This window comes from Streptomyces sp. NPDC047453 (assembly GCF_040643155.1).
GTDB lineage: Bacteria > Actinomycetota > Actinomycetes > Streptomycetales > Streptomycetaceae > Streptomyces.
The window spans coordinates 1-56,648 of sequence record NZ_JBEYTS010000016.1; the positions used below are offsets into that span (position 1 = coordinate 1).

Below are 56,648 nucleotides of genomic sequence, written 5' to 3' on the forward strand. Positions count from 1 at the left end.
AAACGCCCGGTTACATTCCGAACCCGGAAGCTAAGCCTTACAGCGCCGATGGTACTGCAGGGGGGACCCTGTGGGAGAGTAGGACGCCGCCGAACAAATGTTGAAGAAAACCCCCGTGTCATTCGGCACGGGGGTTTTCTGCGTTTACGCACCGCACCAGGGGCTTACGCCCCCGTCCCCTGCTCCCTCTTTCAGAGTCTCCCCGCTGTCTTCAGCGCCAGATACGCGTCCGCCAGTGCCGGCGCCAGATCATCCGGTGTGGCGTCGACGACGGTGACACCGTGGCGGCGGAGTTGCTCCGCGGTGCGGTGGCGTTCGGTCTGCGCCTGGGCCGCGGCGGCGGCCTCGTAGACCGCGTCCACGCTTCCCCGGGACGCGGCCATCTGTGTCACCAGCGGATCCGCCACAGAGGCCACCAGGACCGTGTGGCGCTGGGTGAGTTGGGGAAGCATGGGCAGCAGGCCCTCCTCGACGGGCGCCGCGTCCAGGCTCGTCAGCAAGACGACCAGTGAGCGGCGCGGTGCCGTACGCAGGGCTGTGGCTGTGAGGCCCCGGGCGTCCGTCTCGACGAGTTCGGGTTCCAGTGTCGCCATGGCGTCGACCAGAGACGGCAGGACATCTCCTGCGGAGCGGCCCTGGACGAGGGCGCGAACCCGGCGGTCATAGGCCAGCAGGTCGACGCGGTCGCCGGCGCGGGAGGCGAGGGCCGCGAGGAGCAGGGCGGCGTCCATGGAGGCGTCCAGGCGCGGGGCGTCGCCCACGCGGCCCGCGGAGGTGCGGCCGGTGTCCAGGACGAGCAGGACGTGCCGGTCGCGTTCCGGGCGCCAGGTGCGGACGGCGACCGTGGACTGGCGGGCGGTGGCGCGCCAGTCGATGGAGCGGGTGTCGTCGCCGGGGACGTACTCACGCAGGCTGTCGAACTCCGTTCCCTCTCCGCGGATGAGCACACTGGTGCGGCCGTCCAGTTCCCGCAGCCGGGCGAGCTTCGAGGGCAGGTGCTTGCGGCTGGTGAACGGCGGCAGCACGCGGACCGTCCAGGGGACCTTGTGAGTGCCCTGGCGGGCGAAGAGCCCGAGGGGGCCGTAGGAGCGGATGGTCACGCGGTCGGACTGGCGGTCACCGCGACGGGTGGGGCGCAGGCGCGTGGTGGCACGGCGGCGTTCGCCGGGCGGCACGGTCAGGCGATGCCGGGAGGCCGACATTTCGGTGCCCGGCTGCCAGGTGCTGGGGGGCCAGGCGTCACGGAGCCGGGCGCGCAGCAGGCGGCGCGAGGGGTTGGTGACCGTAAGGGCGACGTCGGCGCTCTCGCCCAGACGCACGGACGTGTCCCCGGAGCGGGTCAGGCCGAGGCGCCGCACCGGCGCCGCCAAGGCGTAGTCGCAGGCGCAGGCCACGGCCAGGGGCGCGTTCACGGCGAGGATGCCCGACCAGCCCGGGTCCCAGATGCCGACGGGGAGGGAGCCGAGGGCCGCGAGGAGCGCGGCGCGTCCGGTGAGGGCCATCAGCGGGGGACCGGCACGTGAGCGAGGATCGCGTTGATCACCGAATCGGCGGTCACGCCTTCCATCTCGGCCTCCGGGCGCAGCTGTACACGGTGGCGCAGGGTGGACAGGGCCAGTGCCTTGACGTCGTCGGGGATGACGTAGTCGCGGCCGGTCAGCCAGGCCCACGCACGGGACGTCGACAGCAGCGCCGTCGCTCCGCGCGGGGAGACGCCGAGGGCCAGGGACGGGGATTCCCGCGTGGCCCGGCAGATGTCGACGACGTAGGCCGTGATCTCCGGGGAGACCGTCGTCTTGGCGATCGCGGCGCGGGCCGCGTCCAGGTCGGCGCGGCCGGCCACCGGGCGTACGCCGGCGGCGCGCAGGTCGCGCGGGTTGAAGCCGTCGGCGTGGCGGGTGAGGACGTCGATCTCGTTCTGGCGGGAGGGCAGCGGGATGGTCAGCTTGAGGAGGAAGCGGTCCAGCTGGGCCTCGGGGAGGGGGTAGGTGCCCTCGTACTCGACCGGGTTCTGGGTCGCGACGACCAGGAAGGGGTCGGGGAGTGGGCGCGGGGTGCCGTCGACGGTGACCTGGCGCTCCTCCATGGCCTCCAGCAGCGACGACTGGGTCTTCGGCGGGGTGCGGTTGATCTCGTCGGCGAGGAGGAGGTTGGTGAAGACCGGGCCGGGCTGGAAGGAGAACTCGGCGGTGCGGGCGTCGTAGACCAGCGAGCCGGTCACGTCGCTCGGCATCAGGTCGGGGGTGAACTGGACGCGCTTGGTGTCGATGTCGAGCGCGGCGGCGAGTGTGCGGACGAGCAGGGTCTTCGCGACTCCGGGGACTCCTTCGAGGAGGACGTGTCCACGGCAGAGGAGAGCGACGACGAGACCGGTCACGGCGGGATCCTGGCCGACCACGGCCTTGGCGATCTCGGCGCGCAGGGCTTCCAGGGAGGACCGGGCCTGGCCCGTGCCCCCGGTGCGCCCGGCGTTGTCAGTGGTCGGGTCCATCATGGACGGCGTACCTCTCTTTCGAGGGCGTCGAGTCGGTCGGCGAGGGTGACGAGGGCCGCGTCGTCGCCGGGCGGCGGGCCGAAGAGCAGGTCGTGCAGGGACTGTCCCTCGCTGTGGAGGCGGGCGGACAGGGCGGGGAGCAGGGCCTCGGGCGTGTGCGCCTGGGTGACGGGGATGCCGACGAGGGGGGCCAGGCGGGTGCGCGTGGTGGAGCGAAGAGCGGTGGCGGCGCGGTCGCGGGCGTTCGCCTTGCGGTAGAGGCGGGCGTGGCCTTCGACGGTTTCGGAGGCGCGGATCGCCACGGGGAGTTTTTCGGGCACGAGGGGACCGAGCCGGCGTGCGCGCCACAGAGCGGCCAGGGCCGCTGCGATGAAGAGTTGCAGGGTGCCCCAGAGCCAGCCCGCGGGGAGCAGATCGAAGAAGCCGCCGTCGCCGGTGTCGGGGGCCGACGCGTCGGAGAGCGAGGGGAGGTACCAGACCAGATGAGGGCGGGAGCCGAGGAGTTGCAGGGCGAGCGAGGCGTTGCCCTGCTTGGCGAGGCGGTTGTTGTAGAGGATGTCGGGGGTGCCGAGGACGACGGTGTCGCCGCCCTTGGCGGACTGCGGGATGCGCAGCAGAGTGGGCAGTCCGTCGCTGGGGTAGCAGGCGTCCGCGGTTTTGACGGTGGTGGAGTAGCGGATGCCGCCGCCCGTGTCCGCGGTGCCCGCGCGGCGGGCGGCGGGCAGGGAGCAGCCGGGGGAGAGGGTGGTGTCGAAACTGGGTGTGTGCGCCGCGGTGACGCCCGGGGCCAGGCTGCTGACGGAGGGAAAGTCGGGGGCGACGAGGACGGTGCGTCCGCCGGAGGCGTCGGTCGCGTGGCGCAGCCGGGACTGCTGTCCGTCCGTCAGCAGGTCGGGGACGGTGACCAGCAGGGTGGTGTCGGGGCCGGCGGCGGCGCGTGCCTGGTCGAGGGTGGTGACCACGCGTGTGGACACGCCTTGGTCGGCGAGGAGCGCGGCGACGGCGCGGCTTCCGTAGGGGTCGGCGGAGCGCGGGTCCAGGCGGCCGTGCTGGGCGCCCGACTGGACCGCGGCGATCGCGACGGCGGCGGCGAGGAGGAGGACGAGGGCGAGCAGGATCCCGCGCGTGCGGGTCCACACCTGGCGGCCGGTGCGCGAGACCGAGGTGGAGGGGAGCGTGGCCTCGGTGGTCATCCGGCGGCTCCCTGGTGGCCGGTGGGGGCCGTGCCGTGGCCGGTGCCGGCGAATTGGGGCCTGGTGCGTTCGAGGTCGCGGTCGAGTTCGGCGATGCGGTGGTACGCCGCTTCGGTCGCCCTGCGGCCGCCGTATGTGACGTCGTCGAAGTCCCGGGCGGCCGCGCGCAGCCGGTCGGTGTGCGAGGGGAGGGCGTGGCCCGCCTCGGCGGCGGCCTCGTCGGCGGTGCGGCCGGGGCGTATGTCGAGCAGGGCCCGTTCCTCCAGGGAGCGGACGATGGCGCGCATGCGTTCCTGGACGGCCTGGTTCCAGTGGCCCTGGGCGGCGTGCGCCTCGGCGGTGGCGCGGTGTTCGGCGGCGCTGCGGGGGCGGTCGTCGAACAGGGCGGCGGAGGAAGTGGGTTCGCGGCGCGGTGTGCCGAGGCGCCACCACAGGGCCCCGAGCACGGCCAGGACGGCCACGATGACGACGATCAGTCCGACGCTGCCGCCCGGGGTGGCGACCGAGGCGGAGTCGAACAGTTTGCCGATCCAGTTCCAGAAGGCGTTCAGGGCGCGTTGCACCAGGCCCGGGTCGTGCTCGTGGTACATCGGCTTGGACAGTTCGCGCTGGGCCGCCTCCTGCGCCGGGTCACGTGGGACGGTCACCGGTGGCTCGGCTGCGGAACGCGACTGCGCCAGGACCGCGCCGCGGGTGTGCAGCGCGATCCGCAGGGCTTTGTCCACGGCGCGTGGGAACGCCGGCAGTGCTGTGAGAACTCCCCCCGCCAGACTCACGGCATCAGCTCCCGGAGGCTGGCGCGTCGGAGCCGTAGCCCTGGACGCCCGCGGCGCGGGCCAGGTCGAGGTCGAGGGCCTCGCGGCGGATGCGCTGGTCGATGTAGAGCAGCACGGTGACGCCGGCCGTGATCGGGAAGGTGATCGTGGAGCCGAGCACGGCCCCGATCCCGGTGATGATCAGGTAGGCCCAGCCGACGTTCGGGGTGCCGCTGAGGAAGGCGGACATGCCACCCCCGCCGAAGACCATGGCGAGGGCGAAGAAGGGGATGGCGATGACCGCGGAGACGAGGCCCGCGATGATTCCCGCCAGCAGCTGGATGCCGAAGACGCGCCACCAGGAGCCACGGATCAGCTTGGCGGAGCGGCTCATCGACTTGGCGATGCCCTGCTTCTCCAGCATCAGGGCGGGGGAGGCGAGCGAGAAGCGGACCGCCAGCCACAGGGCGGGTACGCAGGCGACCAGGCCACCCAGGAAGGCCAGTGCTATGCCTCCCAGGGGCGAGGTCGTGGTGGCGACGAGGATGCCGGGCAGCGCGCCGACGGCGATGACGCCGAGGCAGATGAGCAGCAGCAGGATGACCAGCCCGAACAGCTTGAGCACCTGGGGGCGGGCGTCGCGCCAGGCCTCCGCGGTGGTGACCGGCTTGCCGAGGACCGCGCGGCTGGTGACCGTCGTGAGCAGTGCGGTGGCGATGACGGTGGCGACCAAGGAGAGGATGAAGACGGCGCCGGAGTCGAGCATGGCGTCGCCCATGGCGCGGCCGACTTCGCCGGAGGTGGCGTTCGGGTCGCTGAGGACCTGGTTGCTCGTGCTGTCGAGGACCAGGCGTTGCAGCAGGATGACGATGACTTGGGAGAAGACCGCGACGACCAGGGTGATGCCCAGGACGGTGCGCCAGTGGGCGCGCATGGTGGACACCGTGCCGTCGAGGATCTCGCCCACGCCCAGCGGGCGCAGCGGGATCACGCCGGGCTTGGCCGCAGGGGGCGGGCCGCCCCAGCCGGTGCCCCAGGCGCCGTAGCCGGCGGGACCGCCGTGACCGGGAGCGCCATAACCGCCGGGGCCGTAGCCGGGCGGGGGCTGTCCGCCCCAGCCGGGGCCGGCGGGTGGCGGTGGTGCCTGGCCGGCGGCCGGGGCTCCCGTGGGCGCGGACCACTGGCCCGGCGGCGGTTGCTCCTTGGACCACTTCACGCCGGGGCCCTGCGGCTGCTCGCCCGACTGGTCCGCGGGTGGTGCGGCGTCGGGGCGGCCGGCGGCGTCGGCAGGTCCGGACGCGCCGGTCTCCTGTCCGTCGGACGGGGCGGATCCGGGCGAGGCCCAGCCCGGAGTGTCAGTCATCGTCGCTCCTTCACGGTGCCCGTCCGCCGTCGCGGCGGCAGGTTGGCAGCCATCGTGCCATGGGGTGGTCTTCGGGCGACCGGCGGTGGTGGCGGCTGCATACCTTCATTTGTCCGCCGGATAGGGGGCAGACTGACGGCATGGCTGATCAGTACGCGCAGACCCGCGAGGACGACCGGGCGGCCGGGACCTCGGTGATCCGCTGGGAAGAGCCGCCCGAGGGGCCGGTACTGGTCCTCCTCGACCAGACCAGGCTTCCCGCCGAGGAGGTCGAGCTGGTGTGTACGGACGCGCCCGCGCTGGTGGAGGCGATCCGGTCGCTGGCCGTGCGCGGGGCGCCGCTGCTCGGCATCGCCGGGGCGTACGGCGTCGCGCTCGCCGCCGCGCGCGGCTTCGACGTGGACGAGGCCGCGACCGCGCTGGCGGCCGCCCGGCCCACGGCCGTGAACCTCTCCGTCGGTGTGCGCCGGGCACAGTCCGCCCATCAGACGGCGCTCGTCAGGACCGGGGACCCCGGGCAGGCCGCCTCGGCGGCGCTGGCCGCGGCGCGGCAGCTGCACCAGGAGGACGCCCGGGCCAGCGCGCGGATGGCCGAGCACGGGCTGGCGCTGCTGGACGAGCTGCTGCCCGGTGGCGGGCACCGCGTCCTCACCCACTGCAACAGCGGGTCGCTGGTGTCGGGAGGGGAGGGCACGGCGTTCGCGGTGGCGCTCGCCGCGCATCGCGCGGGACAGCTGCGGCGGCTGTGGGTGGACGAGACCCGGCCATTGCTCCAGGGCGCCCGTCTGACGGCGTACGAGGCGGCCCGCAACGACATGTCGTACACCCTGCTCACCGACAGCGCGGCGGGCTCGTTGTTCGCGGCCGGTGAGGTGGACGCCGTGCTGGTCGGCGCGGACCGTATCGCCGCCGACGGCTCGGTGGCGAACAAGGTGGGCAGCTATCCGCTCGCGGTCCTCGCGCGCTATCACCATGTGCCGTTCATCGTGGTGGCGCCGGTGACGACGGTGGACCCGGCGACCCCGGACGGCGCGGCGATCGAGGTCGAGCAGCGACCGGGCTACGAGGTGACCGAGTTCATCGCGCCCCAGGTCCCGGTCACGGGAGCCGGCGGTGGTCTCCCGGTCGCGCCGCTGGGCACGCAGGCCTACAACCCGGCCTTCGACGTGACCCCGCCGGAGCTGGTGACGGCGATCGTCACCGAGGAAGGCGCCGTCTCGCCGGTGACCGCCAAGGGACTGGCCGAATTGTGCGCCAGGTCGAGGGGGAACACGACAGACTGAGCATCGGCATCCCCGTTCTCGGGCCCGAGGCAGACAGTGACGGCTCCGTACGACTATCGTCACAGGCCAGTGAGCTGTCTCACCTGGATCTTCGCCACCGTTACGAGAATGGGATGATGTCGTTTATGAAGGGACGAGTCCTTGTCGTCGACGACGACACCGCACTGGCCGAGATGCTCGGGATCGTGCTGCGTGGTGAAGGTTTCGAGCCGTCTTTCGTGGCCGACGGCGACAAGGCGCTGGCCGCCTTCCGTGAGGCCAAACCCGATCTGGTCCTGCTCGACCTGATGCTGCCCGGCCGCGACGGCATCGAGGTGTGCCGCCTGATCAGGGCGGAGTCCGGGGTGCCGATCGTGATGCTGACGGCCAAGAGCGACACCGTGGACGTCGTCGTGGGCCTGGAGTCCGGCGCCGACGACTACATCGTGAAGCCGTTCAAGCCGAAGGAGCTCGTGGCCCGTATCCGGGCGCGGCTGCGCAGGTCGGAGGAGCCCGCGCCGGAGCAGCTCGCCATCGGCGACCTCGTCATCGATGTCGCGGGGCACTCCGTGAAGCGGGACGGGCAGTCGATCGCGCTGACGCCGCTGGAGTTCGACCTGCTGGTCGCGCTGGCCCGCAAGCCGTGGCAGGTGTTCACCCGCGAGGTGCTCCTGGAGCAGGTCTGGGGCTACCGGCACGCGGCCGACACCCGTCTGGTGAACGTGCACGTCCAGCGGCTGCGCTCCAAGGTCGAGAGGGACCCGGAGAAGCCGGAGATCGTGGTGACCGTCCGCGGTGTCGGTTACAAGGCCGGACCGAGCTGACGTGTCGGGGGACAGCGCCGCTTCGGCGCCCGGGGGTTCCGGGGCCGGCGCGGGGCGGCCTGTCGGCCGGACGAACGCCGGCTCCCGCTGGGGACGTCTTCTGGAGGGCGGGCTGCTGCACGGCGGCGTGCAGGGCAGCCCGGTCCTGCGTCTGTTCCTGCGCTGGGTGCGCCGGCCGCTGTTGCCGGTGATGCGGCTGTGGCGGCGCAACATCCAGCTGAGGGTCGTCGCCACCACCCTGCTGATGTCGCTGGGCGTCGTACTGCTGCTGGGTTTCGTCGTCATCGGCCAGGTGCGCAACGGACTGCTCGACGCCAAGGTGAAGGCCTCGCAGAGCCAGGCCACCGGTGGTTTCGCGGTGGCCAAGCAGCGGGCCGACGAGGAGGCGACCGGCCCCGGCGACGACGGCTCCGCCGCGGACGGCCACTCCTCGCAGAACGTCATCCAGTGGATGAGCGACCTGGTGTCGTCGCTGTCCAGTGGCGGTCAGGGCGCCTTCGACGTGGTCACGCTGCCCGCCGGCGACGACACCGGTGGCGGGCGCGGTCCGCGCGCCTCCGGCGGCGTGAATCCGACGGCGAGCGTTCCGGAGGAGCTGCGCGCCCGCGTCAACAACGGCATGGTGGCCGCCCAGAGTTACGCCCGCATCGTCTACCAGGACGGCGACAAGGGCTCCCAGCCCGCGCTGGTCATCGGCAAGCAGGTCAACGACCCCAACGGCGATCCGTACCAGCTGTACTACCTCTTCCCGCTCACGCAGGAGGAGAAGTCGCTGAGCCTGGTCAAGGGCACGCTGGCGACGGCCGGTCTCTTCGTCGTCGTACTCCTCGGAGCCATCGCCTGGCTGGTGGTGCGGCAGGTCGTCACGCCGGTGCGGATGGCGGCCGGGATCGCCGAGCGGCTGTCGGCCGGGCGGCTCCAGGAGCGGATGAAGGTCACCGGTGAGGACGACATCGCGCGGCTCGGCGAGGCATTCAACAAGATGGCGCAGAACCTCCAGTTGAAGATCCAGCAGCTGGAGGAGCTGTCGCGGATGCAGCGCCGGTTCGTCTCCGACGTCTCGCACGAGCTGCGCACGCCGTTGACGACCGTGCGGATGGCCGCCGACGTCATCCATGAGGCGCGTGTGGACTTCGACCCGATCACCGCCCGCTCGGCGGAACTGCTCGCCGACCAGCTCGACCGGTTCGAGTCGCTGCTCGCGGACCTGCTGGAGATCAGCCGTTTCGACGCGGGCGCGGCGGCGCTGGAGGCCGAGCCGATCGACCTCAGGGAGGTCGTGAACCGGGTCGTCGGCGGCGCCGAGCCGCTCGCCGAGCGCAAAGGGACGCGGATTCGGGTCGTCGGCGACCAGCAGCCGGTCGTCGCGGAGGCCGACGCCCGGCGTGTGGAGCGCATCCTGCGCAATCTGGTCGTCAACGCCGTCGAGCACGGCGACGGCAGGGACGTCGTCGTCAAGCTCGCCGCGGCGGGCGGCGCGGTCGCGGTCGCGGTGCGCGACTACGGCGTCGGGCTCAAGCCGGGTGAGGCGACCCGGGTGTTCAGCCGCTTCTGGCGGGCGGATCCGGCGCGCGCCCGCACCACGGGCGGTACCGGTCTGGGGCTGTCGATCGCCCTGGAGGACGCCCGGCTGCACGGCGGCTGGCTTCAGGCGTGGGGCGAGCCGGGCGGCGGCTCGCAGTTCCGCCTGACGCTGCCGAGGACCGCGGACGAGCCGCTGCGGGGCTCGCCCGTCCCACTGGAGCCGAAGGACTCGCGCCGCAACCGCGGGCTCGACGACGCCGGTCTGCCGAGCGGCAAGCGTGCCACCGTACCGGTGCAGGCGACGGGTGAGCGGATGGCATCGTCGCGGGACCCGATCGTGTCCCGGTCGGCGGCCCCGACGGCCGATCCGACGGCGCTGCCCGGCAACGGCGCGCGTGTGGTGCCCCGGCCGGCCGCGGGAGGGCGACGGCAGGAGTCGGTGTCCGCCGTGGACGCGGCAGGGGAGAGGCCTGCGGACTCCGCGGCCGCCGAGGAAGCCGGGCCGCAGGACGACGTGACACAGCAAGGGGAGGCATTTCGTGGGCGCTGACCGCGTGGGGGGCGTGCGGCGGCCGGTGCGCGCGGTGGTGTACGCCGCTTGCGGGGTCGTACTGCTGGCGGGGTGTGCCTCGATGCCGGACAGCGGGGATCTGCGGGACGTGGAGTCCACCCCGCGCCAGGACAGCCAGCTGCGGGTGTTCGCCATGCCGCCCCCGGAGGACGCCCAGCCCCGGGAGATCGTGCAGGGCTTTCTGGAGGCCCTGACCAGTGACGATCCGCAGTATGCGACGGCGCGTCAGTATCTGACGGGGACGGCGTCGGAGCGCTGGCGGCCGGAGCAGTCCACGACCGTGCTCGCGGGCGACATCCACGTCGATAGCACCACGGGACACGAAACCAGCCATGACAGCAGCGACGACTACGCGTTCACGCTGACCGGCGAAAAGGTGGCCCTGGTGGACGCGCAGCAGTCGTACACGCCGATGCGCGGCACGTACAGCCAGCCGGTTCATCTGACGCGGGACAAGAAGAGCGGGCAGTGGCGCATCGACGTGCTGCCGCCGGGCGTCGTCATGGGCCAGTCGGACTTCCAGCGCAACTACATGTCCGTCAACAAGTACTACTTCGCATCCAACACCTGGGCGGATTCGGCCACATCGGCGACCGCCGTCGCCGATCCCGTCTTCGTGCGCCGGCGCGTGGACGCGATGACGCAGGTGGTGCGCTCCCTGCTGAGCGGGCCCACGGGCTGGCTCGAGCCGGCGGTCAGTTCGAGCTTCCCGGCCGGGACGGAGCTGCGCCGCGGGGTCACCTCGCTGGCGCCCGACGACCAGAACCGGCTGACGGTGCCGCTGAACGAGAAGGCCTCCGGGGTCGGGCGCGAGAAGTGCCGGGAGATGGCGACCCAACTGCTGTTCACGTTGCAGAACCTGACACCCACCGTGGACACCGTCACGCTCCAGCGCGCCGACGGCGGCACACTGTGCTCGCTGGAGGAGGACCAGACCGAGGCCGTCGCCACGCGCGGGTCGGTGAAGGGGCCCGACTACCTGTACTTCGTCGACGACAAGCAGCGGCTGGTGCGGATCGGCGTCACCGCCACGAGCGCCGAACCCGTGCCGGGGGCGCTGGGCGAGGGCGTCCAGAAGCTCCAGGCGGCGGCGGTGTCGTGGGACGAGCGCACCGCGGCCGGGGTCGGCGACGACGGCAAGTCGCTGTTCGTGGGCTCGCTCGCGGCGGGCGGCGCCCTCGACGCGCCGGTGCTGCTGAGCCAGGGCAAGGCCGAGGGCGAGCGGTTGACGGTACCGAGCTGGGACGCGCGCGGTGACCTGTGGGTGGCCGACCGCGATCCCGCCCGGCCGCGGCTGGTGGTACTGGAGCAGGGTGGGGGCCAGCCGCTCGACGTGCGGGTCCCCGGGCTGAAGGGGCGCGTCGACGCGGTGCGGGTGGCCGCCGACGGGGTGCGGATCGCCCTGGTCGTGCGGGCGGAGAACGGCAGCAGATCCCTGCTCATCGGGCGGATCGAACGCGACGACAAGGCCGGGGACCGGCCGGTGGTATCGGTGCGCGAACTGCGTTCGGCGGCTCCGGAGCTGGAGAACGTCACCGCCATGTCGTGGGCCGGCGACAGCCGCCTCGTGGTGGCCGGGCGGGAGCAGCAGGGCGTGCAGACGATGCGGTACGTCCAGGTCGACGGCTCCACGCCGGAGGGCCCGCCGCCGGCGGCGCTCACGGGGGTGTTGTCGATCGCCGCGGCCGAGGACGACCGGTCGCCGCTGGTGGCGTACTCCTCGGAGGACGGGATCGTCCGGCTGTCGTCCGGGGCGCAATGGCAGAAGGTGATCAAGGAGGGGTTGGCGCCGGTCTACCCGGGCTGAGCGCCCTTCCGTCCCGACCGGGCCGAGTGCCCTTTCCTCCTGACCGGGCTGAGCGCTTTCCCTCCCTCCCGAGCGGGCCGGGGCATCCCTCGGTCGCCCGTGTGGGGGAAGCCCCGGTGGCGGTTGGGGGGAGTTGTCCACAGGGGGTTGTCCACAGGGCTGGCCGGGACGGTGCGCCGTCGGCACAGTGGAAGACATGCACGGGTGGTGGCAGGACCTCACCGACCTGGTGCTGCCGACCGAGTGCGGCGGCTGCGGCAGGCCTCGCACGGTGCTCTGTCCTCGGTGCCGTGCCGTCCTGAGCCACGGCGCACCACGCCGGGTGCGACCGGTTCCGGAGCCGTCCGGACTGCCGGAGGCGTACGCGGCGGCGCCGTACGCGGACGCGGTGCGGGCGGCCCTGCTCGCCCACAAGGAGCGGGGCGCACTGGCTCTGGCACGCCCGCTGGGCACGGCGCTGGCGGGTGCGGTACGGGCCGGGCTGCGGGCGGCGGCGACGGGAGCGGGGGGAACAGGAGCGGGAGCCGGGGCCGACGCTGGGGCGGTCGGTGAGGCCGTGCTGCTCGTCCCGGTGCCGTCCGCGCGGCGGGCGGTGCGGGCCCGGGGGCACGATCCCGCGCGGCGGATCGCGCTCGCGGCGGCCGGTGGGCTGCGGCGGTCAGGGACGCCGGCCCGGGCCCTGGCGGTGCTGCGCCAGCGGCGCGTCGTGGCGGACCAGTCGGGGCTGACCTCCCGGCAGCGGCTGGACAACCTCGCCGGCGCGCTGGAGGTGGCCGCGGGCGGCGCGCGGCTGCTGCTGAGCGGTCCGGTGGTGCTGGTCGACGACGTCATGACGACGGGGGCCTCGTTGGCGGAGGCGGCGCGGGCGGTCACGACGGCCGTGTACACGGCGCGGGGCCGGGAAGGGATGAGGAAACGGAAGTCGGGATCAAGGCAGAAGGAGCGCAAGGAGGGGAACTCGATGTATGACGCACCGGAAATGGCGGGGGTGTACGGCGCCGGTGGTGTGGTCTGTGCGGCGGTCGTCGCGGCCTCTCCGGATTCCTTTGGAATGGACCGGAACTGATTGAGAACTTGCATCGTTGCAGGTAATGAGCGGGTCAATTCACCTGAACGGAGGTACGCCGCAGTAGAGGGTGACGTCATCCGTCCGGGCGAGATATGTTCGGGTTGTGAGGGAAAGGCGCAGGCCACCCCCGTCATATCCGAATGCCGTGCTGCGGGTTTTCGCTATCACCCGTACCGGCCGGGTGGAGATCTCGCCCGCGGGGCAGGAGGAGGTGGACGTCACCGAGTCCGAGGTTCCGGAGCTCACCGGAACCGGGTGCACAAGGGAGATGCTCCGCCGTCGGAGCGGAGCGATCCGGGAACGGAGTTCTGCGTGGACATCGTCGTCAAGGGCCGCAAGACCGAGGTGCCCGAGCGGTTCCGCAAGCACGTGGCCGAGAAGCTGAACCTGGAGAAGATCCAGAAGCTCGATGGCAAGGTGATCAGCCTCGACGTCGAGGTGTCCAAGGAGCCCAACCCCCGACAAGCCGACCGCTGCGACCGGGTGGAGATCACGCTCCGCTCCCGCGGTCCGGTGATCCGGGCGGAGGCAGCGGCCAGCGATCCGTACGCCGCGCTCGACCTGGCGGCGGAGAAGCTCGGTGCCCGACTGCGCAAGCAGCACGACAAGCGTTTCTCGCGGCGTGGCGCACGACGGATCTCGGCCGCCGAGGTCCCCGACCACGTCCCCGGCGCGGCGACCCTGAACGGCAGCGGTCAGACCGTCACGGAAGCGGACGCGGGCCAGGTTCCCACCAAGAAGGTCGGCTCGCTGGAGGTGCAGGGGGACGGACCCCTCGTCGTCCGCGAGAAGACCCACGTCGCCTCCCCGATGACCCTCGACCAGGCCCTCTACGAGATGGAACTGGTCGGGCACGACTTCTATCTCTTCGTCGACTCCGAGACCAAGGAACCCAGCGTCGTCTACCGGCGGCATGCCTATGACTACGGAGTGATCCACCTCCGCACGGACACGATGGTCACGCAGGCGCCGGAGGCGGGCGGCACACTGGGCGGTTGAGCCGCCCTGGCGACAACAACAGCTGCGACGGTGCCCCTGGAGCGCGGTGTGCGCCCCCAGGGGCACCGGTGTGCGCCCCCTTCACACGCCGCTTGGTCACCGCAGTGTCGGCCGGGCATGGAATCATGGCGGCAACGGCTCAACCGATGGGCCGTTGCCTTGGGTTGGCCACCGCACCACAGACCGGGCCACAGCCTCAGGGGGAGGAACAACGATGGCGGACAGCTTCGGACCGATGAGGGACGAGGACGCTGACGGTGGCGTCGTCGGCGTGGCACCGGAGGCGGGCACTGCGCGCAAGGAGCCGATCAGAGTCCTTGTCGTGGACGACCACGCCCTCTTCCGCCGCGGCCTGGAGATCGTGCTCGCCGCCGAGGAGGACATCCAGGTGGTCGGCGAGGCGGGTGACGGGGCGGAGGCCGTCGACAAGGCCGCCGACCTGCTGCCCGACATCGTGCTGATGGACGTACGCATGCCCAAGCGCGGCGGGATCGAGGCGTGTACGTCCATCAAGGAGGTCGCGCCCAGCGCCAAGATCATCATGCTGACGATCAGCGACGAGGAGGCCGACCTCTACGAGGCGATCAAGGCCGGCGCCACCGGCTACCTCCTCAAGGAGATCTCCACGGACGAGGTGGCCACGGCCATCCGCGCCGTGGCCGACGGGCAGTCGCAGATCAGCCCCTCCATGGCGTCGAAGCTGCTCACCGAGTTCAAGTCGATGATCCAGCGGACCGACGAGCGCCGCCTCGTCCCTGCCCCCCGGCTGACAGACCGTGAGCTGGAGGTACTCAAGCTCGTGGCCACGGGGATGAACAACAGGGACATCGCCAAGGAGCTGTTCATCTCCGAGAACACCGTGAAGAACCACGTCCGCAACATCCTGGAGAAGCTCCAGCTGCACTCCAGGATGGAAGCGGTGGTCTACGCGATGCGGGAGAAGATCCTCGAGATCCGGTAGGCCCCGGTAGGGCCTGCCGTGGGCTGCCCGGAAGGTCAGCCCACGGCGCGGGAGAGTTCCAGCATGAGGGGCTCGCGCAGTTCGGGCGCCTCCACCCGTTCCACGCGTACGTCCGTGCAGTCCACCCAGCTCGCCGCCTCGACGAGCGCCTGGGCGACGGCGGGCACGGACCGGACGCCGTCCAGGGTGACCTGCTTGGCCACGAGGGTGCGGCCCTCCCGGGCGGGGTCCACGCGACCGACGAGGCGGCCGCCGGCGAGCACGGGCATCGCGAAGTAGCCGTGGACCCGCTTGGGCTTGGGGACGTAGGCCTCCAGGCGGTGGGTGAAGCCGAAGATCCGCTCGGTGCGCGCCCGCTCCCAGACCAGCGAGTCGAACGGGGACAGCAGCGTGGTGCGGTGGCGGCCGCGCGGGGGTGTCGCCAGCGCCTCCGGGTCCGCCCAGGCCGGCTTGCCCCAGCCCTCGACCGTGACCGGCACCAGCCCCGAGTCCCCGATCACCGCGTCGACCTGCTCGCTCTTGAGGCGGTGGTAGTCCGCGATGTCCGCGCGCGTGCCCACGCCCAGGGACTGGCCGGCCAGGCGGACCAGCCGGCGCAGGCACTCGGTGTCGTCCAGCTCGTCGTGCAGCAGTTCCTCGGGGACGGCGCGCTCGGCGAGGTCGTACACCCGCTTCCAGCCCCGGCGCTCCACGCAGACCACCTCGCCGTACATCAGGGCGCGCTCGACGGCGACCTTGGTGCCCGACCAGTCCCACCACTCGCTGGTCTTCTTGGCCCCGCCCAGCTCCGTCGCCGTCAGCGGGCCCTCGGCGTGCAGCTGCTTGACGACCTGGTCGTACGTGCCGTCGGGCAGCTCGTGGTTCCAGTGCGGGCGGTTGCGGTAGGCGCGGCGGCGGAAGGCGAAGTGGGGCCACTCCTCGATGGGCAGGATGCAGGCGGCGTGCGACCAGTACTCGAAGGCGTGCGGGCGCGCCGACGGCGTGCCGGTGGACGCGGCCGTCCAGTAGGACCGCTCGACGGTCCCGCGGCCGACCGCGCCCAGGCGGGCGTAGGGCACGAGCTCGTGGGAACGGGCGAGCACCGAGATGGTGTCGAGCTGGACCGCGCCGAGGTGCCGGAGGACACCGCGCACACCGGACCGCCGGTCGGGTGCGCCGAGGAAACCCTGGGCACGCAGGGCGATGCGGCGGGCTTCGTCCGCCGAGAGGTCGGTGGTGGGTCGCGGGAGCGAGGTCATGGCATCGCACGATAAGGGGCGGCACCGACAACGCGTGCTGAGCTGCGCTTTCGCCGACGGCCCCTATGCGGGAGCGGGCAGGTAGGGCGCCGCCGAGGGCAGGCTCAGGTCCGACGGCAGCAGGGAACCCACCCAGCAGTCCCGTCGAACCCCCTTGTTGTTGAGCCCCGAGCGCAGGGTGCCCTCCACGGTGAAGCCGACCCGCTCGGCGACCGCGCGGGAGGCGTGGTTCCCGACCTCGGCGCGCCACTCCAGGCGGTCGACGGCGAGGTGGGTGAAGGCCCAGCGGGCGACGGTGAGGGAGGCCTCGGTCACATAGCCGTTGCCGCGGTGCTCCTTCGTGGCCCAGTAGCCGATCTCGGCCTCGCCCAGCGAACGCATCGTTATGCCGAGCGTGCCCACGAGGTCTCCGCCGGAGCCGGGGAGGAAGAGGCCGAAGGTGAACATCGAGCCGTTGGCCCAGCCCAGGGGGACCATGTCCGCGGTGAAGCTTTGCGCGTGCTCGGGCAGGTAGGGCGAAGGAAGCTGGGAGAGCCAGCGCTGGATGTCGGGGTCCTGCACGGCCGCGTACACCGCGTCGGAGTCCTGGGGGCCGAGCGGGCGCAGGAGCAGACGGTCGGTGGTGAGCGTGACGGGTTCCATCGCCCGATTCTGCTCGGGGGCCGCGGGGGGCGCCATCCCTTTTCCCGGTGTGTGCGGGGTTGATCGCGTTTCTCGGTGTGTGGGGAAGTGATCACAATTCGTGCAAAACGTCACCGGGACACGGCACCATCGGAGACCCCTGGACGTTGTTCATGTTGAGGCCTCCGTGAAGCTGCGGACGGGTGGCCTTGCGGCAGGCCCTCCCGGCTTGGCCGTGTCCTCGCATACGATGGCCGTTGCTCAGTACGTCAATGGAAACCGACCGTCCCAGGCCCGACCGGCAAGGAGACCAACCCCCGTGTCCGTCCTCTCGAAGATCATGCGTGCAGGCGAAGGCAAGATCCTGCGCAAGCTGCACCGCATCGCGGGCCAGGTCAACTCCATCGAAGAGGACTTCGTCGCCCTCTCCGACGCCGATCTGCGTGCCCTCACCGATGAGTACAAGCAGCGGTACGCGGACGGCGAGAGCCTGGACGACCTGCTGCCCGAGGCGTTCGCCACGGTGCGCGAGGCGGCACGGCGCGTCCTCGGCCAGCGCCACTACGACGTCCAGCTGATGGGCGGCGCCGCCCTGCACCTGGGCTATGTCGCCGAGATGAAGACCGGCGAGGGCAAGACCCTGGTCGGTACCCTGCCCGCCTATCTGAACGCGATCTCGGGCGACGGCGTCCACATCATCACGGTCAACGACTACCTGGCCGAGCGCGACTCGGAGATGATGGGCCGCATCCACAAGTTCCTGGGCCTGTCCGTCGGCTGCATCCTCGCCAACATGACGCCGGCCCAGCGCCGCGAGCAGTACGGCTGCGACATCACCTACGGCACGAACAACGAGTTCGGCTTCGACTACCTGCGCGACAACATGGCGTGGGCCCAGGACGAACTCGTCCAGCGCGGCCACAACTTCGCCATCGTCGACGAGGTCGACTCCATCCTCGTCGACGAGGCCCGTACGCCGCTGATCATCTCCGGCCCGGCCGACCAGGCCACCAAGTGGTACGGCGACTTCTCCAAGCTGGTCACCCGCCTGAAGAAGGGCGAGGCGGGCAACCCGCTCAAGGGCATCGAGGAGACCGGCGACTACGACGTCGACGAGAAGAAGCGCACGGTCGCCATCCACGAGGCCGGTGTCTCCAAGGTCGAGGACTGGCTGGGCATCGACAACCTCTACGAGTCGGTGAACACCCCGCTCGTGGGCTACCTGAACAACGCCATCAAGGCCAAGGAGCTCTTCAAGCGCGACAAGGACTACGTCGTCATCGACGGCGAAGTCATGATCGTCGACGAGCACACCGGCCGTATCCTCGCCGGCCGCCGCTACAACGAGGGCATGCACCAGGCGATCGAGGCGAAGGAAGGGGTGGACATCAAGGACGAGAACCAGACGCTCGCCACGATCACCCTGCAGAACTTCTTCCGCCTCTACTCCAAGCTCTCCGGCATGACCGGTACGGCGATGACCGAGGCCGCGGAGTTCCACCAGATCTACAAGCTGGGCGTGGTCCCGATCCCGACCAACAGGCCGATGATCCGCAAGGACCAGGCGGACCTGATCTACCGCACCGAGGTCGCCAAGTTCGAGGCGGTCGTCGACGACATCTCCGAGAAGCACGAGAAGGGTCAGCCGATCCTGGTCGGCACCACCTCGGTGGAGAAGTCGGAGTACCTCTCGCAGCAGCTCAGCAAGCGCGGCGTCCAGCACGAGGTGCTCAACGCCAAGCACCACGAGCGCGAGGCGTCGATCGTCGCCCAGGCCGGCCGCAAGGGTGCGGTGACCGTGGCGACGAACATGGCCGGCCGTGGTACGGACATCAAGCTCGGCGGCAACCCCGAGGACCTCGCCGAGGCGGAGCTGCGCCAGCGCGGCCTCGACCCCGAGGAGCACATCGAGGAGTGGGCCGCGGCCCTGCCGGACGCGCTGCAGCGCGCCGAGGAGGCGGTCAAGGCCGAGAAGGACGAGGTCGAGAGGCTCGGCGGCCTGTACGTGCTCGGCACCGAGCGGCACGAGTCGCGTCGTATCGACAACCAGCTGCGCGGTCGTAGCGGCCGTCAGGGCGACCCGGGCGAGTCCCGCTTCTACCTCTCCCTGGGCGACGACCTGATGCGTCTGTTCAAGGCGCAGATGGTCGAGCGCGTGATGTCGATGGCGAACGTCCCGGACGACGTGCCGATCGAGAACAAGATGGTCACGCGCGCGATCGCGTCCGCCCAGTCGCAGGTCGAGCAGCAGAACTTCGAAACGCGCAAGAACGTTCTGAAGTACGACGAGGTGCTCAACCGGCAGCGCGAGGTCATCTACGGCGAGCGGCGCCGCGTCCTGGAGGGCGAGGACCTTCAGGAGCAGGTGCGGCACTTCATGGACGACACCATCGACGCGTACGTGGGGGCGGAGACCGCCGAGGGCTTCCCGGAGGACTGGGACCTCGACCGGCTGTGGGGCGCCTTCAAGCAGCTCTACCCGGTGAAGGTCACCATCGAGGAACTGGAGGAGGCGGCCGGGGACCGCGCGGGTCTGACGGCGGAGTTCATCAGGGAGTCCATCGAGGACGACATCCGCGAGCAGTACGAGGCCCGCGAGACGCAGCTCGGCTCCGAGATCATGCGTGAGCTGGAGCGCCGGGTGGTGCTGTCGGTGCTGGACCGCAAGTGGCGCGAGCACCTCTACGAGATGGACTACCTCCAGGAGGGCATCGGCCTGCGCGCGATGGCGCAGAAGGACCCGCTGGTCGAGTACCAGCGCGAGGGCTTCGACATGTTCACCGCGATGATGGAGGGCATCAAGGAGGAGTCCGTCGGCTACCTGTTCAACCTGGAGGTCCAGGTCGAGCAGCAGGTCGAGGAGGTGCCGGTCGAGGACACGAAGCCTGTGGCCGACCTGGAGAAGCACGACGCGGTTCCGGCGCAGGCCGGTGCGCGTCCGGAGATCCGGGCCAAGGGGCTGGACGCGCCGCAGCGGCGTGACCTGCACTTCTCGGCGCCGACCGTGGACGGCGAGGGCGGCATCGTCGAGGGTGAGTTCGCCACGGACGGCGAGCCCGTGCGTTCGGAGGCCGACGGCCTCACGCGCGCGGAGCGGCGCAAGCAGGCCAAGACCGGGCGCCGCCGCAAGAAGTGACCGGCGCTCTCTGAGAGAGCCGGCCGCGGACAGGGAAGGGCCGGGCACCCTCGGGTGCCCGGCCCTTCGGCTTGGGCTGCGGTCCGCCGTCAGGGCAGGTCGTCCTTCGTGCGGGGCATACGGGGGCCGCCCAGTTCCACCGCCGTGCAGCGCCAGCGCCGGTCCCGGCCCTGCTCCAGGCGGAACGCCATCGCGCGCAGTTGGTCGCCCGCGCCGATGCGGGCGAAGGCCTCCACGGCGCCCGGGCGGGGCTCGTAGTAGCCGATGTCGCGCACGACGGGGCGGGCGCCGCGGGTGCGCAGCGTGCCGCGCTCCGCGAGCCAGGCGAGTTCGTCGTAGGCCCGGCCCGCGGTGTGCCGGAGCATCCAGTGCACGGGGCGCTGCCCGCTGAGAACGGCGAGCAGGCGATCGGCGAACAGATCGGTGGCCACGGGCAGCGAAACCGCCCGTACGGCGTCCTGAGCACCGGCCCCGATCCCCGCCGCGCTCACCGCGCCTGCGGCGCGGGCTGTGCCCGCGTAGCTGCCCGGCGCGGACCTGTGGGTATCCGCCCGACGGGCTCCGGCTGCGGCCGCCGTGAGGGCTGCGACGTTGGCCGTGGGCGCCGGGTTGGCGCCTGGGTGGGCCGTGCCCGTGCGGGCTGCGCCCGCCGGGCGGCCTGAGGTTGTTCTGGTGGCCGTGCTCGTCGTGCCGGCCGCTGCGTTGGACGTGTGCGCCGGGTTGGCGCCCCGGTGTGCCGTGTCCGACCTGCGGGCTGCGTCCGTCGAGCGGGCTGGGGCTGTCCTGGCGCCTGCGCTCGCCGTCGGGCCTGGAGCTGTGGCGGTAGCGCTTGCCGTGCCGGCTGCCGTGTTGGCTGCCGTGTTGGCCGTGCGTGCCGGGTTGGCGCCTGGGTGGGCCGTGCCCGTCCTGCGGGCTGTGCCTGTCGTGCCCGCTGCGGCGTTGGCCGTGCGTGCCGGGTTGGCGTCCGGGTGGGCCGTGCCCGATCTGCGGGCTGCGCCCCTCGAGCGGGCCGGTGCTGGCCTGGCGGCTTTGCTCAACGGGCGGTCTGCGACCGTTCTGGCGGTTGCTGCCGTTGTTCGCAGTGCGCCTGTGGTTCGGGGCGCTGCGCTCGTGCCCGTCGTGCCCGTCGTGCGGGACCGGCCCGACGCGGGGCCCGGGCTCGCCGTGTCGGCGTTGCTGTTCGGTTCCGGAACGTGTCCTACCGGCTCTCGTGCCCCTCCCGGTTCCGGAGCCTGCACTCTCGTGTCCCGCGTGCCGGCCCGCGCCGGACGGGGGCGGAGGGGGGTAGCGGGAGGGCGGGTGTCGCGGGGGGCCGTTGGGGGTGTGGAGTTGTTACGGGGTGGGGGGTTGTCGTCGGCTGTGCGGGGGAGGGTGCCGCCTGGGGTGCGGGGTGGGTAGCCGCCGGGGCGGCGGAGGCCGCGGCGGCTCGGCGGGTGGGTGCCCGGGCGGCGCTGGGTCCTGGTCATGACCTTGTTCATGAGTCCCCGTTCGGTGTCGTTGTCCGGCGCCGGCGCCCAGGGCACCGGTTTATACCGGGCAGTAACTTCCTGCTGGGGCTCTTGTACGGGGCCGAAGGCGCCGCGGCAAGGAAGGCGCGGCGCGCGTCGGACCGTGGACGAGTTCACCGATACGAGTGATTGAGAGGGCCACAAACCATGTGGGGACTGGGGTGGACCGGGTGAGGCGAGGGGCGCGCGGTGGACGGGTCGGGTGGTGTGGCCGGGGACTCGAAAGGAGGCTCCCGCACGTATCCTGAAGGCCGTCCGGGCGGCGAGCCCTCCGACCACGAAAGCGGCCTGCCATGCGTGTCTACGTCCCCCTGACCCTCTCGGGCCTCGCCGAGGCGCACAAGACGGGAGAGCTGGGGACGGGGGCGCTCACCGCGTACGCCGTGACGCCCGCCCTGCGCGAGTGGTACCTCTCCGACGACATCGAGGAGCTGGAGTACGCCGCGCTGAACCGGGCCGCGCTCGCCTCGCTGCGGCTGCTGGCGCTGGACCCGGGCGCACCGCGGCGCCGTGTGGTGGTCGCCGTGGACGTACCCGACGGCGCGGCGACGGCCGACCCCGACCGCGGGCTCGACCCGGCCGCACTCGGCGAGGTGCGGGTGGCCGGTCCGGTGCGGCTGGCCAAGGCGGCCGCCGTGCACGTCGACTCCGGTGACGCGGAGGCGGACGTGATCGCCGCGGCCGAGGCCCTGGGAGCGGCGGACGCGGGGGACGACGACGCCCAGTTCGTGGTGGACGGAGCCGAGGACCACGAGCTGCTCTGGTACGCCACACAGGAGATCCCGAACCTCGTCGAGCTTGGCGGCTGAAGCCCCGGACCGCGACCGCACCACGGGTCGCGACCTGCCGTTCTCCTGATTGTCAGTGGCGGCGGGTACGTTTTCCGGTATGGGGAATCAGTCAGGGGCGCACATCGTCTGGGACTGGAACGGCACGCTGTTCCACGACAACGACGCGGTCATCGGTGCGACGAACGCGGCGTTCGCCGAGCTGGGCCTGGAGCCGATCACACTGGAGCAGTACCGCGCGCTGTACTGCGTGCCGGTCCCGAAGTTCTACGAGCGGCTGCTCGGTCGGCTGCCCACCGAGGCCGAGTGGGACACGATGGACGGCGTCTTCCACCGGTACTACTCCGAGCACCGCACCAGATGCACCCTGACCGAGGGGGCCGTGGAGCTGCTCACCGGGTGGACGTCGGCCGGGTACAGCCAGTCGATCCTCAGCATGTACGGGCACGAGGACCTCGTCCCGCTGGTCCGGGGCTTCGGGATCGAGACGCACTTCCTCCGGGTGGACGGGCGGACGGGCCGCTCCGGCGGCAGCAAGGCCGAGCACATGGTGCGGCACCTGGGCGCGCTGTCCGAGGTGGTGAACCCCGCGCGCACGGTGGTGATCGGCGACGCGGCGGACGACGCGGTGGCCGCACGGCACGTCGGCGCGCGGGCGGTGCTCTACACCGGCGGTTCGCACAGCCGGGCCAGCCTGGAGGAGGCGGGCGTGCCGGTGGTGGACACCCTGCGGGAGGCGGTCGTGGAGGCGCAGCGGCTGGCCGAGTGAGCCGCACGCGGCGAGAAGCGCGGGAGAAGCACGGGGAGACGCAGGAAGACACCGGGAAGACACGGGGAGAGGGAAACGGGGGTGACGAACGTGGAGTGGGAAGCGTGGAGCGGGAAACGCGGAACGTCGGGGTCCGGTGGAGCCATACGTCGCCTTCGCCGTCCCCACCCCTGTGCAGAACGTCAAACTTCCACCCCCGGTTTTGTACACATACGGCTCATGACGGGCCCCCCATGAGGAGCGATAGCCTTGTGGCGTGATCAGCGCGATAGTTCGCGGGGGCGCCGTCGCCTCCGCTGTGCGCCCGGTGAGCACGGACCACATCCGTGTCCGGGCGGCGGTCGCTGGTCCTCGCGGGCGGGAAGGGGCCTCGACGGCCCCCAGGACGCCGCGTCATCCACAGGCAGAGGCGCGGCCGAGAGCAGCGTCACACCCGTCGGACGCGTCGAACAAGACTGATATCTCCCCGCTCATCTCACTTTCCGGCATAGCGTCGAAGCACACCGGACATCCCGGGCCGCGGCGTCACGCCGGAGGGGAAGAGACCGTACTTCCTTCTACGTCACGCAACGGCGCGCGACAGGAGCCAGAGGACAATGCAGACCAAGCTGGACGAAGCCAAGGCCGAGCTGCTCGAGAGGGCCGCCCGGGTAGCTGAGAACAGTCCGCTCGGGGGACATATCCCGACCGGTTCGACGGGCGAGGGCACGCCGGACCAGGAGTCCGTGCTCGCGTTCCTCCAGCGTTTCTACCTGCACACCGCCCCCGAGGACCTCGCAGGCCGTGACCCGGTCGACGTCTTCGGCACCGCCTACTCCCACTACCGCCTGGCCGAGAACCGCCCCCAGGGCACGGCCAACGTCCGGGTCCACACCCCGACCGTCGAGGAGAACGGCTGGACGTGCAGCCACTCCGTCGTCGAGGTCGTCACCGACGACATGCCCTTCCTCGTGGACTCCGTGACGAACGAGCTGACCCGCCAGGGCCGCGGCATCCACGTGGTGATCCACCCGCAGTTCGTGGTGCGCCGTGACGTCGCCGGCAAGCTCATCGAGGTGCTGCCCGCCGCGGCGCCCGGCGAGGAGCTGCCGCACGACGCGCACACCGAGTCCTGGATCCACGTCGAGACCGACCGCGAGACCGACCGCGCCGACCTGAAGCAGATCACCGCCGACCTGCTGCGTGTGCTGTCCGACGTCCGCGAGGCCGTCGAGGACTGGGAGAAGATGCGCCAGGCGGCGACCAGCCTCGCCGAGGAACTGCCCGGTGAGCCGGCGCCCGGCGACCTGCGCGCGCAGGAGGTCGAGGAGGCCCGTGAGCTGCTGCGCTGGCTGTCCGACGACCACTTCACCTTCCTCGGTTACCGCGAGTATCAGCTGCGCAACGACGACTCCCTGGCGGCCGTGCCCGGCACCGGGCTGGGCATACTGCGCGCGGACCCGCCGCACGCCGGCGACGACAGCCACCCGGTCAGCCCGTCCTTCGAGCGGTTGCCCGCCGACGCCCGTGCCAAGGCGCGCGAGCACAAGCTGCTGGTGCTGACCAAGGCCAACAGCCGGGCCACCGTCCACCGGCCCTCCTACCTGGACTATGTGGGCGTCAAGAAGTTCAACGACAAGGGCGAGGTCGTCGGGGAGCGCCGCTTCCTCGGCCTGTTCTCGTCCGCCGCCTACACCGAGTCCGTGCGCCGGGTCCCGGTCATCCGCCGCAAGGTCGAGGAGGTCCTCGAGCGCGCCGGCTTCTCGCCCAACAGCCACGACGGGCGCGATCTGCTCCAGATCCTGGAGACCTACCCGCGCGACGAGCTCTTCCAGACCCCGGTCGGTGAGCTCCAGGCCATCGCCACCTCGGTGCTGTACCTCCAGGAGCGCCGCCGGCTGCGCCTGTACCTGCGCCAGGACGAGTACGGCCGCTACTACTCGGCCCTCGTGTACCTCCCGCGCGACCGCTACACCACCGGTGTACGCCTGCGGATCATCGACATCCTGAAGGAGGAGCTGGGCGGCACCAGCGTCGACTTCACCGCCTGGAACACCGAGTCGGTGCTCTCCCGGCTGCACTTCGTCGTCCGTGTGCCGCAGGGCACCGAGCTGCCGCAGCTGTCGGACAGCGACAAGGAGCGCATCGAGGCCCGCCTGGTCGAGGCCGCCCGCTCCTGGACGGACGCCTTCTCCGAGGCGCTGACCGCCGAACTCGGCGAGGAGCGCGCCGCGGAGCTGCTGCGCCGTTACTCGGGCGCCTTCCCCGAGGGCTACAAGGCCGACCACACCCCGCGCGCGGCGGTCGCCGACCTGTGCAACCTCGAGCAGCTGAACGAGGACAAGACCTTCGCGCTGAGCCTGTACGAGCCGGTGGGCGCCGCCCCCGAGGAGCGCCGGTTCAAGATCTACCAGAAGGGCGGCTCGGTCTCCCTGTCCGCCGTGCTGCCGGTGCTCAGCCGGCTCGGCGTCGAGGTCACCGACGAGCGGCCGTACGAACTGCGCTGCGCGGACCGTACGACGGCGTGGGTCTACGACTTCGGCCTGCGGATGCCGAAGGAGTCCGGCGGCACCGGCGACCACCTCGGCGACGACGCCCGTGACCGCTTCCAGGACGCCTTCGCCGCCACCTGGACGGGCAAGGCGGAGAACGACGGGTTCAACGCCCTGGTGCTGGGCGCCGGGCTGACCTGGCGCCAGGCGATGGTGCTGCGCGCCTACGCCAAGTACCTGCGCCAGGCCGGCTCGACCTTCAGCCAGGACTACATGGAGGACACCCTCCGCAACAACGTCCACACCACCCGGCTGCTGGTCTCCCTGTTCGAGGCGCGGATGTCGCCGGAGCGCCAGCGCGCCGGGCACGAGCTCGTGGACGCGCTGCTGGAGGAGCTCGACGCGGCCCTGGACCAGGTGGCCTCCCTCGACGAGGACCGGATCCTGCGGTCCTTCCTCACCGTGATCAAGGCGACCCTGCGCACCAACTTCTTCCAGGAGGCGCGGGAGGGCGGCCGGCCGCACGCGTACGTCTCCATGAAGTTCGACCCGCAGGCCATCCCGGACCTGCCGGCGCCGCGCCCGGCGTACGAGATCTGGGTGTACTCGCCGCGCGTGGAGGGCGTGCACCTGCGCTTCGGCAAGGTCGCCCGAGGCGGTCTGCGCTGGTCCGACCGGCGCGAGGACTTCCGCACCGAGATCCTGGGCCTGGTCAAGGCGCAGATGGTGAAGAACACCGTCATCGTGCCGGTCGGTGCCAAGGGCGGGTTCGTCGCCAAGCAGCTGCCCGACCCGAGCGTGGACCGGGACGCGTGGATGGCGGAGGGTGTCGCCAGCTACAAGACCTTCATCTCGGCGCTGCTCGACATCACCGACAACATGGTCGCCGGCGAGGTCGTGCCCCCGCAGGACGTCGTGCGGCACGACGGCGAGGACACCTACCTGGTGGTCGCCGCCGACAAGGGCACGGCGCGGTTCTCGGACATCGCCAACGAGGTCGCCCAGTCGTACGACTTCTGGCTCGGCGACGCCTTCGCCTCCGGCGGCTCGGCGGGCTACGACCACAAGGGCATGGGCATCACCGCCCGCGGCGCCTGGGAGTCCGTCAAGCGGCACTTCCGGGAGCTGGGCGTGGACACCCAGACCCAGGACTTCACGGTCGTCGGCATCGGCGACATGTCCGGTGACGTGTTCGGCAACGGCATGCTGCTGAGCGAGCACATCCGGCTGGTCGCCGCCTTCGACCACCGGCACATCTTCATCGACCCCGAGCCGGACGCGGCCGTCTCCTACGCCGAGCGCCGCCGCCTGTTCGAGCTGCCGCGCTCCTCGTGGGCGGACTACAACACCGAGCTGATCTCGGCCGGCGGCGGGATCTTCCCCCGTACGGCCAAGTCGATCCCGGTCAACGCGCGCATCCGCGAGGCCCTCGGCATCGAGGCCGGCATCACCAAGCTGACCCCGGCCGACCTGATGCGGGTGATCCTCAAGGCCCCGGTCGACCTGCTGTGGAACGGCGGCATCGGCACGTACGTCAAGGCGTCCACCGAGTCCCACGCGGACGTCGGCGACAAGGCCAACGACGCCATCCGCGTCGACGGTCGCGACCTGCGGGTCCAGGTCGTCGGCGAGGGCGGCAACCTGGGCTTCACCCAGCTCGGCCGGATCGAGTGCGCGATGCAGGGCGCCCGGATCAACACCGACGCCATCGACAACAGCGCCGGCGTGGACACCTCCGACCACGAGGTGAACATCAAGGTCCTGCTCAACGGGCTGGTCGCGGAAGGCGACATGACGGTCAAGCAGCGCAACAAGCTGCTCGCCGAGATGACCGACGAGGTCGGCGCCCTGGTGCTGCGCACCAACTACGCGCAGAACACGGCGATCGCCAACGCGCTCGCCCAGTCCAAGGACATGCTCCACGCCCAGCAGCGCTTCATGAAGCACCTGGTGCGCGAGGGCCACCTGGACCGGGCGCTGGAGTTCCTGCCCACGGACCGTCAGATCCGTGAGCGGCTGGCCGCCGGGCACGGCCTGACCGGTCCGGAGACGGCCGTCCTGCTGGCGTACACGAAGATCACGGTTGCCGAGGAGCTGCTGCACACCTCGCTGCCGGACGACCCGTACCTGCGTGGCCTGCTGCACACCTACTTCCCGACCGCGCTGCGCGAGCAGTTCACCGAGCGGATCGACAACCACCCGCTGCGCCGCGAGATCACGACGACCGTCCTGGTCAACGACACGGTCAACACGGGCGGTACGACGTATCTGCACCGCCTGCGGGAGGAGACCGGGGCGTCGCTGGAGGAGATCGTCAGGGCGCAGACGGTGGCCCGCACGATCTTCCGCTCGGCTGCGGTGTGGGACGCGGTCGAGGCGCTGGACAACAAGGTCGAGGCCGACGTCCAGACCCGGATCCGCCTGCACTCGCGCCGACTGGTCGAGCGCGGCACGCGCTGGCTGCTGAACAACCGGCCGCAGCCGCTGGAGCTCGCCGAGACCATCGAGTTCTTCTCCGAGCGGGTCGGGCAGGTGTGGGCGGAACTGCCCAAGCTGCTCAAGGGCGCGGACCTGGAGTGGTACCAGCAGGTCTACGACGAGCTGTCCGGCGCCGGCGTCCCGGACGAGCTGGCCACGCGCGTGGCCGGGTTCTCCTCCGCCTTCCCCGCGCTCGACATCGTCTCGGTGGCCGACCGCATGGGCAAGGACCCGATGGACGTCGCCGAGGTGTACTACGACCTCGCCGACCGCCTCCACATCACCCAGCTGATGGACCGCATCATCGAGCTGCCGCGCGCCGACCGGTGGCAGTCCATGGCCCGTGCGGCGATCCGCGAGGACCTGTACGCGGCGCACTCGGCGCTGACCGCTGACGTGCTCGCCGCGGGCAACGGCACCGCCACGCCGGAGCAGCGCTTCAAGGTGTGGGAGCAGAAGAACGGGGCGATCCTGTCCCGGGCGCGTGCCACGCTCGAGGAGATCCGCGGCTCGGACGCGTTCGACCTGGCCAACCTGTCGGTGGCGATGCGGACGATGCGCACGCTGCTGCGGACGCACTCGTAACGCGCGGGAGGCCGACCCGTACCCGAGGGCGCCCCGGACCTTTCCGGTTCGGGGCGCCCTCATGCCGTGCATGTGTCCTTCTTGCCGTCGTCCAGGAAACGCCGTACGCCGAATTTACCCTTTCCCGCTAAACGGGATCATTCGTATAAAGTCGCCGCGTGAACACCCTCGGTAGTCGCACCTGGCTCCTCAGGCGGCACGATGCGCACCGCGCCGCCTGAGGCACCCTCAGCGGGCACGGCCGTCCCCCGGCCGCCGACCTCCCCGGGAGGGTCCCACGCGCCCCGCGCGGCCGCCGCGCTCCTCGTCGCCCTGCTGCTCCTGATGATCGTCCGGCTGCCCTGGGCCGGTGACCTGGGCATGCACGCGGCGACCATCCAGCGGCTGCGTCACAGTCTGTTCCACCCCGGCAATCCGCTTGTCGACGCCGACACCCCGAGCCCGTACTACTCGCCGTGGATGCTGCTCCTCGGCTCTGTCGCCCGGGCCGGTGGCCTGTCGGTGTTCGACGTGCTGCGGCTCGCCGCGCTCGCCGGACTCACGCTGCTGGTGACGGGCGTCTGGCGGTACGTCAGAACGCTGAGCGCGCACCGGGCCGCGCCCGCCCTGGCCGCCCTGAGCCTGGTTCTGCTGTGGGGTACGGAGCTCATCAACTGGAGCGGCTTCCTCTCCCTCAACTCCCTCGCGCTGACGGTGTCGTATCCCAGCGTGCTGGCCCTCGGCCTCGCCTTCCACTACTGGGCCTGGCTCACCCGGGCGCTGCGCGCGGCGGCCGGGTGGGAGGTGTGGCTGGGGCTCGGGGCGCTGTGGGCGCTGATCCTGCTGTGCCATCAGTTCACCGGGTTCGTCGCCACGCTCGGCGGTCTCGCCGCGGTGCTCGCGGCCCGGCCCCCGCGTGCCCTGTGGCCGCGGCTCGGCGCCGGGACGGCCCTGGGGCTGCTGGTGCTGTGGCTGTGGCCGTACTACGACTTCTTCGCCCTGTTCTCGGCCGGAAGCGATCTGGAGGAGGTGCACCGGGCGCTCTACACGCAGTTCCTCGGCCGCTACTGGCTGGCTCTGCTCGGAGTGGCCGCGCTGGTCGTGCGGTGGCGGCGCGACCGGCGGGACCCGCTGATGGTCTTCTTCCTGCTGGGCGCGCTGGTGTGCGCATTGGGGTTCGCCACGGGCCACTACGCCTGGGGCCGGACGCTGCCCGCCGCCCTCGTCCCGGCCCAGATCGCCGCCGCGCTGGAGGTGGTGCAGGGCGGCCGGCGGGCCGTGCGGACCCGCTGGGCGTGGGCGCTGGGCGGCGCGCTGGCCCTGGGTGCGTGGACCCAGGCCGGCGTGCTCGGGTACGCCGTCGGGCGCGAGGCGCTGCCGGACGTGCTCGCGGCCGGCTACACCCCGACCTGGACCGGGTACTACTGGATCATGCCGTACGTGAAGTACGGGGACGTGGTCATGGCCCGGGACCTGCCCTCCCGGCTGATCCCGGCCTACGGCCCCTACACGGTCGCCCCCGGCTACCCGGACTTCTTCCTGCCGGACGAGGCCCAGCGCGAGTGGGCGGTGCGGCGCTACTACACGCTCCGCACACCGGAGGGCGAACGCAGGGACATCCTGCGCACCTATGACGTGCGCTGGGTCGTGGACGGAAGCAGACCGCGCCATGACCCCGAACTGCGCGTGGTGACCCACGGTCCGGGCGGCCAGGTGCTCTACGCGGTCACTCCCTGACCGGCCCGCCGGGCGCCGGCGGGCGTGGGGCCATCACTTGGCCTTCTTCTTGTCGGGGCCGCCGGTGAAGGCCTCGTAGGCCTCGAGGACCTCCTCGGTGGGGCCGTCCATGCGCAGTTCGCCGCGTTCCAGCCACAGGACGCGCTCGCAGGTGTCGCGGATGGAGGCGTTGCTGTGGCTGACCAGGAACACCGTGCCGGCCTGCGCGCGCAGTTCGCGGATCCGCTTCTCCGAACGCCGTTGGAAGGAGCGGTCGCCCGTGGCCAGCGCCTCGTCGATCAGCAGGACGTCGTGGTCCTTGGCGGCGGCGATGGAGAAGCGCAGCCGGGCGGCCATGCCGGAGGAGTAGGTGCGCATGGGGAGTGTGATGAAGTCGCCCTTCTCGTTGATCCCGGAGAAGTCGACGATGTCCTGGTAGCGCTCCTTGACCTCCTCGCGGGACATGCCCATGGCCAGTCCGCCGAGGAGGACGTTGCGCTCGCCGGTCAGGTCGTTCATCAGCGCCGCGTTCACGCCGAGCAGCGAGGGCTGGCCGTCGGTGTAGATCTTGCCGTTCTCCACGGGCAGGAGTCCGGCGACGGCCTTGAGCAGCGTGGACTTGCCGGAGCCGTTGGTGCCGATGAGGCCGATGGCCTCGCCCTTGTAGGCGACGAACGAGACCTTCTTGACCGCGTGCACCCGGCGTACGCCGGCCGCCTTCTCGGCCTTCTCGCGGCGCAGGATCCGGTTGAGGGCGGCGGTCGCCGAGCCGCGGCCGGAACCGGTGCCGTTGACCCGGTAGACGATGTCGACGCCGTCGACCACGACGGTGGGGATCTTGTCGGTTTTCAGTTCAGCCACGGCCGTACGTCTCCTCAGCCTTCCAGAAGTAGATGAAGCCGCCGACCCCGGCGAGCAGGGCCCAGCCCAGCGCGAACGCCCACACATGGTGGGGGAGCTGGTGTGCCTTGAAGCTGTCGATCAGCGCGAAGCGCATCAGGTCGATGTAGACGGCGGCCGGATTGGACTGCAGCAGCACCTTCAGCACGTGCGGCATGTGGCTGCGGTTCAGCGTGTTGTCGATGCTCCACATCACACCGGAGACGTACATCCAGGTACGCAGGAGGAACGGCATCAGCTGGGCGATGTCCGGTGTCTTGGCGCCCATCCGGGCCATGATCATCGAGACGCCGGCGTTGAACACGAACTGGAGCAGCAGCACCGGGACGGCCAGCGCCCACGACATGGTGGGCGTCATGCCGAAGCAGAGCAGGATCGCCAGGAGGGCGACCATCGAGAACAGTAGCTGCTGGAGCTGCTGAAGTGCGAAGGAGACCGGCAGGGCGGCCCGCGGGAAGTGCAGGGCCCGCACCAGGCCGAGGTTGCCGGAGATCGCCCGGGTGCCCGCCATGATCGAGTTCTGGGTGAACGTCCAGATGAACACGCCCGTCACCAGGAACGGGATGTAGTCCGCCACGCCGCGGCTGGTGCCCATGAGGATGCCGAAGATGAAGTAGTACACGGCCGCGTTCAGCAGCGGGGTGGCCACCTGCCAGATCTGGCCGAGCTTCGCCTGGCTGTACTGGGAGGTGAGCTTGGCGGTGGCGAAGGCGCTGATGAAGTGGCGCCGCGCCCACAGCTGGCGGACGTACTCGGGCAGGGACGGGCGGGCGCCGCTGACCGACAGGCCGTGGCGGGCGGCGACCGCCGCGAGGCCGTCCTCGGCCGGGGCCGTGGTGTGGGGCGGTGTGTGGAGGACCTGGCTCACATCCGCTGCTTTCGCTCGGGGGGAGGTGGTGCTGGCGTCCGGCTCCGTGTCGTCGTTCATTTCCTTACGGTTCTCTTCACGTTTTCTTACGTCGGAACGGCACCGTATCGTCGCAACGCGAGCGTACGGCGAAGTGACGCCGCAACGCAACCGTTTCGTCGTTACGCCCTATGCTTGGCCCCATGACGACGAACGCCGAGCAGCCCCAGACGCGCCCCCGCCGCCGGGCCCCCGCCGGAGCGGCCGTGCTCCGCGAGGACGTGACGGAGGCGATCCGGGCGGCGGTCTTCGAGGAACTGGCGTCCGTCGGCTACGCGCGGATGTCCATAGAGGGGATCGCGCGGCGCGCGGGCGTCGGCAAGACGGCCGTCTACCGCCGGTGGCGTTCCAAGCTGCACCTGGTGCTGGACATCGTCTCGGCGCTCGCCGTGCAGGGCCTGCCCGCGCCGGACACCGGTTCCCTGGAGAGCGACCTGCGGCTGCTGTACGAGGTGACCTCGCGGGCCCTGCGCCACCCCATCGCCTCGCAGATCATCCCCGACCTCCAGGCGGAGGCGGCCCGTAACCCGGACATCGCCGAGGCCATGCAGAAGGCCCTGCGCGACGGTCAGGAGAGCGTGGCCAGCAGCATCCTGGCGGCGGCCGAGCGCCGCGGCGAGATCCGCCCCGGTCTGGACCGGGACCTGGCCCTCGACCTGATCTCGGGCCCGCTGTACTGGCGTGCGGTCGTCATCCGCACGCCGAAACTCCCCAAGGGCTACCTGGACGCCCTCGCCCGGGGCACGGCCGAGGCGATCAAGGCGCTCTGACCGCGGGGTCCCCGCAGTCCGGCGCACCGGCGCTACCGGTGATGATCGTTCACGCCGCCGTGGAGGCCCGGGACCGAGCCGGCCGCCCGGCTGCAACCGCCCACCGCCAGCGGCTCACACAGCGGACGGCGGCCCGCCCGGTGGTCGCCCTGTGCGTGGGCGTGTGGCGGTCCGCGTCCGCGTGTGACGTCAGGTGCGGGCGGCTTCCGGGTGGTGGTGGAGCCAGCCCTGCCAGGCCGAGGTGATCATGTCGTGGAGGTCGCGCTTGGCCTTCCAGCCGAGTTCCGTGGCGATGCGGTCGGCGGAGGCGACGACGCGGGCGGGGTCGCCGGGGCGGCGCGGGGTGACCGTCGGGGGGCTGTGGTAGCCGGTGACGGCGTTGATCGTGTCGATCATCTCGCGCACCGAGACCCCCTCCCCGCGGCCGATGTTCAGCGTGAGGTCTAGGCCGGGGGAGGAGCGCAGGGCGCGAGCCGCGGCCACATGGGCCTCCGCGAGGTCGGCCACGTGGATGTAGTCACGGATGCAGGTGCCGTCCGGCGTGGGGTAGTCGTCCCCGAAGATGCGCGGGGGCGCGTTCTCGGTCAGCCGTTCGAAGACCATCGGGACCAGGTTGAAGACGCCGAGGTCCGCAAGGCGCGGGCTCGCCGCGCCCGCCACGTTGAAGTACCGCAGGGACGCCGTGGACAGCCCCGTCGCCCGTCCGGTCGCACGCACCAGCCACTCGCCGGCCAGCTTCGTCTCGCCGTACGGCGACATCGGCGCGCACGGCGTCTCCTCCGTGACCAGGTCCACATCCGGCATGCCGTACACGGCCGCCGAGGAGGAGAACACGAACGAACCGACCCCGGCCGCCGTCACCGCCTCCAGCAGGACCCGCAGACCCTCGACGTTCTCCCGGTAGTAGTGCAGGGGCCGGTCCACCGACTCGCCCACCTGCTTCTTCGCCGCCAGGTGGACGACACCGGTCACCTCGTGCTCGGCGAGGGCGCGCGCCAGCCGGTCGCCGTCCAGCGTGGAGCCCTCCACCAGCGGGACGTCCCGCGGGACGCGCTCGGCGATGCCGGTGGACAGGTCGTCGTAGACCACCGCACGCTCGCCCGCCTCGGTCATCGCGTGGACGACGTGCGCTCCGATGTAGCCGGCGCCGCCGGTGATCAGCCAGGTCATGCGGGCGTCTCCTCGTCAGTTGGAGGTCGTCGAGCGGATGCGGGGCGTGGTGCGGATGCGGGGCGTGGTGCGCTCACTGGGGCGCGGCCCGGTGGAGCAGGCGGCGCAGTCTGCCGTGCAGGACGGACGTCACCCCGCGCAGTCCCGCCGCCAGCCGCAGGGCCAGCGCGCCGGAGTGCGTGGCGTACGGCTGGACCAGCAGGACGCCGTAGCGCACGCTCGGTACGACGCGGCGGCGCAGCAGACCGGCGCCCGCGCGTGCGTGCGCTGTCACCTTACGGTTCGTGCCGTCGGCGAAGCACACCCGCAACCCCAGGTCCCAGGTGCCGGCCCCCAGCCCCGCGAGGTCCACTCCCGTCTCCGCCGACCAGGTGCCGTCCGCGGCCGGCACGAGCGGGACGGTGGCGCCCCGGACCGTGCGCCCCGCCTCACGGTGCAGCCACTCCACCTCCAGGGCCTCGGGCCCGGCGGACGCCACCCTGCCGTACAGGTCGTGCAGGTGCAGCCGCAGCCGGCTCGTACCCGCGTGGGGGTGCAGTTCCGCGTCCACGGCCAGGGGCAGGACGTGGACCGGCCGGACCAGGTAGGGCTCCAGGCCGATCTGCGGAAGGTCGTCCGCCCAGACGGGGGTGCCGTCCTTGTCCCGGGCGTAGGGCGGGCACAGACGGGCCGGGCGGGCGGCGAGCTCCTTCAGGCGCGGCAGGTCGCGCGGCTCGGGCGACGCGAGGATCACCCGTCCGAGGAGGTGCCCGGCGGTCGTCGGGTTGACCGCCCAGTCGGCCGCGTCGTACTCGCCGAGGTACTGCCGCGTGTGCTCCCACCAGGCGCACCGGTACCCGGCGTCGCGCAGGCCCAGCTCACGCGCGTACATGCGCAGCTCGTGTTCGAGGAACTTGGCGCGCGCCGCCCGCGCGAGCTCCTTCTGCCCGGCGCTCAGCAGGATGTCGTACGCCGACCGGCTCGCCTCGGTGCGCGCCCGCCAGTTCTCGATGTTCGCGCGGTCCAGAGAGATCGACAGCTGCCCGGCGGACCGGCGCACGTTCCACACGTACACCTGGTCCGGGATGAGGGCCATGCGTGGGTCGGCGGCCAGCACGCGCGCGGTGAACACGAAGTCCTCGTACGGGAAGTGGCCTTCCGGGAAGCGGATCGCGTGCTCGCGCAGGAAGTCGGTGCGGTACAGCTTGTTGACGCACAGCGTGTCGTGCACGAGACGCGGGAGCTTCGCGGGGTGGGTGAGGACGGCGCCCTCGCTGTAGAGCTTTTGCTGCCACGGCACTTCCCGCCCGGAGGGCAGCTCACGGCGCACGCACAGGCCGCTCACGACCTCGGCCCGCTCCTCCCGGGCGGCGGCGAGCAGCGCGTCCACCGCGCCCGGCGGCAGCACGTCGTCGCTGTCGAGGAACATCACGTACGGCGTCGTGACCGCGTCGAAGCCGGTGTTGCGCGGGCTGCCGCAGCCGCCGCTGTTGTCCTCGCGCCGGATCACCCGCACCCTTGGTTCGGCCGCGGCCAGGCGGCCGAGCAGCTCGAAGGTGCCGTCGGTCGAGCAGTCGTCGACGGCGACGACCTCGCTGACGGAGGGACCCTGCGCGAGAGCCGAGCGCACGGCGTCGGCCATGTGGGCGACGTCGTTGTAACCGATCACGACGACGCTGACGTCGGAGGCCTGGTCGGGGTGCAGATGCATGGAATCCACGGGCCGGATAGTAGGGGTGGTCGGTAATCTCCCGTTAAGAGGGGCTTAGCGTCCCGTGCGGAAGACGGTGAACGTCAGACTCGGGTTCCCCTTCGGACGTCATCAATTTCGTCGATCGCCACAACCGGGCAAATGAGAATAGCGCGGCGGCGGCCAGCAGGCCGTTGCGCATGACCATGAGTGCACAACCTGTCCACGAACAGGCCACCACCTGTTGGTAAAGGGTTGGGTATGCGATCACGCTGACCAGACTCGCCGGCGCGATCAGCGCGGCGACCGGACGCTGTGTGGTCAGCGGTGACGTCAGACACACCGCCGCGAGGCCGAGCAGCCAGACCATGTACTGCGGGCTGATCACCCGGCTGGTGACGGTGAACAGCAGGACGGCACTCAGTGCGGCGTCGTACGGTGTCGCCTCCGTCCAGTGCCGGGCCCGGATCCGCCACAGCAGCAGCAGTCCGAACGCGCTCGCCGACAGGACCAGCGAGAGGTGCGCGACGGTGGAGACATACGGTCCGGTGAACTCCAGGGCCCCGTACCGGTAGCGCACCCGGCCCGGCCAGCCGGCGTGCGTGGCCAGCGCGAGCGCGGTGCCGCCGAACGACTCGATCTGCACGCCCCGGCCGCCCTGCTGGCGGGCGAAGGCGAGCGGGTTCCTGAACAGGCCGGCGAGGACGGTCAGCGCCACGGCGCCGGTGGCGGCCGCCCATGTCCACGCCGACCGGGTCGCACGGCCCCGGGGCAGTCCGAGCAGCGCCAGCGCCGGCCACACCTTCACCAGGGCGCCCAGCGCGGCGAGCGCGCCGCACGCGCGCGTGGAGCGCGACAGCGTCAGCAGGGAGAGCACGGCCAGGGCGGTGGCCTGGACGTCGTAGCGGGCCAGCGGGATGTGCAGCAGCAGGGGCAGGCCCAGCGTCCAGTACGCGGCCCCGAGCAGGCTGCGGCCGGGGCGGGTGCCCGCGTGCGCCAGCGCCAGCGTGACCAGCGCGTCGACGACGACGGTGAGCACCACGAAGGCCTGGAAGTACGTCAGGCCCGGCAGCAGTGCGGGCGACAGCAGCACCGGTCCGGCGCCCGGCGGGTACTGCCACAGCGTGTCGTGTGCCGGGAACGCGCCGTGGGACAGCAGGACGTACCAGTGCTGGTACAGCTTCCACACCTCGCGCGCCACCGAGCCCCGGCCCAGCCGGGGCAGTCCGTTGTGGGCGAGCAGCCACAGCATCAGGGCGCGCGTGAGGAGCCAGGCGGCCGTCAGGGCGAGGAGGCGGTGTCTCGTCGGCGGGCGCGTGAGAAGACGCGTCACGCTCTGGAAGGCGCTCATCACGGCGGATCGTAATCCGCGGGAAAGCCGTATATGTGCTGATACGCGTCCAGTCGTTGGTAAGAGCCTGGCAAGTGGACCAAGGCAGTCGCGGCACCTGGGCCGCGCGCCCGCGCGGCGCCGCGCTCCTACCGGTCGGTCCGGTCAGCCGCATCACGTCGTCGTCCTTCATCGAGTGACCGGGCTCCACTCGTCCGGCCGGCTGCGGGTACGCGGACCCGGGACGTCCGCCGCAGACCGGGGCACCACACGCTCCAGCAGCAGCGGCACCCCCACCACCGGCAGCAGCCAGGCCAGCACGATCAGCCGTTCGCCCCACACGGTGATGTCGGGATGCGCCGCCTGCGTAAGGAACCCGGTGAACGCCGTCGCCACCACGAAGAGGCCGAACGCCCCCCGCCGCCGTAGCGCACCCCACGCGCCGGCGGCGAGCAGGGCGGCGAACAGCGGCTGCCACAGCTGCCGGCGCAGCCACTCCAGCCAGAACCCTCCCTCCAGCCGCAGCAGCTCCGGCCACGGGCGGTCGCGATCGGGCAGGGCGTAGTGGCCGGTGAGCAGGTCCTGAAGGCTGTCGCTCCCGGTCGGGTAGCGCAGCGCCCGCGCCAGGAGCACCGTGCCGACGGCGGCGCCGCAGGCCACCGCGGTGACCGCCAGGACACCCCGCCCCGCCGGGCGCCGCCGCGTCCACCGCCGTACGGCGACGGCCGCGCCCGCGGCGGCCAGGCTCAGCCCGAGGAACAGCGCCTGGGAGTGCTTGACGGTGAACAGCGCGAGCAGCGCACCCGCGACCAGGGCGGTGCCGGCCCGCACGCGCCCGTCCAGCGCCAGCGAGCAGCCCCACAGCGCCGTCAGGGTCAGTGCCAGCATCAGGCCCTCGGCCATCGGCCGCATCGCCGTCGTGCCGCACGGCAGCACGTAGTAGAGGACCTGGCCGGTCAGCGCCAGGGGCACGGGCACGCGGCGGCCGCGCAGCACCAGGAAGACGAGGACGCCGCCCACCGCCGTGACGGCGACGCCCGCCGCCCACACCCCCCACGTCACGCCGAACACCGTGATGAAGGGGATCAGGAACACCGGGTAGCCCGGCCGCGCCTCGAAGATCCGCATGAAGCGCTCCGGCATGAACGGCAGGGTGTGCCCGCCGGTCTGCCCGGCCCGCAACCGTGCCTCCACCTCACGCCGCAGCTCGGCCCGGCACGCGCCCGCCACCCGGGCCGCCGGGCTCGGCTCGCGGAAGCGCAGCACGTCCACGCTCCGGGCGCGTCCACGTGCGGTTCGTCGGTCGCGTCGACGAGCACTCCGCGCCGGTGCAGTTCGGCCAGCCCCATGCCGCGCGCCGGTCCGGTGGCCAGCGAGGGATGCAGGCGTACGACGAGGGTGTGGCCCTCGCCGAGGTCCGCGGCGAGCCGGGCCGGGTCGAAGCGTTCGACGTGGCCGCCGCGCCGGTACTCCCGGCGGGTCGGCGCGTACAGCACCATCGTGTGCTCCGGCGGGATGCCGAGCCGGTCGCGGAGAGCGGCGCCGTCGTCCGCACGCGCGGTGACGAGCACGTCGTTGCGCGGGCTGCCGGTGCGCGCGGAGGTGAACCGGCAGGGGTAGGCCCGCTCCCACACCAGCTCGGAGTGGCGGTTGGCGACCAGGCTGTAGTCCCAGCGGTCGGCGCGGGACAGCAGGCCCGGCACGTCGACGCCGTGCCGGGCGCCGGGCTTGCCCAGCAGATCGGCCGCCATGAACTTCAGCGGGGTGCCCTGATGGGTGTGGATGTGCGTGCTGCCGGGCCGTTTGGCCACGGCCGCGGGCCAGTTGGCGTTGTTGACGAAGAACGCGGCCCGGGCGGCGAGCTGCCGGTGGCGCAGGGTGCCGGACAGGACGTACTCGACGTCCGGCGGCAGCAGCGCGGCCTGCTCCCGGTCGCGGACCACCCACACCCCGCGCAGATGCGGCGCGATCTCCCGCGCCTTGCGGTGGACGGCCGCCGGGTCGCCGAGCATGCCCCGGTGCGAGAACGCCGAGTACAGGACGAGGTCCTGGTCCAGCGTCCGGCGGGTGTGCAGCGCAGCCCAGCCGCCCTTCACCCGTACGGCCACCGCCCTGCGGACCCGCAGCGTCCGGCGCCCGAGTTCCCGGCGGGCCCGCCCGGCCTGCCGCCCGACCCGGTAGGCGGCGTAACCGCCCGCCAATACCCGGACCACACCGGTCGTGTCCGCGTCCGGAGGCCGGTGGGCGCGGAACATCCGCGCCGTACGGCGGAAGAACTCGGCCTTGTCCGACGGCGGCAGCCGGTCCGGCTTGGCGAGGATGTCCAGGCAGTGCTCACCCATCTTCCGGTGCAGATAGGGGCGCCAACTCGCCAGCTCGGGACGGGAGTCGAGATAGGCGAAGACCCGCTCGTACTGGTCGTGGATGTCGAAGTGCTTGCGGCTGGTGGTGGACAGGATGTTGCCCTGCCGCCGCTGGCGGTAGTACAGGCAGATCCGGTCGAGCGTGGCGATCCGCCGGGCGGTGAGCAGGACCGGGAACGTCCAGGACGTGTCCTCGTAGTAGCCGGGTGGGAAGGCGAAGCCGTGCTCCTCGACGAAGTCGCGCCGGTAGACCTTGTTCCACACCACCATCAACAGGTCCAGGATCCGCGGCTGTTCGGCGGCCGTGAAGGTGCCGGGACCGGCCTCGGCCAGCACCGTGGCCAGCACGTTGCGCCGGGTCCCGCCCCACCAGTAGGTGCGGGCGTAGTCGAAGACCAGCACGTCCGGGTCGCCGGTCTCCTCCAGCCGGTCGGCGATGGCCCGCAGTGCGCCCGGGGTGAGGGTGTCGTCGCTGTCGAGGAAGAACAGGAAGTCGCCGGTGGCGAGCGGCATTCCGGCGTTGCGGGCGCGGCCGAGCCCGACGTTCTCCGGCAGGTGCAGCACCCGTACACGCGGGTCGCGGGCGGCGTACTCGTTGAGGATGGCGCCGCTGCCGTCCGGGGAGCAGTCGTCGACGGCGATCACCTCGACGTCGCCGAAGGACTGCGTCAGGACCGAGTCCAGGCATTCGCGCAGGAACCCCTGCACCTTGAAGCAGGGGACGATGATGCTGAAGCGGGGCACTGCTGCGTCAGCTCCTTAGTGGGTGGCGGCGGGGGCCGGGACGCGCTCGGCGAGCGGGATCACGGGCGGTAGCGCTTCGGGCGGCTGGCCGAGGAACACCCGGCGGACGACTCGCTCGGCGGCCCGCCCGTCGTCGAACTGGCAGAACCGCTCCCGGAACCGGGCCCGCAGCGCCGCCGACTCCGGGCCCGCGTACGAGCCGTCGCGGAAGAGCGCCGCCAGATCGCGCGGTGTGCGGACGACCGGGCCGGGCGGCGTGTCCATGAGGTCGAAGCAGACGCCGCGGGTCTCCCGGTAGACCTCCCAGTCGTCGGCGTACACGACGATCGGGCGGTCCAGGTTGGCGTAGTCGAACATGATCGACGAGTAGTCGGTGATCAGCGCGTCGGCCGCCAGGCACACGTCCTCCGAGGAGCGGTGCGCGGTGACGTCGATGATCCGGCCACCGCTCCGCGGTCCGCTCCGGTCGTAGAAGTAGTGGGCGCGCAGCAGGACGACGACGTCCTCGCCGGCCGCCGCGCAGAAGGCCTCCAGGTCCAGGCCGGGCTCGAAGCCGGTGCGGTGGTCGCGGTGGGTGGGGGCGTACAGGACGGCCGTCTTCCCCTCCGGGACGCCCAGCTCGCGGCGGACGCGGGCCACGTCCTCGGCGCGGGCGGCGCAGTAGACGTCGTTGCGCGGGTAGCCGTACTCCAGGGGCTCGTAGGAGCCGGGGAAGGCCCGTTCCCACATCTCGGTGGAGTGGCGGTTGGAGGAGAGGTTGTAGTCCCACCGGTCCACGCGACGCAGCAGTTTGGCGAAGCTGCCGGACTGTGCCGCGACCACCGGGTACGTCGACTGGTCGCAGCCCATCGCCTTCAGCGGGGTGCCGTGCTGGGTCTGGAGGTGCACGCTGCCGGGGCGTTTGACGACGGCGTCGGCGAAGTTGGCGTTGTTCACCAGGTACTTGGCGCGGGCCAGCACCTTCCAGTACCGGCGGCTGCCGATCACCGCGTGGTCGACGCCCTCCGGAACGGTGTGTTCCTGGCCGGGCTCCACCAGGAACACACCGCGCAGGTGGGGGGCGAGTTCGCGGGCCTTGGCGTGCAGGGCGGCCGGGCTGCACGCGTAACCCCGGCCCCAGTAGGCGCAGTACACGACGAGGTTCTCGTCGAGCGGGCGGTGCAGGTGCCGGCGGTAGGCGAGGCGGGTGCGCAGCCTGGCCGCGCGCGGCAGGCGACGGCCGGCCTCCGCCGCCCGGCCGGTGGCGCACCGCGCGCGGAACGCCGTGTACGCCCCGGTCGCCAGCAGCCGGTGCGGCACGCCGGGCCGGCCGCGTGGGGTGCGGTGGCCGGCCGGGCGGTGGCGGCGGTACAGGCGGTGGGCGCGGCGGAAGAACGCGCGGCGCCGGTGAGCGGGCACCTGTTCCGGATGCGCGGCCACCGTCAGCACCGCGTCGAAGAGCTGCTCGAACAGTGGTGCGAACCGTTCCTTGGGCAGTTCCTCGGCAGTGGCTCGGACGAGCACCCGCTCGGTCTGGTCGAGGAGGTCGAACTGGTGCTCGCCCGGGAGGTCGAGCCGGCTGCCCTGCCGGCGCAGCAGATGCCGTACGACGACCTGCCGCAGCACCGCGACGCGCTCGGCCGCGACGGTGACCAGGCCGCCCCAGCCGACGTCGACGCGGTGCCCGTCGGGGAAGGCCAGGCCGCGCCCGGTCACGAAGGAGCGGCGGTAGACCGCGCTCCACGCGGGCAGCGGAACGCCGGTCAGGTGCGGGGCCTCGGCGGGGGAGAAGGCGGGCCCGCGGGCGGTGACCGGCGGCGGCCCGGCCGTGCTGGCCGGCTCGTGGTCCCACCAGGGGGTCCGCTCGTGCTCGAAGTAGAGCACGTCGACGTCGCCCGTCTCCTCCAGGCGGGCGGCCAGCGCGGACAGCGCGCCCGGCACCAGGGTGTCGTCGCCGTCGAGGAACAGCAGATACGCGCCCCTCGCCGCCCGCGTCCCGGCGTTGCGCGCCGCGCCGAGGCCCGCGGACGGGGGCGAGTGGACCAGGACCACCCGGGAGTCCCGCCCCGCGTAGTCGGCGGCGACGCCGGCGGCCGGGGCGGCGGGGCCGTCGCACACCGCGATCAGCTCGAAGTCTCCGAAGGACTGGGCGAGGACCGAGTCCAGCGCCAGGGACAGCCGGCCCGCGACGCCATGCGACGGGACGACGATGCTGAATCGGGGCATTCTGCTCTTTCTTCTGTTGATCCGGTCCGATGCGTGTATACGGACTCCCAAAAGAGCAAACGGTGTTTAAAGGCTCGGGGTGACGGTCTGTGGGCCTGCGGGTTGCGGCAGGGTTGCGAGCGGGCTTCGGCCCGGGGTCGTGACCTGCGACGACACCGGACGGCACGGGGAGACGTCGACCGGCTCGGCCATGCCGTGCGCGACCGGGCGCGCAGCACGGCGGTCCGCAGTACGCGCAGCGGCTTGACGGCCCGCTCGACCGCCCGGCGGCACAGGGCCGTGATCAGCAGCAGCACCCGGATCGCGCGGTGCGGGGCCAGCCGCACCAGGGCGTGCCGCAGTCCGGTGCGCAGCGCCGGCCGGAGGCCGAGGGCGCGGCAACGGCGCCGGCACGCCTCCAGGAACGCGCGCGGGTACGCCGGGACCCGGTGCGCGGGGACGGTGACACTGAACCTGGGCAAGGCGGGCATGGCATCCAAGGGCCGACGTGGGCGTTCTGCCCGGGAACGGCCGGTGGAGCGAGTCGGTCACGGCCCGCTGGAGCATCCGGGGGACGGCGGGCCGGCGGCTCGGGGCCGGCCGGTGCCGGGCCCCCCGAACCGCACGTCCCGTGCGATTACTTGACCGCTCCCGCCATCACGCCCGAGACGAACTGCCGCTGGAAGGCGAAGAACACGGCCAGCGGGATCACCATGGAGATGAACGCCCCGGGAGCCAGGACGTCGATGTTGTTGCCGAACTGGCGTACCTGCGTCTGGAGGGCGACCGTGATCGGCTGCGTACCGGACTTGGTGAACACCAGCGCGACCAGCATGTCGTTCCACACCCACAGGAACTGGAAGATGCCCAGGCTCGCGATCGCGGGCCCGCCCAGCGGCATCACCACGCGGGCGAACAGCCGCAGTTCGCCGGCGCCGTCGAGGCGGGCCGCCTCCAGCAGTTCGCGGGGGATCTCCGCGAAGAAGTTCCGCAGCAGGAACACCGCGAACGGCAGGCCGAAGCCCGTGTGGAACAGGATCACCCCGAAGATCGTGCCGAACAGGCCGATGTTGCCGAACAGTTCGGCGATCGGGATGAGCGCGACCTGCACCGGCACGACCAGCAGGCCGACCACGGCCAGGAACCACCAGTCCCGGCCGGGGAACTCCATCCAGGCGAAGGCGTAGCCCGCCAGCGAGCCGACCAGGACCACCAGGACCGTCGCCGGCACGGTGATCAGGACCGTGTTCACCAGGGAGTCGGTGATGTCGCCGTTCTCCAGCAGTTTTTGATAACTGCCGAAGGTGAGCTGCGCGGGCTTGCTGAAGACGGTCCACCAGCCGCTCGCGCTCATGTCCTCCGGTGCGCGCAGCGACGACAGCAGCAGGCCGATCGTCGGGACCAGCCAGAACAGGCCCACCACGATCAGGAAGACCCTCAGCGCGCCACCGCTCACGGCCTCCGCCAGCCGCGACCCCAGGGACGGCTTCGCCTTCACGGCCTCGGGAACGGGCGCCGCCTTCGTCGGACTCCCGGTCTGCGCCGTCATCGCCGCACCTCCCGCCGCAGCCTGCGCATGTTGCCGTGTTCATCCGGGGGGCGACCCCCGGACCCCCGGCAGACAGCCGGACGCGCCGTCATCGCCGCACCTCCCGCCGCAGCCTGCGCATGTTGCTGTGTTCATCCGGGGGGCGGCCCCCGGACCCCCGGCAGACAGCCGGACGCGTCGTCATCGCCGCACCTCCCGCCGCAGCCTGCGCATATTGCTGTGTTCATCCGGGGGGCGACCCCCGGACCCCCGGCAGACAGCCGGACGCGTCGTCATCGCCGCACCTCCCGCCGCAGCCTGCGCATATTGAAGAGCATCACCGGGATGACCAGGAGCAGGAGGAACACCGCGATGGCGCTGGCGATGCCGGGTTGTCCCTCCGAGAAGCCCTTGCGGTACAGCTCCAGGGCCAGGACGTTGGCGTCGTCCTGGGAGGAGCCCGGGGCGATGATGAAGACCAGGTCGAAGATCTTCAGCACGTTGATCATCAGGGTGACCGCGACGACCGCGAGCACGGGTGCCAGCAGCGGCACGGTGACCCGGCGGAACACCTGCCACTCGTTGGCGCCGTCGACCCGGGCCGCCTCCAGCAGTTCCCTGGGCACACCCGCGAGCCCGGCGGCGATCAGCACCATCGCGAACCCGGCCCACATCCACACGTACGCCCCGATGATGGCCGGAGTCACCAGCGACGGGCCCAGCCAGTCCACGCCGTTGTACGGCGCCTTGAAGTTGCTCGCCGGGAGCCGGAGTCGAGCGCCGTCCGCCTGCGCGGGCAGCGTGAACGTGCCGTCGTCGGCTGCCGTCGCCGACGCGACCACCTTGCCGTCCTTGACCGCCTCGATCCGCATCCCGGCATAGCCGAACTCCGACGGGTCGACCGCGCCGAGCTTCCCGACGCCCTTGCCGCGTGTGAAGTCCTGCCAGGCGGTGCCGGTGATCCTTCCCGGCTGCGGCTCGGCCCGCACGGCCCGTTTCGCGCTCTTCGGCATCTGGTCGGGGGCGACGCCGACGAGGGGGAGGGCCACCGACTCGCCGGTGCGGACCGTGGCCGAGGTGATGAAGCCGCCCTGGTCCGGCTTCAGCGGCGAGTCGCGGCCCGGGTGGGCCTTCGGGAACGCCGAGGACTGCGCGAAGGTGTCGTGCACCCCCACCCACACCGCGTTGGCGACGCCCCGGTCCGGGTCCTGGTCGTACACCAGCCGGAAGATGATCCCGGCCGCCAGCATGGAGATCGCCATCGGCATGAAGACGACCAGCTTGAACGCCGTTCCCCAGCGCACCCGTTCGGTCAGCACCGCGAAGACCAGACCGAGCGCGGTGGCGACGGTCGGCGCGAACACCACCCAGATGATGTTGTTCTTCAGCGCGGTGCGGATGCCGTCGTCGGTGAACAGGGCCTTGTAGTTGTCGAACCCGGCGAAGCCGTCGCCGGAGGCGTTGTAGAAGCTGCGGACGACCGAGTACCCGATGGGGTAGACCACGAGCGCGCCGAGCAGCACCAGGGAGGGCAGCAGGAACAGGGCCGCCACGGTCCTGCGGGTGCCGGTCACGCTCCTGCGACGACGGGGCGCGGCGGGGCCCGCTGAGGCTCCCGCCGCCGTGGCCGGCGTCATCGCCGGATCAGCTCCCGCCGCCGTACGCCGCCGCCGCGTCCTTCTCCAGCCTCGCCTGGGTGCCCGCGACGTCCGAGGGGTTCTTCAGGAAGTCCTGGAGTTCCTTCCACTCGCCCTTGCCGGGCGTGCCGCCGAAGGCCTGCGGGGCCTGGTCGGACATGTCGAAGCGGAAGTCGTCGCCCGAGTCGATCAGCGCCTTCGCGATCTTCTGCTGGACCTCGTTCGGATACGCGGAGTCCGGCACGTTCTTGTTGGGTGACAGGTAGCCGCCGAGCTTCGCCTGGATGGTCGCCGCGTCCGACGAGGCCAGGAAGGTGACCAGGGCCTGGGCCGCCTTGGAGTCCTTCAGGATCACGGCCGCGTCGCCGCCGGAGACCACCGGCGGGGTGGAGCCCACGGCCGGGAACGGGAACACCTTCGCGTCCGTGCCCACCACGGCCTTGGTCTCGCCGATGTTGACCTGGGCGAAGTCGCCCTCGTAGACCATGCCGGCCTTCGGCTGGTCGCCGCCGGTGAACGTCTGGGTCACCGAGGCCGGGAACTCGGTCTGCAGCGCGCCCTTCGGGCCGCCCGCGATGTAGTCCTTCTTGGACCAGATCTGGGCGAGCGTGGTGAGCGCGTCCTTGACGGACGGGTCCGTCCACTTGATCTTGTGCTGGGCGAGCTGGTCGTACTTCTCCGGGCCCGCCTGGGAGAGGTAGACGTTCTCGAACCAGTCGGTGAGGGTCCAGCCGTCGGCGCCGCCCACGGAGAACGGGGTGACCCCGGAGTCGTAGACCTGCTGCGCGGTGCTCAGCAGGTCCTTCCAGGTCTTGGGCTCGCTCGCGCCCGCGTTCTCGAAGACCTTGGCGTTGTACCAGATCAGCGACTTGTTGGCGGCCTTGTAGTAGGCGCCGTACTGCGTGCCGCCGACCTTGCCGATGTCCTGCCAGCCCTGCGAGTAGTTCTTGGCGAGCTGCGCCTGGGCCTCCGGGCCCAGCGGCTTGGCCCACTTCTTGTCCACGGCCTGCTTGATGGCGCCGGGCTGCGGGAGCAGCGCCACGTCCGGCGGCTGGCCGCCCGCGATCTTGGAGCCGAGGAAGTTGATGATCGGGTCCTGGGCGGGGACGAAGGTGACCTTGGCGCCGGTGCGTTTCTCGAACTCGGCGAGGACCTGCTTGAAGTTCTTCTGCTCGCCGCCGGTCCAGACGGCGGCGACCTCCAGCGTCGCGCCGTCCAGCTTGGGGAGGGTGAGGACGCCGCCGGGCTTCGTGCCCCTGCTCTGGTCGTCGCCGCTCTTCTTGTCGTCGCTTCCGCCGCATGCGGTGAGGGAGAGGGCCAGTGCTCCCGCGGCGACGGCCGCCGCGGTCCTGGCTGCCCTGTGGCTGAGGATGGTGCTGCTCGTGCTGCGCATGACTGCCCCGTTCTCCGTTCCTCGTCGAACGTCCGAGCGCTGTCCCGTGGGCTCTGGTGTACGCCGGGGTCCGGGAGTCGGCAAGAGCGCCCACGGTGTCAACCGGGCGATCGTGACCACGTCGTGACTCCGGGTCAGATCCTGATCACGGTGGCGGGGGCTGATTGCGGCAACGGCGGCGGAGGCTGATTACAGCAACGAGGGAACGTGGGCCGCCGACACCGACCGCGCCGCGCGCTCCAACGCGCTTGCCAACAGGGCGAGATCCGTCGGCCCGTTGCCCAACTCCCGTACCGAGCGCCGGGTGGGCGGGTCGCCCATGCGGTGCCATTCCAGGGGGACGACCGTGGGGCGCTGGGTCGCGGTGCGCGGGATACGGCCCGTGACGCGGCCGCCCTGGAACGCCGTCACCCGGCCGTCCGCGCAGGCCAGCCGGCCGCGTCCGGGCACCGGCTCGTCCGGTCCCGGGGCCGGTGCGTCCAGCGTGACCCGCAGCGCGGCCCGGCGCGCCGGTTCGGTCTGCGCCGTACGGCCGCCGGGCGTGGTGGCCGCCACCAGGTGGACGCCGAGCCGCTCGCCCTCCCGGGCCACCGCCTCCAGCGCGCGGATCACCGACCCGGCCGAGGGCCGGCCGGGCGACCCGAGCGAGGGCGAGACCAGGGCGTCCAGGTCGTCGACGACCACCACCAGGCGGGGCAGCGGCGGCGCGGCCTCCGCCTGCCTGCGGGCGGCGGCGGGCCGCAGCCGCATCGTCGAACTGGGCGGGCTGTCGAGGTCCCCCGCGTCACCGGCGGCGCCCGCTCCGGTGTGCCCCGGGGCGAACGCGCCGTGGGTGGTAACCGTGCGCTGGGCGGTGCGGGCCGAGTCCGGGCCGGGCGTGCCCGCGCCGGTCGTCCTTGCGCCGGTCGGGGCCGTGTGGGCCGTGCCCGCGCCGTTCGAGGCCGCGTAGGTCGGGGTCGGGCCGGGCGTGCCGTGCGGCGGCGGTGTGCGTTGGGAGACGATGCGGCCGGAGACCTCGCGTCCGGTGTGCCACTCGGTGAAGTCCGTCAGCCCCACCAGTTCGGCCCGGCGTTTCAGCTCGGCGCTCAGCGACTGGGCGAACTCCCGCATGCGGACGGGGTCGTTGGCGGTGAGGTGGGTGGTGACGTGCGGCACGTCCGTGCAGACCCGCAGACCGTCGCCGTGCCCGCCGGCCGCGCCGGTGCCGTCCCGGCCGTCCACCAGCACGATGCCGAGGCGGTCGGGCCGCTCGGCGGCGGCGAGCGAGGCGACGACGGATCGCAGCAGTTCCGTACGGCCGCTGCCCGCCGGTCCCTCGATCAGCAGATGCGGTCCCTCGGCCACGAGGTCGGCGCAGACCGGTCCGCGCGGACCGGCGCCCAGTATCGCCCAGGCGCGACCGCCCAGGGCCGCCGTGTCGTCGGCCGCGTCCGCCCAGCGGGCCTGGAGCGAGGCCGGGGTGGCCCGGGCCAGCCCCAGTTCGTCCAGCAACCGCGCCGACAGGGGCAGCGGCGCCGACACCCGGGCCGGCCGGTCCACTCCGGGCCCGTCCGTCCGCAAGGGCGCCAGGGCCCGCGCGAACCGCTCGGCCCAGGCGGGGGACACCGCGTCGACGACGGCGACGGTGCCGGGGGGTATGGGGGTGCGGTGCGGGGCTCGTGCCGCCGGGGTCCCGGCGGGTGCCTCGGCGTGCGGTGCGCGGAGGGGGGCGTCCGGGTGCCGCCGGATCCGCTCGGCTCCGCCGTCCGGATGGGCCGCGGCCGGATGTCCCGCGACGCGCATCAGCCGCAGCGCCGTCGCCACGTCGCCGCTGAGCAGGGCGACGGCTCCGCACTCCCCGAACGCCGGCGACACCGCGCACGCCGCCTCGTAGGTGTCCGTCACCGGGGACGCGGGCGAGGCGGGCGTCGTCTCGGCGAGGCACATCAGGTGTATCCCGGCCCGGGGACCCTCGTGCGCCAGGCGTGCCACCGCCTCGCGCGCCCCCGCGCTGCCCGGGTCGCCGTCCACGACCACCACCGTGTACGGGCCCGCGAAGCCCCGCTCGTCCGCCGGATCGTCGTCCCGCGCCCAGGAGGGCCGCCGGGCCCCGACGCGCGCGTCCTGCGCCCGGTGGTCGCCGGCCGTGGGGCCCGTCCCGGAAGCGGGGTCACCGCTCGGGTGGCTCGCGATGTGGTCCTGGACGCGCCGGAGGAGTTCGTCCGTGCGGGCCGCGGCCTGCTCCCGGTCGTAGGCGAGCAGGAGACGGCAGTCCTGGCCGTGGGCCGGGCGGACGTGCGGCAGCCAGCCGAGCCAGGACCACTCGGCGGTCCGCTCCTCCACAGGGCGGGCGGAGTCGGCGCTGAGCAGCACGATCTCCAGCATGTCCGGGGAGTGCGCCGCGGCGAGCTGGGCGAGCACCGCGCGGGCCAGTCCCGACAGGCGGGCGCGTGGTCCGGCCAGGCCCAGCCCTCCCACCTCGCGCAGATCGGCGGTGACCGGGACCGCGGGCAGCAGCCCCGAGCCGTCGGGGGACTGCCGGTCGGCCGTGCCGAGCCGTATGGTGAGCGCCTCCGGGTGCCCCGGCCCGCGCTCCCACAGCCGCGGTCCCGGGCCCAGGGCCGCGAGGAGCAGTGCCGCCGGGTCCGGCCAGGTCTCCGGCTGCTGCGGCGCCCTGCACCACGCGGGCGCGTCCTGCGCGCGCACGCCCGCCGCCGTGCCGTCGTACGTCCCCTGCCGGTCGGCCGCCTGCTCGCCGCGCCCGCCGGTCAGCCGTCGCGCCCACGCACCCAGCCCGCCGCGCCGGCGCAGGACCTGCGGCACGCCGGTGCCGCCGTCGGCCGTGATGGCGAACGGCACGGACGGCTGCGCCTGCGCGCTGTGAGCGCCTTCGCCGCTCTCGATCCGGGGCGCGCCGGCCTGCGGGGGGGCCGCGGGGGGCTCGACGGTTCCCGGCGGGTGTGGTGCGAATGTTCCCCGGTGGGTCACGGTCGGGCCGGTGGCATCGCCGTACTCGCGCGTGGCCGCCCCGTGCGCACCGCTGCCGTCGCCGTCGCCCACGCCGTCCCGTACGCGCTCGTGTGCGGTGATGGCGTCCGGTGCGGGCGCGCTCTCGGAGGGGAGCCGTACATGGCCCTCCCCGTCGGGTGTCGTCCGTACGCGGGCGTCCGGTCTCGCGGCCGGTGTCAGGCGCAGGGCCGACTCGCCGATGCGCAGCAGCGCCCCCGGCGCGAAACGGACCGGGCGGGACCCGACGGGCCTGCCGCCCAGCACCGTGCCGTTGGTGGAGCCCAGGTCGGCGACCGAGACGCCGCCGTCGGGGGCCACCGTCACCGCGCAGTGCACGCGCGAGACGTCGGGGTCGTCCAGCGGCACGTCGGCGTCAGCGGAACGGCCCACCGTGATCTGCCCGCCGTGCAGCAGGTGCACCCCGCCCGCGTCCGGCCCCGCGACCACGTGCAGCTGGGTCGGGGCGTCGTCGAGCTCGGGATGGGGCTCGAGGTCGGCGGGGGCGCCCAGGGACAGCACCGCGCCGTCGAGCAGCGGGGGCTCGCCGAGCGTGCAGCGCTGGGCGTCCAGCCGCTCCGCGCCCGCGTACAGCACCACGGGGCCCGCGCCCGGCTCCCGGCCGCCGGACGCGCCCCGCTCCCGGCCGCCCCGCTCCGACGCCGACGCCCCCTCGCCGGAGACCGCCGCGGCCAGCGCCGCCGCCACGGCGGCCAGTGCGGTGCCGGCGGGCGCCGTGACCAGCACGTCGCAGCTCGCGGCGCGGCTTCGCGCCGGTGGGTGGCCGCCCCGTTCCTGCGAGGCCGAGACCGTGGGGGAGGGCGGGCCCAGCGGATCTACGACGGTCAGCCGGATCTGCATCGCCGTCAGCGGTCCCTTCTGCGCGGGCGCCCGCGACCGGCGTGGGGCGAAACCGCCCCGCGGTCCCCCACCGCGGACTTTCCCCCACCACCGCACGAGCACGTCGGCCAGTTCTGGAGGCATCCTCGCACCTACCACTGACACCGCGCCCGCCGCCCACCGGCAAGTGATCTTGATTGGTCGGCTCTGCCCGCAAAAGTTCCCGGCCTATGCCCGGCGAATGTCCGCTCGATGCCTACTTGGGATCGTTCACGTCCGTACCGGGCAACCAACCGACCCGAGCCGAGCGTCTTTCCATCGAACATGTACGGGGCCCCGTGCGTACGTCGCCGTGGAAGGAGCCGGTGCGGCGCGGACGGCGGCACGGGCGCGGCAGCTCGACCGCCCGGCAACCGCGGAGGGCGGCACTAAAGTGGGTCGGAACACCCGCGCGGCGGGTCGCAGCACCCGCGGGACGCCCCAGAAGCGCGGGTTCAGGCAAGCAAGCAGCAGGGAGCGCATGACGTGCGGCCGGTAGGCAGCAAGTACCTCCTGGAGGAGCCGCTCGGACGCGGTGCCACCGGGACCGTCTGGCGAGCCCGCCAGAGGGAGGCGGCGGGCGCGGAGGCAGCCGTGCCCGGGCAGCCCGGTGAGACCGTCGCCATCAAGGTCCTCAAGGAGGAGCTGGCGAACGACTCCGACATCGTGATGCGGTTCCTGCGGGAGCGGTCCGTCCTGCTCCGGCTGACCCACCCGAACATCGTGCGGGTGCGCGACCTGGTGGTCGAGGGTGATCTGCTGGCGCTGGTCATGGACCTCGTCGACGGCCCCGACCTGCACCGCTACCTGCGCGAGAACGGCCCCTTCACGCCCGTGGCCGCCGCGCTGCTCACCGCTCAGATCGCCGACGCGCTCGCCGCGAGCCACGCCGACGGGGTCGTACACCGCGACCTGAAGCCGGCGAACGTCCTGCTGAGGCAGGACGGCGGACAGATGCACCCGATGCTGACCGACTTCGGCATCGCCCGTTTGGCCGATTCGCCCGGACTCACCCGTACCCACGAGTTCGTCGGCACGCCCGCGTACGTCGCGCCCGAGTCCGCCGAGGGCCGGCCGCAGAACTCCGCGGTCGACGTCTACGGCGCCGGAATCCTGCTGTACGAGCTGGTCACCGGCCGTCCGCCGTTCTCCGGCGGATCGGCGCTGGAGGTCCTGCACCAGCACCTGAGCGCCGAACCGCGCCGCCCGTCCACCATTCCCGACCCGCTGTGGACGGTCATCGAACGCTGCCTGCGCAAGAACCCCGACGAACGGCCCAGCGCCGAGAACCTCGCCCAGGGGCTGCGCGTCGTCGCCGACGGCGTGGGCGTGCATGCAGGCGCCGCGCAGATCGCCGCCGCGGAGGCCGTGGGGGCGCTGCTGGCGCCCGACCCGGCGCCCGCGAGCGTGCCCGCTCCCGACGTGTCCGGCGCCGCCGACCCCACGCAGGTGCTGCCGCAGGGCGCGGCCTCGTACGACCCGAACGCGGCGACCAGCTTCCTGCCGCACACGGGTGGCCCAGCCGGCGCGGCCGATCCGACCACCGCGCTGCCCGCTCACGGCGGCGACTCCACGCGCGTGATGCCGCCGATGCCGCAGGGGGCGCCGGGCGACATGAACGGCCCCGGCGGGCCGTACGGGGACCAGCAGCCCGATCAGCCGCACCCCTGGCAGAACCAGTTGCGCGCCGCCCGCGACCGCAACGAGCAGACACAGGTCCAGTACCTGGACCCCAGCGAGGACCCGCTGCGCCGCCGCCCCCAGCGGCAGGTCGCCCGGCCGCAGCAGCAGCCGCAGCGCCCCCAGACGCAGCCAGGTCGCGGCTATCAGCAGCAACAGCCGCAGCGGTACGCGCCCCAGCCCCAGCGGTACGCGCCGCCCGCCCAGCCGGAGCCCCGGCGGCCGGTGCGCGAGCCGAGGCCGCCGCGGCAGCGCAGCGCGAACCCGATGAAGATCCCCGGTCTGGGCTGCCTCAAGGGCTGCCTGTTCACGATCATCATCCTGGTGGTGGCCGGCTGGCTCATCTGGGACCTGACCCCGTTGCAGCAGTGGATCGGGACCGGCAGGGGCTACTGGGACCAACTGGGTTCCTGGGCCGGCACGGTGAGCGACTGGGTCAAGAACCTGAACGGCAATTAGGACAGGCCCGGGCGCGGGTCTGGGGATTTGTCGACAGCCGGGGGGTGAATTCCGGCTCTGTGGTGAGGGTTGGCTCGCCGGACGCGTAGCTTTGTCGGCAACACGCGTCTGTAGGAGCAGTCTTGGCACGGAAGATCGGCAGCCGGTACACCGCCAACCAGATCCTGGGGCGGGGCAGCGCCGGCACGGTGTGGCTCGGCGAAGGACCCGACGGCCCCGTCGCCGTCAAGCTGCTGCGCGAGGACCTCGCGTCCGACCAGGAACTCGTGGGCCGCTTCGTACAGGAGCGGACGGCGCTGCTGGGCCTGGAGCATCCGAACGTGGTCTCCGTACGGGACCTGGTGGTCGACGGCAACGACCTGGCCCTCGTCATGGACCTCGTCCGCGGTACGGACCTGCGCACCCGGCTGGAGCGGGAGCGGCGGCTGGCGCCCGAGGCGGCCGTGGCGATCGTGGCCGATGTGGCGGACGGGCTTGCCGCGGCGCACGCGGCCGGGGTGGTGCACCGGGACGTCAAGCCGGAGAACGTGCTGCTGGACATGGAGGGGCCGCTCGGCCCCGGCGGCGCGCACCCGGCGCTGCTGACCGACTTCGGTGTGGCCAAACTCATCGACTCGCCGAAGCGGACCCGGGCGACGAAGATCATCGGTACGCCGGACTATCTCGCGCCGGAGATCGTGGAGGGGCTGCCCCCGCGGGCCGCCGTCGACATCTACGCGCTGGCCACGGTCCTGTACGAGCTGCTGGCGGGCTTCACCCCGTTCGGCGGCGGGCATCCGGGCGCGGTGCTGCGCCGGCACGTCACGGAGACGGTGGCGCCGCTGCCGGGTATCCCGGACGAACTGTGGCGGCTGATCGTGCAGTGCCTGGCCAAGGCGCCTGCGTCGCGGCTGCGGGCCTCGGAGCTGGGTGCCCGGCTCAGGGAGCTCCAGCCGATGCTCATGGGGATGCCGCCGCTGGATGTGGACGAGCCGGAGGCGGAGTCTTCGCAGGAGGCGGGCGAGGAGGCGTCGTCCGACCGGTCGGCGGATCCGGCCGGGACCGGGGCCGGGACCGGGGCTGAGGGCGAGGCCGGGGAGCGGGTACGGCGGCGGGGAGCGGTCCCGTTGGTGCCCGGGGCGAAGCCGGACTCCAACCGGGACACGCACACGTCGATGCGGGTCCCGGCGCCGGACGAGCTGGCGGGGGGCGCGCGGGGGACGGCGCGGGTGCCGCGGGCGGCGGGGGCGCCGAGGCCCGGTTCCGCCGCGCGTCACCGGGCCGCGGCGCGGCGGCGGCGGGTGACGCTGGGAGTCGCGGGGGTGGTGGTCGCGGGGGTGCTCGGGGCGGGGGTGTGGTGGGCGTCGTCGGGGGACGGGGCGGATGTGGCGCCGGGGGCGCCTGGGCAGTCGGCGTCTCCGTGACACGTTGGTCGCGGTTTTCGGGACTTGCGTCCCAGGCCCGGGTTCGAGTTCGGGGCTGCGCCCCGGCGCCCGTCTCGGCGGGGTGAGGGGTCCCGTCCCTGGGGCTCCGCGCCAGCGCCCCGGCTTTGCCCACCCGCCCGCCCGTCTCGGTGGGTGGAGGGGTTCTGGCCCTGGGGCTCCGCCCCAGACCCCGGCGGGGGCTTCGCCCCCAGCGCCCCCGGTTTCCCACCCACCCGGCCGTCTCGGTGGGTGGCGAGGGGGGCAGGAGGGTTCGCTGGGTGCGCCTGGCGGTGGCGGGAGCGGGGCGCTGCGCCCGCCAATGGTGACCGGTGGAGAACGGGGCGCCCGGAAGCAACGGGCCGTGGGGCGGTGCGCCTGGCATCGGTGGGCCCGAGACGGCGGGGCGCCCGGCAGTGGCGGGCCGGGGGATGCCCCGCGGTGACGGGTGCACACGGGCGCGGTGGGTCCTTGAGACCGGGGGCGCCCGGCAGTGGCGGGCCGTGGGGGCGGGTGCGCACGGCGTCGCCCCAGGGGCAGGTGGCCCGGCAGTGATGGCCCCGGAGGGCGGGGCGCCCGGCAGTGGCGGGCCGGGGGATGCCTCGCGGTGGCGGGCCAGGGAGGTGCACACGGGCGCGGTGGGTCCTTGAGACCGGGGGCGCCCGGCAGTGGCGGGCCGTGGGGGCGGGTGCGCACGGCGCGGCCCCAGGGGCAGGTGGCCCGGCAGTGACGGCCCCGGAGGCCGGGGCGTCCGGTTGTGGTGGGCCCTGCGGGGCCGGTGTGGCCCGGGCAGGCGGGGGTGTGCGGCGTTTGTCGCTTGGCGGAGCCGTTACGCTGGATGCGTGGCAGTCGTCGATGTATCCGAAGAGCTGAAGTCCCTCTCCTCGACCATGGAGTCGATCGAGGCCGTTCTGGACCTCGACAAGATGAGGGCAGACATCGCCGTGCTCGAGGAGCAGGCGGCCGTGCCCTCCCTGTGGGACAACCCCGACGAGGCGCAGAAGATCACCAGCCGGCTCTCCCACCTCCAGGCGGAGGTCAGGAAGGCGGAGGCCCTGCGCGGCAGGATCGACGATCTCGGTGTGCTCTTCGAGCTCGCCGAGGCCGAGGACGACCCGGACACCCGCGACGAGGCCGAGGCCGAGCTCACCGAGGTCAAGAAGGCGCTGGACGAGATGGAGGTCCGGACGCTGCTCTCCGGTGAGTACGACTCCCGTGAGGCGCTCGTGAACATCCGGGCCGAGGCCGGCGGTGTCGACGCCGCCGACTTCGCCGAGCGGCTTCAGCGCATGTACCTGCGCTGGGCCGAGCAGCACGGCTACAAGACCGAGATCTACGAGACGTCGTACGCCGAAGAGGCCGGCATCAAGTCGACCACCTTCGCCGTGCAGACGCCCTACGCCTACGGCACCCTCTCCGTCGAGCAGGGCACCCACCGTCTGGTGCGCATCTCGCCCTTCGACAACCAGGGGCGCCGGCAGACCTCCTTCGCCGGTGTCGAGGTCCTGCCCGTCGTCGAGCAGACCGACCACATCGACATCGACGAGTCCGAGCTGCGCGTCGACGTCTACCGCTCCTCCGGCCCCGGCGGCCAGGGTGTGAACACGACGGACTCCGCGGTCCGCCTCACGCACATCCCGACCGGCATCGTGGTCTCCTGCCAGAACGAGCGCTCGCAGATCCAGAACAAGGCCACGGCCATGAACGTCCTCCAGGCGAAGCTGCTCGAGCGCCGCCGCCAGGAGGAGCAGGCCAAGATGGACGCCCTCAAGGGCGACGGCGGCAACTCCTGGGGCAACCAGATGCGCTCCTACGTCCTGCACCCGTACCAGATGGTCAAGGACCTGCGCACCGAGCACGAGGTCGGCAACCCCGAGGCCGTGTTCAACGGCGAGATCGACGGGTTCCTCGAGGCCGGTATTCGCTGGCGCAAGCAGCAGGACCAGGGCAAGTAGTCGCCTGGGAATTCAGAATTCGACCCTTTGTCGACAAGGCAACTGCCGCTGTACGAGCGGCAGTTGCCTTTTCTGTTGGCCGATGTCCGGGTTTTACGTCATGCTCACAGACTCCAACTACGTGCAAACAGCGCACAGTTGGACATCGCGCCCGCAACGACCTTGACGGTCCCCCGAAAAGCGGGAAGGGTAAAACGTGGCTTGCGCATTTCTGGGGCGCATGTGAACCGGGGGGATCTGCACTGCGCCAACTACCCCCGTTGATCACGGCCCTGCGCGCCGCTCGAAGACGATTCAGCTACTGGGGGTAGCAACCATATGACGAAGAAGACGCGGGTCCGTGTCGCGCGCATCGCGGCCGGTGCCGTGATCGCTGCCGGCGCCTCGCTGACCGCCGCGGGCGCGGCCTCGGCCCTCGACCTCGGTGTCAGCGCCGGCGTCGGCGGCACCAGTGTCAAGGCGAACGTGTCGCTGTTGGGCGAGGGCGAGCCGGGCGTAGAGGACCCGGTCGACCCCTGCGACATCGGCACTGGCCCGGAATGCGAACCGGAGAACCCGGGTGGCGAGAACCCCGGCAACCCCGG

The 56,648-nt window shown here is 72.2% G+C and carries 36 protein-coding genes, 1 rRNA gene and 1 pseudogene; 18 read left to right on the plus strand and 20 right to left on the minus strand.

The window, feature by feature from the left end; genetic code table 11:
* A 5S ribosomal RNA gene (gene rrf, locus ABZ818_RS16825) occupies window positions 1-95 on the plus strand; the annotation flags it as partial.
* A gap of 96 nt (window positions 96-191) precedes the next feature.
* Here rrf and ABZ818_RS16830 read toward each other — a convergent pair.
* The 5 genes from ABZ818_RS16830 to ABZ818_RS16850 are packed head-to-tail and all read right to left on the minus strand — an operon-like array spanning window position 192 to window position 5,805.
* The gene (locus ABZ818_RS16830) at window positions 192-1,502 is read right to left on the minus strand and encodes a DUF58 domain-containing protein (protein WP_361414918.1); all 1,311 of its coding nucleotides are present in this window, start codon (window positions 1,500-1,502) and stop codon (window positions 192-194) included.
* Window positions 1,502-2,491, minus strand: a complete 990-nt coding sequence (locus tag ABZ818_RS16835; RefSeq protein ID WP_361414920.1) for a MoxR family ATPase — start codon at window positions 2,489-2,491, stop codon at window positions 1,502-1,504. The genes ABZ818_RS16830 and ABZ818_RS16835 overlap by 1 nt, the downstream gene beginning before the upstream one ends.
* Window positions 2,491-3,687: a DUF4350 domain-containing protein gene (locus ABZ818_RS16840; RefSeq protein ID WP_361414922.1), complete on the minus strand. Its 1,197-nt coding sequence runs from the start codon at window positions 3,685-3,687 to the stop codon at window positions 2,491-2,493. The genes ABZ818_RS16835 and ABZ818_RS16840 overlap by 1 nt, the downstream gene beginning before the upstream one ends.
* Window positions 3,684-4,412, minus strand: coding sequence for a DUF4129 domain-containing protein (locus ABZ818_RS16845; RefSeq protein WP_361414924.1), 729 nt, complete (start codon window positions 4,410-4,412; stop codon window positions 3,684-3,686). Before ABZ818_RS16845 ends, ABZ818_RS16840 begins: the two co-directional genes overlap by 4 nt.
* A gap of 55 nt (window positions 4,413-4,467) precedes the next feature.
* Window positions 4,468-5,805: a hypothetical protein gene (locus tag ABZ818_RS16850; protein ID WP_361414926.1), complete on the minus strand. Its 1,338-nt coding sequence runs from the start codon at window positions 5,803-5,805 to the stop codon at window positions 4,468-4,470.
* Window positions 5,806-5,945: 140 nt separating this feature from the next.
* On the opposite strand from ABZ818_RS16850, the gene mtnA reads away from it, so the two are divergent.
* From mtnA to ABZ818_RS16885, 7 genes are all read left to right on the plus strand, one after another.
* Window positions 5,946-7,088, plus strand: a complete 1,143-nt coding sequence (mtnA, locus tag ABZ818_RS16855) for an S-methyl-5-thioribose-1-phosphate isomerase (protein ID WP_361414928.1) — start codon at window positions 5,946-5,948, stop codon at window positions 7,086-7,088.
* Window positions 7,089-7,201: 113 nt separating this feature from the next.
* Entirely contained in the window at window positions 7,202-7,891 is a 690-nt protein-coding gene (gene mtrA, locus ABZ818_RS16860; RefSeq protein WP_361414930.1) for a two-component system response regulator MtrA, read from the plus strand.
* A 1-nt stretch (window position 7,892) separates the two neighbouring features.
* Complete coding sequence (gene mtrB / locus ABZ818_RS16865; protein WP_361414932.1) at window positions 7,893-9,965, plus strand: MtrAB system histidine kinase MtrB; 2,073 nt, start codon at window positions 7,893-7,895, stop codon at window positions 9,963-9,965.
* The gene (locus ABZ818_RS16870) at window positions 9,955-11,793 is read left to right on the plus strand and encodes an LpqB family beta-propeller domain-containing protein (protein ID WP_361414934.1); all 1,839 of its coding nucleotides are present in this window, start codon (window positions 9,955-9,957) and stop codon (window positions 11,791-11,793) included. The genes mtrB and ABZ818_RS16870 overlap by 11 nt, the downstream gene beginning before the upstream one ends.
* 196 nt (window positions 11,794-11,989) lie before the next feature.
* Complete coding sequence (locus ABZ818_RS16875) at window positions 11,990-12,859, plus strand: ComF family protein (RefSeq protein WP_361414936.1); 870 nt, start codon at window positions 11,990-11,992, stop codon at window positions 12,857-12,859.
* A gap of 315 nt (window positions 12,860-13,174) precedes the next feature.
* Window positions 13,175-13,861 carry a ribosome-associated translation inhibitor RaiA gene (raiA, locus tag ABZ818_RS16880; protein ID WP_361414938.1) on the plus strand — a complete coding sequence of 229 codons (687 nt, stop codon included), beginning with the start codon at window positions 13,175-13,177 and terminating at the stop codon, window positions 13,859-13,861.
* A gap of 214 nt (window positions 13,862-14,075) precedes the next feature.
* Window positions 14,076-14,822, plus strand: a complete 747-nt coding sequence (locus tag ABZ818_RS16885) for a response regulator transcription factor (RefSeq protein ID WP_361414940.1) — start codon at window positions 14,076-14,078, stop codon at window positions 14,820-14,822.
* A 35-nt stretch (window positions 14,823-14,857) separates the two neighbouring features.
* Here ABZ818_RS16885 and ABZ818_RS16890 read toward each other — a convergent pair whose 3' ends face one another.
* Window positions 14,858-16,060, minus strand: coding sequence for a crosslink repair DNA glycosylase YcaQ family protein (locus ABZ818_RS16890; RefSeq protein WP_361414942.1), 1,203 nt, complete (start codon window positions 16,058-16,060; stop codon window positions 14,858-14,860).
* Between the two features lie 63 nt (window positions 16,061-16,123).
* Window positions 16,124-16,702: a GNAT family N-acetyltransferase gene (locus ABZ818_RS16895; protein WP_361414944.1), complete on the minus strand. Its 579-nt coding sequence runs from the start codon at window positions 16,700-16,702 to the stop codon at window positions 16,124-16,126.
* A gap of 298 nt (window positions 16,703-17,000) precedes the next feature.
* Between ABZ818_RS16895 and secA the strand changes: the two genes are divergently transcribed.
* Entirely contained in the window at window positions 17,001-19,817 is a 2,817-nt protein-coding gene (secA, locus tag ABZ818_RS16900) for a preprotein translocase subunit SecA (RefSeq protein WP_361414946.1), read from the plus strand.
* An 89-nt stretch (window positions 19,818-19,906) separates the two neighbouring features.
* On the opposite strand, the gene ABZ818_RS16905 is transcribed toward secA, so the two are convergent.
* Complete coding sequence (locus tag ABZ818_RS16905) at window positions 19,907-20,308, minus strand: Rv3235 family protein (RefSeq protein WP_361414948.1); 402 nt, start codon at window positions 20,306-20,308, stop codon at window positions 19,907-19,909.
* 1,310 nt (window positions 20,309-21,618) lie between these two features.
* Here ABZ818_RS16905 and ABZ818_RS16910 point away from each other — a divergent pair.
* The 4 genes from ABZ818_RS16910 (at window position 21,619) to ABZ818_RS16925 (ending at window position 30,132) form a co-directional block, all read left to right on the plus strand.
* Window positions 21,619-22,134, plus strand: coding sequence for a hypothetical protein (locus tag ABZ818_RS16910; RefSeq protein WP_361414950.1), 516 nt, complete (start codon window positions 21,619-21,621; stop codon window positions 22,132-22,134).
* Window positions 22,135-22,213: 79 nt separating this feature from the next.
* Window positions 22,214-22,882, plus strand: a complete 669-nt coding sequence (locus ABZ818_RS16915; protein WP_361414952.1) for an HAD family hydrolase — start codon at window positions 22,214-22,216, stop codon at window positions 22,880-22,882.
* A gap of 596 nt (window positions 22,883-23,478) precedes the next feature.
* Window positions 23,479-28,416 (plus strand): NAD-glutamate dehydrogenase, encoded by a 4,938-nt coding sequence (locus ABZ818_RS16920; RefSeq protein WP_361414953.1) that lies wholly within the window; start codon window positions 23,479-23,481, stop codon window positions 28,414-28,416.
* A 324-nt stretch (window positions 28,417-28,740) separates the two neighbouring features.
* Complete coding sequence (locus ABZ818_RS16925; RefSeq protein ID WP_361415137.1) at window positions 28,741-30,132, plus strand: hypothetical protein; 1,392 nt, start codon at window positions 28,741-28,743, stop codon at window positions 30,130-30,132.
* 33 nt (window positions 30,133-30,165) lie between these two features.
* On the opposite strand, the gene ABZ818_RS16930 is transcribed toward ABZ818_RS16925, so the two are convergent.
* The gene (locus tag ABZ818_RS16930) at window positions 30,166-30,972 is read right to left on the minus strand and encodes an ABC transporter ATP-binding protein (protein WP_361414955.1); all 807 of its coding nucleotides are present in this window, start codon (window positions 30,970-30,972) and stop codon (window positions 30,166-30,168) included.
* Window positions 30,965-31,879 (minus strand): ABC transporter permease, encoded by a 915-nt coding sequence (locus ABZ818_RS16935; protein WP_361415139.1) that lies wholly within the window; start codon window positions 31,877-31,879, stop codon window positions 30,965-30,967. The genes ABZ818_RS16930 and ABZ818_RS16935 overlap by 8 nt, the downstream gene beginning before the upstream one ends.
* A gap of 170 nt (window positions 31,880-32,049) precedes the next feature.
* Between ABZ818_RS16935 and ABZ818_RS16940 the strand changes: the two genes are divergently transcribed.
* Window positions 32,050-32,688, plus strand: a complete 639-nt coding sequence (locus tag ABZ818_RS16940) for a TetR/AcrR family transcriptional regulator (protein ID WP_361414957.1) — start codon at window positions 32,050-32,052, stop codon at window positions 32,686-32,688.
* Between the two features lie 189 nt (window positions 32,689-32,877).
* Here ABZ818_RS16940 and galE read toward each other — a convergent pair whose 3' ends face one another.
* The 10 genes from galE to ABZ818_RS16990 all read right to left on the minus strand — a co-directional run bounded on the left by galE (window position 32,878) and on the right by ABZ818_RS16990 (window position 50,552).
* Complete coding sequence (galE, locus tag ABZ818_RS16945) at window positions 32,878-33,858, minus strand: UDP-glucose 4-epimerase GalE (protein WP_361414959.1); 981 nt, start codon at window positions 33,856-33,858, stop codon at window positions 32,878-32,880.
* A 73-nt stretch (window positions 33,859-33,931) separates the two neighbouring features.
* The gene (locus ABZ818_RS16950; RefSeq protein WP_361415141.1) at window positions 33,932-35,548 is read right to left on the minus strand and encodes a glycosyltransferase family 2 protein; all 1,617 of its coding nucleotides are present in this window, start codon (window positions 35,546-35,548) and stop codon (window positions 33,932-33,934) included.
* A gap of 43 nt (window positions 35,549-35,591) precedes the next feature.
* Window positions 35,592-36,878, minus strand: a complete 1,287-nt coding sequence (locus tag ABZ818_RS16955; protein ID WP_361414961.1) for a glycosyltransferase 87 family protein — start codon at window positions 36,876-36,878, stop codon at window positions 35,592-35,594.
* 168 nt (window positions 36,879-37,046) lie between these two features.
* A complete protein-coding gene (locus ABZ818_RS16960) occupies window positions 37,047-38,000 on the minus strand; it encodes a hypothetical protein (protein WP_361414963.1) in 954 nt (317 codons plus the stop codon).
* Window positions 37,943-39,964, minus strand: a complete 2,022-nt coding sequence (locus tag ABZ818_RS16965; RefSeq protein ID WP_361414965.1) for a CDP-glycerol glycerophosphotransferase family protein — start codon at window positions 39,962-39,964, stop codon at window positions 37,943-37,945. The genes ABZ818_RS16960 and ABZ818_RS16965 overlap by 58 nt, the downstream gene beginning before the upstream one ends.
* A gap of 15 nt (window positions 39,965-39,979) precedes the next feature.
* Window positions 39,980-42,169 carry a bifunctional glycosyltransferase family 2 protein/CDP-glycerol:glycerophosphate glycerophosphotransferase gene (locus ABZ818_RS16970; RefSeq protein WP_361414967.1) on the minus strand — a complete coding sequence of 730 codons (2,190 nt, stop codon included), beginning with the start codon at window positions 42,167-42,169 and terminating at the stop codon, window positions 39,980-39,982.
* Between the two features lie 616 nt (window positions 42,170-42,785).
* Entirely contained in the window at window positions 42,786-43,697 is a 912-nt protein-coding gene (locus ABZ818_RS16975; RefSeq protein ID WP_361414969.1) for a carbohydrate ABC transporter permease, read from the minus strand.
* Between the two features lie 272 nt (window positions 43,698-43,969).
* Entirely contained in the window at window positions 43,970-45,313 is a 1,344-nt protein-coding gene (locus ABZ818_RS16980) for a sugar ABC transporter permease (RefSeq protein ID WP_361414971.1), read from the minus strand.
* Window positions 45,314-45,320: 7 nt separating this feature from the next.
* The gene (locus ABZ818_RS16985; RefSeq protein ID WP_361414973.1) at window positions 45,321-46,706 is read right to left on the minus strand and encodes an extracellular solute-binding protein; all 1,386 of its coding nucleotides are present in this window, start codon (window positions 46,704-46,706) and stop codon (window positions 45,321-45,323) included.
* 189 nt (window positions 46,707-46,895) lie between these two features.
* Window positions 46,896-50,552: an FHA domain-containing protein gene (locus ABZ818_RS16990; protein WP_361415143.1), complete on the minus strand. Its 3,657-nt coding sequence runs from the start codon at window positions 50,550-50,552 to the stop codon at window positions 46,896-46,898.
* A 504-nt stretch (window positions 50,553-51,056) separates the two neighbouring features.
* On the opposite strand from ABZ818_RS16990, the gene ABZ818_RS16995 reads away from it, so the two are divergent.
* From ABZ818_RS16995 to ABZ818_RS17010, 4 genes and pseudogenes are all read left to right on the plus strand, one after another.
* Window positions 51,057-52,709, plus strand: coding sequence for a protein kinase (locus ABZ818_RS16995; protein ID WP_361414975.1), 1,653 nt, complete (start codon window positions 51,057-51,059; stop codon window positions 52,707-52,709).
* 122 nt (window positions 52,710-52,831) lie between these two features.
* A complete protein-coding gene (locus ABZ818_RS17000; protein WP_361414977.1) occupies window positions 52,832-54,112 on the plus strand; it encodes a serine/threonine-protein kinase in 1,281 nt (426 codons plus the stop codon).
* 839 nt (window positions 54,113-54,951) lie between these two features.
* Window positions 54,952-56,064 (plus strand): peptide chain release factor 2, encoded by a 1,113-nt coding sequence (gene prfB / locus ABZ818_RS17005; RefSeq protein ID WP_361414979.1) that lies wholly within the window; start codon window positions 54,952-54,954, stop codon window positions 56,062-56,064.
* A gap of 318 nt (window positions 56,065-56,382) precedes the next feature.
* A pseudogene (locus tag ABZ818_RS17010) lies at window positions 56,383-56,648 on the plus strand (hypothetical protein); the annotation flags it as partial.

Coding starts and splice junctions, on each gene's coding strand:
- ABZ818_RS16830 (WP_361414918.1), bottom strand. CDS start 1,502: ATGGCCCTCACCGGACGCGCCGCGCTCCTCGCGGCCCTCGGCTCCCTC.
- ABZ818_RS16835 (WP_361414920.1), bottom strand. CDS start 2,491: ATGGACCCGACCACTGACAACGCCGGGCGCACCGGGGGCACGGGCCAG.
- ABZ818_RS16840 (WP_361414922.1), bottom strand. CDS start 3,687: ATGACCACCGAGGCCACGCTCCCCTCCACCTCGGTCTCGCGCACCGGC.
- ABZ818_RS16850 (WP_361414926.1), bottom strand. CDS start 5,805: ATGACTGACACTCCGGGCTGGGCCTCGCCCGGATCCGCCCCGTCCGAC.
- mtnA (WP_361414928.1), top strand. CDS start 5,946: ATGGCTGATCAGTACGCGCAGACCCGCGAGGACGACCGGGCGGCCGGG.
- mtrA (WP_361414930.1), top strand. CDS start 7,202: ATGATGTCGTTTATGAAGGGACGAGTCCTTGTCGTCGACGACGACACC.
- ABZ818_RS16875 (WP_361414936.1), top strand. CDS start 11,990: ATGCACGGGTGGTGGCAGGACCTCACCGACCTGGTGCTGCCGACCGAG.
- ABZ818_RS16885 (WP_361414940.1), top strand. CDS start 14,076: ATGGCGGACAGCTTCGGACCGATGAGGGACGAGGACGCTGACGGTGGC.
- ABZ818_RS16890 (WP_361414942.1), bottom strand. CDS start 16,060: ATGACCTCGCTCCCGCGACCCACCACCGACCTCTCGGCGGACGAAGCC.
- ABZ818_RS16895 (WP_361414944.1), bottom strand. CDS start 16,702: ATGGAACCCGTCACGCTCACCACCGACCGTCTGCTCCTGCGCCCGCTC.
- ABZ818_RS16910 (WP_361414950.1), top strand. CDS start 21,619: ATGCGTGTCTACGTCCCCCTGACCCTCTCGGGCCTCGCCGAGGCGCAC.
- ABZ818_RS16915 (WP_361414952.1), top strand. CDS start 22,214: ATGGGGAATCAGTCAGGGGCGCACATCGTCTGGGACTGGAACGGCACG.
- ABZ818_RS16920 (WP_361414953.1), top strand. CDS start 23,479: ATGCAGACCAAGCTGGACGAAGCCAAGGCCGAGCTGCTCGAGAGGGCC.
- ABZ818_RS16925 (WP_361415137.1), top strand. CDS start 28,741: ATGATCGTCCGGCTGCCCTGGGCCGGTGACCTGGGCATGCACGCGGCG.
- ABZ818_RS16940 (WP_361414957.1), top strand. CDS start 32,050: ATGCTTGGCCCCATGACGACGAACGCCGAGCAGCCCCAGACGCGCCCC.
- galE (WP_361414959.1), bottom strand. CDS start 33,858: ATGACCTGGCTGATCACCGGCGGCGCCGGCTACATCGGAGCGCACGTC.
- ABZ818_RS16950 (WP_361415141.1), bottom strand. CDS start 35,548: ATGCATCTGCACCCCGACCAGGCCTCCGACGTCAGCGTCGTCGTGATC.
- ABZ818_RS16955 (WP_361414961.1), bottom strand. CDS start 36,878: ATGAGCGCCTTCCAGAGCGTGACGCGTCTTCTCACGCGCCCGCCGACG.
- ABZ818_RS16960 (WP_361414963.1), bottom strand. CDS start 38,000: ATGCCGGAGCGCTTCATGCGGATCTTCGAGGCGCGGCCGGGCTACCCG.
- ABZ818_RS16970 (WP_361414967.1), bottom strand. CDS start 42,169: ATGCCCCGATTCAGCATCGTCGTCCCGTCGCATGGCGTCGCGGGCCGG.
- ABZ818_RS16975 (WP_361414969.1), bottom strand. CDS start 43,697: ATGACGGCGCAGACCGGGAGTCCGACGAAGGCGGCGCCCGTTCCCGAG.
- ABZ818_RS16980 (WP_361414971.1), bottom strand. CDS start 45,313: ATGACGCCGGCCACGGCGGCGGGAGCCTCAGCGGGCCCCGCCGCGCCC.
- ABZ818_RS16985 (WP_361414973.1), bottom strand. CDS start 46,706: ATGCGCAGCACGAGCAGCACCATCCTCAGCCACAGGGCAGCCAGGACC.
- ABZ818_RS16990 (WP_361415143.1), bottom strand. CDS start 50,552: ATGCAGATCCGGCTGACCGTCGTAGATCCGCTGGGCCCGCCCTCCCCC.